The organism is Ruminococcus sp. (genome assembly GCF_016287535.1).
Lineage (GTDB): Bacteria > Bacillota > Clostridia > Oscillospirales > Ruminococcaceae > Ruminococcus.
Window position 1 is genome coordinate 115,344 of record NZ_JAEFAJ010000001.1, and the last position, 57,671, is coordinate 173,014.

Genomic DNA, 57,671 nt, shown 5'->3' on the forward strand with positions numbered 1-57,671 from the left:
TAACGGTATATGTTCTCAGCTGCATTCTTTTCGTAAATATACATTGCAGGAGCGATGACTGCCTTGTATTTTGTAAGATCAGCCGTAGGAGATATTACATCAATATTTACACCATATCTTGCAAATGCTGAATGGAAATATCTCAGTTGGTCGAGATAGTCGAACCCCTCGACCTGTGGCTGTATGCCGAATGCCCAGTGAGCATCGTGAGAATACAGTATCGCAATATCGGATACAAGTTCCGTAGTTTCTATCACGCTTAGTTTATGAGCGGTCTGGCAGAGATCTGCAAACTCCTTGAACCTGCGTGACGGAACATTGCTGTGGTCAATAAGGCCGTGCCAGAACATCTCTGCTCCCTTGTTTGCAGTACGCCACCGGAAAAACATGACAGTATCAGCTCCGTGAGCCATTGCCTGCATAGCATAGCCTTTTATCTGACCAGGACGAGGCGTCGGAGACATCGGAGTCCAACCGCCGGTCGCACCGCTCAACTGTTCCATGATCCAGAAATTCTTTTGCTTGACGCCGCGGATAAGATCAAGTACAAATGCGTGAGAAGCCTTTTTATCTCCCGACATAATAATAGGCGGATAATTGTCATAAGCCGTAAAATCAAGAGAATCAAACAGTTTATACAGATCCGGCTGATTTTTCGTAAAGCATATATTTGCAGTTACCTTTGCACGCGGATTTTCAAGCTTGATAATCTGAGACATATCATTAATGTATTTCACAGCCGAGTCTGACGAAAATCTGCTGAATTCAAGACATAATGCAGGATTCTGCCATGCTTTGGGATAATCAGTAGGCGGATTTATCTGTGAAATATCACTGTATTCACCGCTCCAGACGCTGTTGCCGAAGGCAGCGTTTATATTTTCAAGCGTATCATGTTTATCCAAGAGCCAGTCCCTGAACTGATTCCTGCACACATCACAGGTGCAGGGATAGGCTTCTATCTCGTTATCGATCTGCCATGCGGCAATTGCGGGATTATTGGCGTAACGTCTTGCAAGTAACTCTGTTATACGTTTGGCATAATACAGAAACATAGGTGCATTTATACATCTGTGAGCTCTTATACCGATCGGAATACGCTTTCCGTCAGCTCCGACCTGTACTATATCAGGATAAGTTTCATACATCCATAGCGGTGGGCAGCTTGTAGGTGTGCAAAGCACAATACCTATTGCATGACGTGAAAATGTGCTTATCGCTTCATCAAGCCACTGAAGGTCAAACTGTCCGTCACTCGGTTCAAGACGTGACCATGAGAATTCTCCGAGCCTAACAAGCTTTACACCAGTTTTTGCCATCAGATCCGCATCTGCCTGCCACAATGACCTGTCCCATTGTTCAGGATAATAGTCTACGCCTATTTTCATGATATCCCCTCCTGTCAGTCTGTATTATACTCAATTAATCCGCAGTTTTCCATGAACCAGTTTGAAAAAACGGCTGTGGTCATATCGTTGAAATATGTTTCTATAACTCGGCATATTCCTCCGTGGCTTACTATCAGTACCGTTTTATCATTATACATCTTTATAATATCATCAAGAGCGGAGTAAACCCTGTGAGAAAGCTGAAGAAGAGATTCGCCGTTTTTACCCATTTTTACACCGAAATTCACCTTATTATCGGCAAATCCTTCCGTAAAGCGCGACTTTCCTTCATATTCTCCGTAATCCCACTCTCTGAATCTTTCCTCAATAATAATATCAAGTCCGCACTTATCCGCCACAGTTCTTGCAGTCTGCATCGCTCTTGTCATAGGTGATGATATAATAAGGTCGATACAGCCCAAATCAGCGATCTTATCTGCAAGGACTTCTGCCTGTTCTCTGCCTGTGGAGTCAAGCGTTATATCTGTAGTTCCAAGAATGATCTCCTTTTTGTTATATGATGTCTGACCATGTCTTGTGGAATAGATCTTCAAATTTCAGCCTCCATTAAAGCTTTTCAGCCTTTTTCAGTTCTGCACGGGCATTATCAAGCATAAGTCTGCTTGGGTTATCACCGCCCATTATACGCGCTATTTCGTCAACTCTGCCATCAGTATCAAGCTGAATAACATTTGTTTCGGTACGTTCGCCGGCTATTTGTTTTTCAATCAGGAGATGATTATCAGCCATAACTGCGATCTGTGAAAGATGAGTTACGCAGATAACCTGTCTGGCTCTGCTGATCTCCCTGAGCTTTATACCTATTTTCTGAGCCGCCTTGCCGCTTACACCTGTGTCGATCTCATCAAAAATCATTGTAGGTATGGAATCCTTGTCAGCAATGACACTTTTCAGGGCAAGCATTATTCTTGACAGTTCTCCTCCGGAAGCGATCTTAGAGATAGGTTTTGGCTCTTCTCCTTTGTTTGCAGAGATAAGGAACTCAACCGAATCCATTCCGTTTACGGTAAGCTTTCCTTTTTCATGTCTAACCCGGATTATAACGCCTGCCATATTCAGGAATTCAAGTTCTTCCGTAACTCGCTCCGTAAAACGCTTTGCAATATTCTCTCTGTGATTGAAAAGTGCTTTGGCTTGTTCTGTTACTTTATGCAGAAGCTCCTCGCGTTTTTCTGATAAATCCTTAATTTCGCCGTCCGAGCCCTCAAGCTGCATTACTTCACGGCAAGCATCGTCATAAAGCCTTATCAGACCGTTATTATCAAGTGCATATTTACGTTTCAGTTTATTGATATTACCAAGGCGTGTGCCGAGGTACTCAAGTCTGTTACCGTCAAGTTCGATCTTATCAGCTACAGCCTCAAGCTCCGACGCTATATCAGCAAGCTCGATCTCAGCTGCGGAGAGTCTCTCATAAAGAGAATTGAGCTTTTCGCTGCCGTCTGTATAGCCTGCCAATTCGGTCTCAGCTGAAACAAGCATATCATTTGCCGCTTCTTCACCTGTAATGGCGCTGACTGCATTTCTTATGGCGATAATAGTTTTTTCCGAATTCTGAGCAGCTGAATATTCCTTTTCCAGCTCATCATCCTCATCTTCACAAAGTTCAAGCTCGCCTATATCGTCGATTATGGCGTTAAGATAAACGCTTCTTTCAGCCCTTGACTGTTCAAGCTTTTTCAGCTCTCCGAGTCTTCGCGCTGTCTGCTGAAGCTCCCGGAAAGTTGCCCGATAATCATTCAGCAATGTATAATCACCACCGAAATCGTCAAGTATCTGTAAGTGTTTATCACTGTCAAGCAGTATCTGATTGTCATGCTGGCCGTGTATATTTATTAACATGGAGCCTATCTCTTTCAGAAGAGAAACCGGTGCTGTACGACGATTAATACGGGAAACACTTCCGCCGTCTGCGCTGATCTCTCTTGTAACAGTGATCTCATCACTGTCATGAGAAATACCGAGTTCGTCAAGCTTTTTGCATACATCTTCGGAAATATCAGTGAACAGAGCAGTTATTTCAGCTTTATCGCAGCCGGTACGGACTATATCTTTGGTGCAGCGCTGCCCGAGGACCGCGTTTATTCCGTTTATCAGTATTGACTTGCCTGCGCCTGTTTCACCTGTGAAGATATTAAGCTTATCACCAAGAGGTATGACCGCTTCCTTTATTACAGCAAGGTTCCTGATGTATATCTCCTTTAACATCTAAACGCTTACCTCCTCGGAAAAAGCTCGCTGCGAAACTTCTTCGAGAGCTTTTTGGCATCTGCTTCACTTCTTACAAGTATAAATATCGTATCATCACCTGCAATAGTTCCGACTATCCCCTGATGTTCAACCGAATCTATCGCCGCACAGGTTCCCTGTGCCATGCCGGCACGGCACTTGAGGACTATAGTATTCATTGCATAGTCCACTGAAACAACAGCTTCTTCAAACAGTGACTTTTCGACCGCTGCCGCCGCAGGCAGTGAATAACGGTATATACCATGCTCATCTCTTTGCTTGATGAGCGAAAGCTGCTGTATATCACGTGAAAGAGTTGCCTGCGTTGTTTTTATGCCTCTTTCTGCAAGCAATGATATAAGAAGCTCCTGAGTTGCCACAGGCTGTTCTGTTATTATTTCAAGTATTGCTTCGTGTCTGCGATTTTTCATAATAACGCGCTCCTTACTTTATGGGCTTGCACATCTTCTTGCAAAGTGATTCATGGAATGAATTTCCGATAATATCAATGAAATTAATATTGTTCTTTCCGCGGCATATCTCTATGCTTTCACCTTTTTTCAGGTTTATGAAGTGCTCTCCGTCAACATTTATGACCATACTGTCATCACGAACAGTTGTATCTTCCATACGAAGCTTTCTTCCGGGAGAAAAAAGCGTAGCCCTTGAAAAAAGTGAATGAGGACATATAAGAGTCATCTCTACACATTCAAGCTCCGGCTCAATGACCGGTCCGCCTGCCGAAAGAGCATACGCAGTTGAACCTGACGGCGTACTGAAAAGAACTCCGTCCGCACGATATCTGCCTACAAGATAATCATCGGCATATACCTCGAAATCACAGATACGGAAGCTGCCTGAACGGGCTGACACCTCATTCAGAACAGTAGCAGTAATATCGCCGTCTGAGCTGTGATGTACCACATCAAGCGTCATACGCTGTGAAATATCAAATTCCCCTGTGGTAAGCAAACTGAGCTTATCAAGCTGGTTCGCTTCAAGTCCTGCCATAAAACCAAGGGTTCCGGTGTTTATGCCGAGCAGCTTTGTATCACTGCCAATGAGCAGCTTTGCACATCGAAGTATCGTTCCGTCACCGCCTATGGCAAGCACAACATCGGCTGTTTTAGCTGACTCTTTTATATCTTCAAATTTAATATGCGGTTTATCAGAAAAATCATTTCTGAATATTTCACTTACAGTGACCTCTATACCACAGTCAGCAAGCACATCACAAGCTTCACGGGCGCAGCTGAGCGCATTGGGCTTTTGAAAATTAGGATACAACGCTGCCTTCATAAACGCACTCCTTATAGTTTACTGAAAGAACTGTCTATCAGTTCTTTAAAATTATGTATCACAGGTTCTCCCTGTGCTTTGCGAAGTTTGACAAGATATTCTATATTTCCGCTTCCGCCTCTTACTGGGGAATATGTATATTTTTCCGTTATAAACCCTATTGATACAGCAAAACTGTCAATTTCAGAAAGAATACGTAAATGCACCTTTCTGTCCTTGACGATACCGCGTTTTCCTATATCGCTCCTGCCGGCTTCAAACTGTGGTTTGATAAGAACAGCGGCTGAAGCTCCGTCTGCAAGAAGCTCATATACCTTAGGCAGTATCTTGTTAAGTGAGATAAAAGAAACATCAACAGATACAAAATCCGCCTGTCCTCCTATATCATTGGCGGTCACACTGCGAATATCAGTGCCCTCCATGTTTATAACACGAGGATCGTTATCAAGCGTCTCTGCAAGCTGCCCATGACCAACATCAACAGCATATACCTTTTCAGCGCCATGCTGCAGCATATAATCCGTAAATCCGCCTGTGGAAGCTCCAATGTCAAGACAGACCATGCCGCTGAAATCAATCTCGAACTCAACTGCGGCCTTTTCAAGTTTCAGCGCTCCTCTGCCGACATAAATATCACTTTCCGATGAGACGATATCGTCAGTTTCAGATACTTCATCCGACGGCTTTTTCGCATTTTTTCCGTTGACGGATATACTACCGGAGCTTATCATCTCTTTTGCACGTTCACGGCTGCGCGCAAGTCCGCGTGCTACAAGTTCACTGTCCAGCCTCGGCATCGTCTTTGCACCTTTCTTTTATATATGCGATCATTTTTTCACTTGTAAGTCCAAGCTTTTCCAGACATGATCTGACGGAAGCCTGTTTGACAAAACCATCAGCAGTTACTCTGCTGTAATCGCCGCAATAACCGAGTTCAGAAAGGATATCACCGATTTTTTCGGAAATACTGCCTTCACCTATAGATTCCTCAAAGAAAATAACCCTTTTATACATTATTATCTTGCTTCCGAGTTCACTGTCAAGCGGATGTATCTTCGTTAGTTTAAGTATATCGCAGTTGATATCATCTTTTCTCAGTTTTTTCTGAGCCTTGAAGGCTTCGTTATATAGCCTTCCGTAAGTTATAATGAGAGTTTCGCTCTTGCAGATCTGCTTGAACAGCCAGTCTGTAGTGATATCTGACTGATCGAATTCTACTTTTTCCGCACCGCGCGGGTAGCGCACTGCTGCAAGACATTTGTCCTTATTTATCGCCTTTCTCATGCACATTTTCATTTCCATATAGCATGAAGGAGAATATATAACTGTATTCGGAATAGATGTAAGCATCGGGACGTCCAATAAACCCTGATGAGTCTCTCCGTCTTCTCCGACTATTCCAGCACGATCGATTCCTAGAACTACATGAAGCTTGCCGATAGCAACATCATGTATAAGCTGATCGTATGAACGCTGAAGAAAAGTTGAATATACCGCAAAAACCGGTACCATACCCATTGAAGCAAGTCCGCCTGCAAATGTTACGGCGTGCTGCTCTGCAATACCTACATCAAAAAATCTGTCGGGATATTTAAAATGGAAGAACTGTAAACCTGTTCCGTATTTCATAGCAGCTGTAATAGCGCAGATCCTGTCATCCTTATCAGCAAGCTTAACAAGCTCTCTCCCGAAAACAGTGGAATAGCTGTCAGCAGTCGCTACCTCAGGATTTCCGGTGGCAATATCAAATTTTGATATGCCGTGGTATTCACCAGGATTTTCCTCAGCGGGACGGTATCCCTTACCTTTAACGGTCTTAACATGAATGAAAACAGGCTGATGATATGATTTTGCCATATGTATGACTTCTTCCAGCTCAGACAGGCTGTGGCCGTTTACAGGACCAAGGTAAATGAAACCCATATCCTCAAACATTGTGCTCTGCTCAAGAATGTTTGATTTTACGGAATCCTTTACGTTTTTTATGCCCTTGGCAACGCTTGTTCCGACAAGCGGTATCTTTCCGAGACCGCGTTCCACCGCACGCTTGGTATTAAGGTATTTTTCGGTGTTTCTGAGAGAAGTTAGATATTTTGAGAGCGAGCCTACGCTTTTGGAAATAGACATATTGTTATCATTCAGGATAACAATAAGATTGCTCCTTTTATCTCTTCCACAGTTATTGATGGCTTCATAAAACATACCACCGGTCATAGCGCCATCGCCGATGACAGCAACTGCATAATTATCCCTGCCCTGAAGCTTCATAGCCTCGGCTATGCCGCACGCTACCGAAACAGATGTACTGCTGTGTCCGCTTATAAAAGTATCATGGGGCGATTCTTCCGGCTTCGGGAAACCTGATATGCCATTCTCCTGACGAAGTGTTGAAAATCTGTCCAGTCTGCCGGTAAGGATTTTATGTGTATAGGACTGATGTCCCACATCCCAGACTATCTTGTCTTCAGGAGAATTGAAATTTCGGTGCAATGCCATGGTCAGCTCAACAACACCAAGGTTTGACGCAAGATGTCCGCCTGTTTTGGAAACTGTAGATATAAGGATATTGCGTATCTCCTTGCAAAGTGCAGAACACTGGGATATCGTCAGCTTTTTCAGATCCTGCGGAAGCTGGAGTTCCTCAAGAGTAACCTTTTCATTCATACTTGTATTATCCTTCATTTTAAACGAATGCGGAAAACACTCCGCAGCTCCTTTATCTTAATTCTTTCTTTTCAGAAGCATTTCTGTAAGTTCAACAAGAAAGCTGTCATTTCCGAATTTTTCAAGATGTGCAAGAGCTTCATCTGTTACTGCATTAGCTTTTTCCTGCGCTTTTTCAACTCCGTAAAGTGTTACGAAAGTTGTTTTGTTTTCTTCTTCATCACTGCCTACGGGCTTTCCGAGTTCCTCCGTAGTGCTTGTAACATCAAGGATATCATCTACTATCTGAAAAGCAAGTCCGAGTCTGAAACCATATTCAGCTGCAGCCTGTATCTTCGCTTCATCAGCTCCTGCACATATACAGCCCATCATACAGGAAACAGCAATGAGCTGACCAGTTTTATGACGGTACATATTTCTGAGATTAGCTTCATCAACATCATTTCTTGTTTCGTTTTCCATATCAATGACCTGTCCACCGATCATTCCTTCTCTGCCAACAGCCTTTGCAAGATATGAAATTATCTTTATTTTCTGGGCGTCACTGAGATCATTATCGTTTGATATTATTTCAAAAGGCAGAACTGACAGAGCATCTCCGGCAAGAATAGCCATTGCTTCGCCGAAAGCTTTATGGCACGATGGCTTTCCGCGCCTGAAATCATCATTGTCCATTGCGGGAAGATCATCATGGATAAGAGAAAATGTATGTATCATCTCTATAGCAGCAGCAGGAGCAGCCGCTATTCGGTAATCTCCGGAAAGAGCACTGCAGAACGCATAAACAAGAACAGGACGTATTCTTTTACCACCTGCTTCAAGTGAATAATTCATTGCGTCAATCAGGTTTTTCTGTGCCTCCATTGAAGGTAAAGTCGAGTTGTATCTTTTTAGGTTTTCCTCTGTAAATGAAATATACTCGCTGAATTTATCTTTAAAACTGTTCATTGCTTATTTTTCTGACGAAATATCTCCGCCGTCCTCCGTTATTTTTATTTGTGCCTTATCAAGCTGTTTCCTGCAGGATGCTGCAAGTTTTACCCCTTCGGCGTAAAGCTGCACAGCTTTTTCAAGGGGGATGTCTCCTTTTTCAAGCTCAGAAACTATTCTGCCGAGCTCATTCATATTATCCTCAAAGGTTGATTTTTCTTTCATTTTATCACCATTTATCAGTTATTTCTGCAGAAGCGCCGCCGCTGCCAAATCTTATACTTACCTTTTCACCTTTTTCAAGGCTCTCTGAACTGCTGAGAAGCTTATCGCCCTTATATACCAATGAATATCCGCGCGAAAGTACTTTCAGCGGACTCAGGCTGTCAAGTTTCGCTGCATTTTCTGCGAGACTTCTCTCAAGCTTGTCCATATATCTTAAATACGCTGTTTCATGCCGCTTATTCAATGATATGATCCGCTCGCCTGCAAGCTGGAGTTTCTTTTCCGGAGATTGAGCCAGAAGTCTTGCGTTCATTGCAACAAAAACGTCTGTTGCCTTGTCCAGCTGAGTTATTGCGGCTTTTTCAATACGTCTTTCGTAAAGAGAAAACTTTTCATATAGTGATTTTATATCAGGAGACGCAAGTTCCGCAGCAGCTGACGGAGTAGGTGCTCTGAGATCAGCTGCGAGATCAGCTATTGTAAAGTCAGTTTCATGACCTACAGCAGAAATTACCGGGACTTTGCAATTATATACAGCATATGCAATTTTTTCAGTATTAAATACACTAAGATCTTCACTTGATCCGCCGCCTCGTCCTACGATAATAACCTCGCAGCCAGCAGCTTCGGCTTTAAGTATTCCTCTGCATACAGAATCTGCGGCTCCTTCGCCCTGAACAAGAGCATTGACAGCATAAACTTCACACAAAGGGTAACGCCGTGAAAGTACATTGATGATATCACGTACAGCGGCTCCATTCAGTGATGTCACAGCCCCTATTTTTTTAGGCATTACCGGTATCGGGCGTTTATGAGCTGTATCAAAAAGTCCTTCCTTCTGAAGCTTCTTTTTCAGCTGTTCGAGAGCAGCTCCAGCTGCTCCGTTTCCCTCTGGAATGATATCATTTACATAAAGCTGATAGGCTCCTTCTCGTTCATAAACCGATATACTTCCTGATACTATTACAGCCATTCCATCCTCCGGTTCAAATTTAAGACGTGATGCAGATGAGGCAAACATAACAGCTTTTACAGAACTTTCCGGATCCTTCAAAGTGAAATAAATATGTCCGCTGCGGAAATGCCGGACATAATCCGATATTTCACCTTTCACCATAACGCCCTGAATATTTCTGTCATTTTTCAGTATTGAAGCTATATACCTGTTTATCTGAGTAACTGTAATTACGGGCATCTATCTTACTCCCATATCTTTTAAATATCCATATATCGCAACACCTGCAGCATTGTCGCATGAAAACTGCGGTTCCGCGAAGCTGGCTGATCTAAAATGCGAAATAATACTGTTTCGGATTATCGCGTCTGACATAACTCCGCCTGCGAAAACAAGCGGCAATTCACCGTACTTTTCTATTGCATAATCAGTCATGGCAATAATTGTTCCGGCAATAAAATCAAGGCAATATCTTGCTATATTCTCAGGCTTTTCACCATTTTTCAGCATATTACAGCATTTGTTCTCAACACCTGAAAGACAGCAGCTTCCATTCTTCAGTACAGGCTTGATATCAAACAATTTATCTGCACCATATGCAAGCTTCTCAAGCTCTGCGCCGCACGGGAAATGAAGTCCAAGCATAAGACCTGTACGGTCCACAGCCTGTCCGGCTTTCAGATCGAGAGATGAACCTATCTCAGTAACTTTTATAATATTTTCCTTGTCAGGCTCACAGAACAGGCAATCTGTCGTTCCGCCGCTGACATGAAAAGCGATAAAATGATCTTTAGCAAGTTCAAGCCTGTCAGCAGAATAAAGAGCAGCAAGAATGTGACCGATCTGATGCGATGTCGTGTACAGCTTAGCACCGGTAACGGCAGAATAAGAACGTGCAAATCCTTCTCCGCAGAGGAAACACGGCATATATGATCCGTATGCGTTGCGAGGTCTGCATGAAGCCGCAACTGCATCAGGCAAGCCTAAACTGTTCTCGCTGAAAAGCTGCTCTATAATATCCGGAAGCTGCTTTGTATGATGAAATACTGCATCACTCTGACGAAGTCCAAGCTCTCCTTCCTTTACAGGCAGGAGTTGTTTACACTGATATATCTTATTTTCTTCACTTATATAAACAGCTGCCGAAGTAGTATAATTGCTTGTGTCAACGCCGAGATATTCAGGCATTTTTATTATCTTCCTTCTGTGAATCTCGTGAGAAAGCTCCGAGAACACCATTTATAAAAGCAGTGTCTTCTTTATAGGTATACGTCATCGAAAGCTTTATAGCTTCGCTGATAGCTGCGTTCATAGGTGTATTGTCATCATAAAGAGACTCATACAATGCAATCCGCAATATTGCAAGATTGAGCTTGGATATTCTTGAAATACTTCTTGATTTGCTGTATTTTGAGATTATTCCGTCAAGCTCCTCAGCGTGGTCGAGAGTTCCCTCAACAATTTTCTTGACCTCATCGTTTACGGTTATCTCATCTATCTCTTCAGCTATCTCATACAGCTCATTTATATCATCATCACGCAGAAGCTGCTCGAAAACCAGCTTAAAAGCGCTGTCTCTTATTTCACGTCTGGTCATTTATACTCTCCTTTTTTCAAAGAAATAATACATGGATACCATGTCTTCTGACACTTATCATTCAAATACTACTCCACTGACTGTAACATTAACTCTCGCAACAGGAACGCCTGTCATATTCTGAACATTTTCCTTAACAACTGTCTGAACATCCTGTGCCACATTGCAGGCCTTTTCACCGCTTTTTATTACAATTCTCATATCTATTGCAGCAACATCGCCCATCATACTGATTTTTATAGGACCATTTTTTCTCAGCTTGCTCATTTTTCCAACTTCGCCGCCCAGTCCTGCAACACCCTTTACATCGAGAGCTGCAAGCCTGGCAATGGCGATAATAACATCATCTGATACTTTGAGTCTGCTTGAAACCTGTGGCTTCATCTCTTCAACTTCCATAGTGAACCTCCATAGGCACTTGTTTTTTTGAGTGTAAATTTTAGCTAATACTGTGCATACACCCTTACTATTATATTATACCAAATAATTTCTCCCAGTTCAACTATTTTACTTCAAAAATTCTGATATTTTCTGCAGGAACTGATGTTTCTCCGATAATAATCTCTTTTATGGCAGCTGCCTGTGCTTTATCAAGCCCTTCAGTCTTTACAACAACTTTGGCGTTTTCACCGTCGAGATAGGCTACGCAGTCTTGAAATCCCTGAGCTTTAACAAGTGATTCGATAGTACCTTCACTTTCGATCAGCTTTGAGACCTGTACAGCATCAAGCGCATTTACCACAGCCTCTTCATCTGTAACATCTCCCCCGCCTATCATAGTCTGAAGAGTCTGGACTGCCTGATCGCGGTCTCTGAGTTTATCAAGCCTTGCCTGTGAAAAATAGTCACCTGACTTCGAAGAAGCATCAGCGCTGACAAATTCTGTTTCACCGTATCTTATACTTTCACTTTTATCATTGACGCTTGATACATCGATATCTGATACCAGCTTGGGCGACGTTGTGTAATTAATGTATACAGCTACTGCAAGCATCAGTGTCAGACAGGTCATGATTATCTGCTTTTTTCCGATAATAATTGATGGTTTTTTCATAATAATTCTCCTTTATCTGAGTTTTGAAACATAAATATTTCCTAACGGAAGACCAAGTGCAGCAGATACAGCATTATAAACCCTTTCGCATACTATAGGGCTGTCTCCTCCACTGCATAAAACAACTGCACCGTTTATTCTTGGATTTTCAACAGTTTCAACAAGTGCGTTCTTCTCACTTCCGCTACCGACAATAACACATTTTTCTTCAACATCTGTTTTGTTTTCAGACCGGCTACTGCGCCCTTCAGTTGCATAGATATATTTTTCACTGCTTACGACTGATATGTATACTCTCACCTCGCCTGCACCGTCAATTCTGCTTAAAAAATCAGAAAGCCTGTTCTCAACAAACACACTGTATTCACCCGCTTTTTTACTGTATTCATCTTTTGTATTTTTTTCCACAGAATCATTTTCAGGCAGCAAAGAAGATATCATTATCAGAAGCAGTCCTGCGATACCGCATATGGTCATAAATACAGCCCATTTCCTGCTTTTTAGAAATTCCCTTGCATTTTCAGCCCATTCCATTTATGACCTCCGTTTCCTGTCCGAGACTTCTGCGTATCAGTTCTGAAGCAGATTCAGGATCTGCTGAACTGATAATGATTCTACTAATACTTATGCTTCCGTCCTCTGAAATATTAACTTCTGCGTCAATTTTTTCTATACTGATACCCGCAGCTTTGAGCTGTGAATACAATATATCAGCAATGTTTTCACCGGCTTTTCTTGAAAGCTCATTTCTGTATATTTCCACTGAATTACTGTAATCCTTAATATCGATTTCATGTATATCAGGAAATTCGGCTTTTCTGAATCCGTTTATTACTAAAGATAAAAACACAACTGAAAATACAAGTCTGAATACAAAGTCTGCCTGTTTTTTCAGCCGTGTACCTTCTGTCAGCATTCCTAACAAGTATATACCGGCTGATACAAAACATATGGCGTGAACAGCATCGACTATGTCCATTGTGTCACCATCCTGTATTTTTCATCAATGCAGCAGTACAGAGTATAAACATCATACCGTAGCATACAAGAACGCTTTGAATAATAGCCAGTGTACTGTCAAAGGAGCGCAGAAGCTTAGTCATCCCTCCTTCATCAAAAATATCTGAAACTGCTGCACCTGCACACATTATTAGTCGGAAGACCACAATTTGCAATAAAACCGGCATTATAATTAGAATTACTGCGATATTTCCAGCGGCTCCGGCTGTTCCCTGTATTACCAGCAAACTGCTTCGGACTGTCGTGTATGCGTCAGAGACTGCGCTGCCAATTACTGGAACAAGTCCTGATATAATAAAACGAGCCGTTTTAGTTGCGGCACCGTCAGCTTTTCCTGCAAGTGTGCATTTTAAATTAGTGTATCCGGTAAACAGAAGCATTGCTGATGTCAGAAGCCATGTAACCGCTTTCTTTATGATATTCACAGTACCACTGAAATTCGCATTTCCGCATACGCTCCCTGTCACTGACAAAAGTGTGGCCGCCGATAGCAATGGCATCAAAAAGCTGCATGACAGATTGACTATAAGTTCAGAGGCTGTCAAAACTGTTATATCGTAAACTCCGGCTGTGACCGCACCGCCCGAAACAGCCGTAATCCCAGCGTAAACAGGAATAAACGCTGATATAAAACCGCCGCTTAGTTTTACAGCATTAACACCGTTGATAAAAATCCTTGATAATTCAGGAGCAATAACGGCAGCTGCTGTAAGCGTACACACCGAGCTGTAAATATCAGATGAATTCTTTATCAGCCCGCTTCCTGCTGTTTTCAGTATAGCTGTAAGTACAGTAACTAAGATAATTGTAACAAGCAGATTTATCGCTTTTCGTTTTGAAAAATCAGTTTTGCTTATGATTTTATCGGTCATTCCGCTTATTGTCACTTCTTTAGCTTCTTCAGCTTTAATGCCTATATCATATTCATCCATTACCACGTCAATTTGATCGTTATATTCACTTTCTATGTCATTAATATCCTCTGCACAGGCTTTTATCGGAACAGATATCATAAACAGAAGCATTATTATCAGAAAAATAAAAGCAGTCTTTTTCATTTCTCACCTACATTATACTTCCAATCAATTCAATAAAACCTCTCATCACAGGAATACTTACAGCTATCAATGCACACCGTCCCCATAATTCAGCAGCTGCTCCCATTGCTGATTCTCCGCTGTCACGGCAGAGTTCTGATGAAATATGTGTTATACAGCATATTCCAAGTGACTTTAACAACACAGAAATATAGCTTTCCGGTATATCCGCAGATAATAGTATATTTCTGATTTCATCCAAAGGAGATTCAAGCAAAAGGATTGACGCAATGAACACTGATGCACACACAGCAGCGGACAATAAAAGAGAGTGCTCAGCGCAGTATTGTCTCAGAAGCAACGAAAAGAGCGACCCGCCTATGCAGAATACGCATACAGTATAACAATTTCCTACCATAGTCCAAAAACGTTTTTCACCCTGTCAAACAGATCACCTATCTCATCAATAATTACGATAAGTACAACGATCAGTCCTGCCAGAGTTGTCATCATAGCCTGTTCTTCACGTTCAGCACGTTTAAGCACAAGGTTCAGAACAGCAACGATTATACCTGTCCCTGCAATTTTAAAAATAAGATCGATCTTCATTTTCTGACCTCATATCACAATAATTCCTGCCATAATTCCTCCGAGTATTCCAAGAGAACGGTAAAGCTTTCCTTTTTTTGTATATTCTGCTTTCCTTTGTTCATACAGGCTGTGTATCTCTTCGATGTACGCAGATATCACTTTTAATTGTCCGTCTGTATCACTTGTACCAAGTGTTCTGCCGAATTCCCTGAGAAGCTGTTTTTCTTCACTTTCAAGCTTGCTTTTTAATATAGCGTTTTCCCAGTCGTTTCTGAAGTTTTTTCCTGCTTCATATCTTTCAGGTAAGTTCCTAAAAAAAGAAAGGCCATTAAAACTGTTGTTTTTTAGCTTTCCTGCAATGCTGTAAACGTCGGAATCACTGCTCTTTAACGTGAATTCACAGATTTGCAGCACTTTTTCAATTTCACGGCATATTTCCGCTCTGTTTTTCAGTTTTTCCGAACGATCAATTCCAAAGAATGCTCCTCCGAGTATTATCAGGAGCATAGCTGATATTTTTATAACCATTGCATACACTCTTTATTTCTTTAACTTTTGATGGCGAAGAGGCTCCGTATAAAAAGACTATGCTGTCTATTGAATTATTCTCAATCAGACTCATTATCTCACGTCTTTTATAAATATCATACATACTGCAGCCATGAGCTGAAACAATAAAATGTACACCACAGCCTATTCCGTTCATTATCGCCTCGGAATCTTTCATGGAAGATATCTCGTCGCATAGTATCACTTCAGGTGAAAGAGTCCTTACTGCTGACATGATCCCGGCTGAACGACTTGTATTTGTAATGATATCTGTCATAGCTCCGACATCATTCTGTGGCGTTCCGTTATAAATATAAGCTATCTCATTTCTCTCGTCTATTAGCGCAGTTTTGCGAATATTACCATTCAATCTGCACAACTCACGCAAAACTGTAGTCTTTCCTGAGTTTACTCCTCCGCATATTATTACATTCTTATCATATGTTTCAGCGAAGATCTTATCAGCACATCCTTCGACGCATCGCGGTATGCGGAAATTCAGAGATGAAAATTCATATAATACCGGATTCTCTCCTGAAGAATATATACCCGATACTCCGACTCTCACGCCATTCTCAATCACAAAGCAGCCCTCTGAAAGCTGCTTTGTGGAACAATGAACAGAAAAATGAGATAGTCTGTCAATTATCTCGCGGATTTCTTCTGCTTCAACCTTACAGGCATTTTCATTATATTTTACAGACAGCTTCCCGTTTTTTAGAATATACTCTGTTCTATCCGGAAAAACGAAATATATAGGACCTCCGGATCTTATCCTCACCTCCATAAGTCCATCTAACAAATCATCCGATAACAATGACATCAGTTTCTGCATTTTTTCCGGAAGATAGCTTAAAACCGTTCTATAGCTTGTACTGTCATTCATTTTTATCATCTCCTTTACTCAATAATATGCTGCAATTAATAAGCATAGAACAAAATAGGCGCCTCAGCGCCAACAAAAAAACAGTACACATAAAGTGTACTGTTTTTTGCTCATTCCTTTACACCGCCAAGTGCAACACCGGCAATGATAAATCTCGAAAGAGCTACATATGCAATTATGATCGGAATAATAGAAAGTGCGATAGCCAGATAAATCGTACCGAAATCATTGAACTTATCCGATGCTGAAAGTGAAGCAACCATCATAGGAAGCGTTTTCTTTTTCAAACCAACATTAATAAGTATCATATTCGGGTTATAGTAATTATTCCAGCTCGCGATGAAGGCGAATATAGCCTGAACTGCTATAGCGGGCTTCATCATAGGGATTGCAATAGATAAGAAAGTCCTGAACTCGCTGCATCCGTCTATACGTGCAGCTTCAACGATATCAAGCGGGAAAGAAGACTTCATGTATGACCTCATGAAGTATACTACCGCAGGAGCTGCAACAGCCGGTATTATAAGTGGCCAGTATGTATTTGTGAGCTTTAGATCTATCATAAAGCTTACAAAACCTGCCGATGTTACCTGCATAGGTACCATCATTACAAGGAGAATGACCGTATATGATATCTCCTTGAGTTTAAAATCATAAACGTGTATTCCGTAAGCAGTAAGCGCTGAGAAGAATACCGTCAGGAATGTAGAACAGCAAGTAATTATCAAACTGTTCTTATATCCATGGAAAATATTGAACGCAAACTTGAAGTTTGGTTCACTCAATACCTTTTTAAAGTTTGACACCAGAAACTTGCCGGGAACAAGACTGAGGCCATTGGAAATATCTGTATGTGAACGTGTTGCATTGATCACCAGTATGTAGATAGGAAGTAAACAGATAATTGTAAGAATAATGAACCACAGTAAAAGGATACCAGACTTTAATTTGATCTTGAATGCATAGCTGTCTTTAGCTCTGCCGTACACAGACTTCATATTATTGCTCATATACTGATACCTCCAAACTGTCGGCTTTCTTTCTTAGCCTGCTGAGCAGCCTTCTTGCGCTGTTTTCTTTTTGCGATCTCATCCTTGTCACGAGTAAGGTAGAACGCAATAAGACCAAGTGCAAGAGTGATAAAGAACAGCAATACCGAAGCAGCACCTGCATAGCCCATCTTATTTTCATTGGCCTGAGCGTGGAAGTACTGGAATATCATTACAGCAACTGTCTTGAGATGATCGCTGACAGTCTGGGTCTTCCTGTAAAGATAAGGAATATCAAACATCTGGAGACCGCCGATCATGGAAGTAATAAGAGTATAAGCCATGATGGGGGTAAGAAGAGGAAGAGTGATCTTCCTGAAAACTTGTCCTGATGTTGCACCGTCGATACTTGCAGCCTCAAACAGTGACGGGTTGATTCCCTGGATACCGGACATAAGCATGATCATAGTATTACCGAACCACATCCATGTCTGAATAAACATTACAACGATACGAGACTGCCATTTTGCACTTACAAACTGAATTGTGGAATAAAGTCCGGCGCCGACAACGTCTTTCTTTACTATACCCAATTTATAAAAGATAAGGTTCAATGCACCCGGATTTGTTTGTGACTCTCCGCAAAGCTGAAGGAAAAGAACAGCTACTGAAGCTGCTGTAATGATATTTGGAAGATACATTACAACTTTGAAGAATCCCTTGCCCGGAATCTTTAACTGTGCTTCGGTAAACCATACAGCCAGTGAAAGTGAAAGTGCAAGCTGGGGAATAAAGTTACCGCACCAAAGGATAATAGTATTACCGAGGCATTGGAAGAAAGACTTATGAATAACACGAACAGTACGTTTTTCACCGCCGAAAAGAATATCCTGATAATTCTGCAAGCCGACCCATTCAGCAACATTTTTACCATTGCCGTGGAAACTTACAATAAAGGTATTTATCAGCGGCCATAACTGGAAAAAGAAATAAACAAGAAAAAACGGTAAAATAAAAAGATAGCCATACTTAGCGTAGCTTACAGACTTAATACGTCTATGCGCATTTGATGACATAAAACACACCCTCTCGAATTAGTATAAACAAATATAGACCTACGGAATACATAAGTATTCCGTAGGCATATTTATTTAGTTGAACTTTAAGACTTTAAAATCAGTCAACTTCGAGATCGGTTGAAGCCTCTGCAGCCTTGTCAAGGAATGCATCTACTGTTTCATCCCATGACTTGCCGCCCTCAACATACTGCTTTCTAACAACGTCAGCGAATGCAGCCTTGAGTGTAGCATCATAAGGAGTGATGAGTCCCTTGAAGTCAATGCTCTTAGCATTTGAAGCGAGCTCTGCAAAGTAGTTCTGATTTTCAGCAAAGTTGCCGGAAATCTTCTCATTGAATACAGTGTTGCTGCTGATGAGATCATCCATAACCTTTGAGTTGTTTACATACTCAGGCTTCTTAACAGCAAATTCCTTCATATTGTCGTAATCAAGTGCAGCGCTCTTGATGAAGTCACGATCCTCTTCACCGTTATCTGTAGCAGGGTTAACAACGATCCATGTACCGCCCCAGTAGAAAGGAGTCGGTCCCTGGCAGAGTGCCCACTTACCATACTGCTCGCCGCCTTCGCCGCCTGCAGCATCGAGGAAGAATCCGCCGAAGCCCCATGTTGATACGAAGTAGCCCATTACATTGCCTGAAACGCCTGCAGCTGTCCACTCAGTTGTCCACTGGTCATTGTGTGCAACACCGTTGCACTCCCAGAGTTCTTTAAGTGTCTTAGCAAACTTCTCACAAGTGTCATCAACTTCAACCTTGTTGTTTACAACCCAAGGAGTGCTGCGCTCGCAAGCAAATGCCTGCCAGAGTCCACCGAGTGAGTCAGCAAGTGAAACGCCCTTGTCCGTCTTTTCAGAGATCTTCTTAGCAGTTTCAACGAACTTATCCCAGTCCTTGATCTGCTCCTGCATCTCAGCAGGTGAATTTACGCCGAGGTATTCCTTAGCAAGATCTGCTCTGTAAGCAAATCCGCCTGCAGCAGCCTGCCATGAAACACCTACACGCTTACCAGCGTTTGCGCCCTCTGTTGCCTGACCGATAGCATCTGTGTATCCATAAATGTCCTTGAAATCATCATCAGTAAAGCCGAGCTTTTCAAGAGCAAGTGTCTTTGTATCATCGTTGATATACTTGAGTGCCCAGTCAGCTTCGCAGAAGTATACATCGATAGGTGTACCATCGTTGAAATACTGGTCAAACTTTTCAGCAGCCTCGCCGCCCTTTACGTTCATGTCGATAAAGTCTACACCAGGAACCTTCTTGTCAGAAAGCTGCTCAACTATTGTATCATAGTCAAGACCCTTCCACTGAGCGATAAGAGCAGGAACGTCATCATGGTTCCATGAAGCCAGTGTGAATGTGTCGCCGCCTGTCTTAACGTCGTCAGCGATCTTACCAGGCTCAACTGTAGAAGCTGTTGTTGTCTCGCCGCCGTCAGCAGCAGTTGTTGTAGCCTCTGTCTTGGGAGCTGTTGTTGTAGAAGTATTATTGCCGCTGTCTGTCTTATCACCGCAGCTTGCGAGTGATGTAGCAGCCATAGCAATTGTAGCCACTAAGGCTAATGTTCTCTTAAGTGTGTTCATTTGATTTTCCTCCTTAAATATATATATTATACATTATTGTATAATATCAGCTGGTTTATAAACTGTTTGCGGTAACATCGCGGTATTTATATGTCCGATGATTGTCCTCACCGCTGACGTTCTGCAACCGTTATGTCTACCCTTGCCTCTGTTCTGTGAAGCTGTCTACGAGACCGCAGTCTCTTTTTCTTTTATTAAAAAGCAATGTTTTATCATTCATGACATACATAAGGAACTCCGGTAAAAACTGATGTCCTCAGCTGACCGGATGTAAAAGCTCCGAGTTCTTTGTCACTCTGATTTTAACAGCCTGCTGCAAATATACTTCTGACTGTGTCATTCCGCATTTTTCAGCTTGACTGTGCAACTATTGCTCTTGCAGATACAAATATACCGTATTTTGCGGTCAAAGTCAATCCTTTGTATCGTTCCTTAATCTTTTTCAAACATATTGTACATTTTCAACATATATTTTTTAGCAATTCTTCCACAAAAACGAGGAGTAAACCTCAAAAGTTACAAATTGGTAAAAGCATTTTTAACACTATTTACACAAAGAACTGCTCATTCTTTTATACCTATTGCCTAACGGATACAAAACAAGCCGCTAATGGAAGCGAGTTTTTGACAATATGGTCAAACATATATTCGTTATTTATCCGCTTACAGAGTTCTGGGAATATATCCTTAGTATGGCAGAAGCATCAACTGCGTCGATAATACCATTGTCATCGAGATCAGCATATATGCGTTTATCCTCAGGTATAACAGGAGCACCTTCTGTGGAAACAGCAGAATAATGACTTAATACGATGGATGCATCTACCGCATCAATAAAACCGTCACCATTCACGTCACCCTTTGTAATCCCATGCAATGGAGGAATATATAACGATCCTGATGCGAAATCAGTATTTGTCGCAGCAAATCGTATATAACATCCTTTGGAATTATCAATTATCTTGCCTGCTTTAAAGTCATTTCCCGCCATTTTCATGACCTGATCTTCGCTGATACCGTGCCTGCCGGTCATGAGCTCCATAAACCTGTCCATGCTGTAGCCATATGTTTCGACAAGAGAATCAAGTATCATCTGAGGAAGATATCCTTCATATGTTACTTCACACACACCATCACCATCGTATATGTATTTCCCGTTTTCGTATGGAAGAATAAATGTCGGATCAGGCTTGTCCGTAGGTGCCTGAGGAATATTGTAATTCACAGCTTCACTCTCGAATTTTCCATCACCGCCGCTTACTCTGAGAGTAAAGCTCTCACCCGGAATAATACTTAGATAATACTTTCCAAGCGAGTCAGGATCTACGTCCTCTCCCTGAATAAGCCTCTTTTCAGCTGAAACATATCCGGATTCATTTTCGCTATCAAAAGCTATTTCAAGTTTTAATGCTGTATCTTTTTCCAACGGACCAAGGGCTTCACTTTTATAATTGATCGTCAGCTCTGATACATCGTAGCGTTCAGGCACCTGAACAGGAACTTCCTTGCCGTCCTTTAACGCAGTCAGTTTCTGACCGGCATAAGGCAGAACACTGTCACCTTCTTTCAGCTTAATACCTTCCGAGGTAAATATTTCATCCGCCCATGAATTGGCAATGACAGCTTTTCTGTCATCGAAGGCTATGAGAGATCTGTTTACATGGAGCGTAACTTCATTATCAAGTACATTTTCGCCTGAAAGCTCCATAACGATATCTGTTGCGCCAAATTCGACAGGGATCTCCTTTATCCATTCTCCGCCCTTATATTCATTGTTTTCTTTTTTTACATTATATATAGTACCAAGGCAAAGGGATATCCCTTCTGCTCCTGACGGTATATCGAGACTGTATTCACTTGCTGAAATCCGTTCGGCATACCGCAGTCCGTCTACAGTCCGATAATTTGCCGGAATATAGCCTATCCAGTTGAATTCCGCCTTTTTGGGATAAAAGCTGCGCCGGGTATCTGTATCTCCGTTCACAGCATGAACTATCACATCGGAAACGATCTTTAAAGGCTCCTTATACTGAGTCAGTTCATCATCGCCAAAACTGTACGAGATACCATCGGATATGCTTCCATATGACAAAGCCACCTTTTCATTTAACGACACAGCTCCGGAATGATGAGAAAAATACACCTTTCCGACAGGATCGGCATATACTTTTAACGTCAGATTGCCAAGATGTATTTTAAGATCGCCTTTGGAGAAAATCTCCTTGTATTTTTTTTCGATGTCTGCCGCTTTTTCAAGCAGTTCTATATCTTCATCTTCAAGTCCGTCATACTGTTGTTCTATGAACGACTCAAGAAGTATCTGCTTTTCTTCATCACTGTAAATTACATTTTCGTCTGTAACGTCTTTCCATTCTTTGCCGTTTGTACTGTAGAAGCTCTGATTTTTGCCTGTGTATTCCTTTATCTTGCTGTCTGTTGCGTACGGACTCAGGTCATAAAGCTTTTCTGCTCCATCAATATACAAACTGCTTTCGATAGGTATAACAAATGGCGAATCTTCACAATAAAGCCTTAAAACAACAGAAAACTTTTCATTTTTATTTATTATTACCGGCTCGGACAAGTCAAGAGTAAAAAAACCAGTAAGTTCACAGCTGCCCTTTGTAACTGCAGAGGGATTTCCCGATACAGGATCGGTTTCATCCTTGAGGTCTGTATATACGGTTATCTCATATTCAGTTCCGGAGTTGTAAATGTACGTTCCGACCGAGCTTATCTGTGCGTTTTCATCTGCGGTGAATATATCTGCCATATACGAAGGACCACTCTCATCAGCGCTGTCATATGCTGAAAGCGTCTGTATTGGAATAAAACTGTCATATTGATATATCTTTTCGTGCTCATCAGCATCTTCGATCTCAAATACTGCGAAATCTTCAAGAGTTCTGTCATAATATGATATCCATATGTATCCATCCAAGCCGTCACGTGTGCTCCAGCTGTTCTTACAAAGCCACGCTCCGTCTCCTTCGGGAGAATTACAGAAATAACGTGCGGAAAAGTTGTCATCCCAGCCAACTATTGTAACAGCATGATTGGCAAAACGCGGTTTCCTTTTGGAATTGGATGTATAATAATCCGGGTTCCAGTTCTTGACTTTATCAGACATATAAGAAACATCTACGGCGTGTCCGCTGTACACAAACTCTTTGACTAATCCGTTTATCGCATCAAAGTTCTCTCTTTCACTGTCAAAATCAAAGGAATATGCATTTTTCAGATGATAATCAGCCTGATGCTGCATACGATCAACATCAGAGGGATTGTCAAAGAACCTGAAATCCGAATATTTAAGTCTGTTTTCATTTACAGGTCCGATCCACTGTGACCAGAGATTTGATATCATCTTCGAGTTTCCGCCTTCTCCAAGCACATCTTCAGGCTTTTTTGAGTCTGTATAGAGCTGGTCGTATCCGTAATATGTATAATAGGCGGAATGAAGTTCGGAGAGGTCGATATACGGCACTTCCGAAAGCAGGCTTGATTCTGCGCTTGCTATAGCGGCATGAGCCCAGCAGCTTCCATAAGACCCCTGGGATTTTACAGAAGTTGAACCATACACTGTTCTCATATCAAAGGTTTCAGGGTAAACATTCAGAGATGATTTATCATCTGCTTTAACATTTCCATAGACCGCTGCTGGTTCAAGATCGGCAGCGTTGCCGCCTACACGCTTTAAAACAGGTGCTGAGACGGAGCATGACTGAGTTAACGCGGAAGCTTGCTTCTTTCCTGAACCTATAATAATATCATTTATTACTTCGGAATATGCACTGAAAGGCAGATTTGAAGCTGATATGAATAAAGCCGCAGTAAAAGCTGCAATTCTTTTATTAACATTTTTCATATATTTATGACTCCTTTCTATGGTGTTTTTCTTCAGGAATATACCAATAATTATAACAGATTTGTTCTCGCTATTACAAAAGTACCTCTGATCTCAGGATCAGAGGTATAACGATAGATTTCAGTTTTAAATGCACTGCATTGATCTTTTATGCTGTAACAATGCTGTCTGCCTTATGGAGCTTCAGCTTTTCAACAGCCTGTTCCCTCATTTTATACTTTAGTATCTTTCCGGCAGCATTCATCGGGAAGCCGTCAACAAAATCAACATATCTCGGACACTTATGCTTTGCCATACGTGCAAGGCAGAAATCCTTTATCTCCTGCTCTGTAGCATTCTCTCCGTCCTGAAGCACAATACACGCCATGATCTCTTCACCGTAGTCTTCATCGGGAACACCTATTACCTGAACATCCTTGACCTTCGGATATGTGTAGAGGAAGTCCTCGATCTCCTTCGGATAGATATTTTCGCCTCCACGAATTATCATGTCCTTGATACGTCCGGTGATCTTGAAATAACCATCTTCCGAACGACGTCTCGCAAGGTCACCTGTGTGGAGCCAGCCTTCAGAATCTATTGCTGCTGCAGTTGCCTCCGGCATTTTATAATAGCCTTTCATTATATTATAGCCTCTTGCAACGAACTCGCCATCCACATCATCAGGAACTTCCTTGTTTGTTTCAGGATCAACGATCTTGCACTCAACTCCGAAAATAGGTCCGCCGACAGTATTAACGCGCTGTTCGATAGAATCAGTAGTCTTGCTCATAGTCGTTGCGGGAGAAGCTTCTGTCTGTCCGTAAGTTATGCATATCTCACTCATATGCATTTTCTCTATAACTTCTTCCATTGTCTTTATTGGACAAGGAGAACCAGCCATGATTCCTGTTCTCATATACGAGAAATCTGTCTTATCGAAATCTTCATGTCCGAGCATGGCGATAAACATTGTAGGTACTCCGTGAAAGCAGGTTATCTTTTCCTTGTTGATACAAGCAAGACCTTTTCTCGGTGAAAAACGTGTTATAGGTGACATCGTTGTACCATGAGTCATAGAAGCAGTCATCGCAAGAACCATGCCGAAGCAATGGAACATCGGCACCTGTATCATCATTCTGTCAGCAGTTGAAAGATCCATACAGTCTCCTATAGCCTTGCCGTTGTTAACTACATTGTAATGTGTGAGCATAACGCCCTTCGGGAAGCCTGTCGTTCCTGAAGTATACTGCATATTTGCAACATCATGGATATCAATCGTCTTTCTTACACGCTCCACTTCGCTGTAAGGAACATTCTTTGCCTGCTCAACTGCTTCTTCCCATGTGTAGCAGCCGTTGTTCTTTGAATCCACAGTGATAACATTTTTAAGATAAGGAAGTTTGGCTGACACCAGCTTACCCGGCTCGCAGGTACCGAGTTCGGGACAAAGCTCCTTTATTATATCAACATAATTGATATTTTTAATACCGTCAATCATTACAAGAGTCATCGTATCAGACTGTCTGAGAAGATACTCTGCTTCGTGGATACGATATTCGGTATTCATTGTTACAAGTACAGCACCTATTTTGGTCGTTGCCCAGAAAGTGATATACCACTGAGGCACATTTGTCGCCCATATTGCAACATGGTCGCCTTTCTTGACGCCCATAGAGAGCAGTGCACGTGCAAATGTATCCACATCGTCACGGAACTCAGGATATGTTCTTGTATAATCAAGCTCAGTGTACCTGAATGCATACTGATTCGGGAACTGTTCACAGATACGGTCAAGTATATCAGGGAAAGTATAATTAAGAATGCGCTCTTTGGGCCAGGGATACTGACCGTCACCTCTCATGTTCGTCTGAAGAGGATGCTTGTGTGACTTTTTGTAAGGTGCCATATATTCAGCAAACTGAGGTATAACAATACCTGCGTCACTTAGATCTCTTGCCCATCGTTTGACCCATTCAAGAGAGATATAACCATTATAATTAATAGTATCAAGAGCTTCTATCATTTCCTTTACAGGAATATCGCCGCTTCCCATGATTCGATACTCAACTGTGCCGTCCTCGTGCATTACACTGTCCTTAACCTGAATGTACTTTATGTACTCTCCCAGATTAGCAACTGTCGTTTCAGGCGATTCGCCGTGATAACGGTATGGATGGTGCATATCCCAAAGTGCGGCTACCTTTCGGCTCTTTACACTGTCAAGTACCTTGGCAAGACGGGCAGTATCGGAATAAACGCCATTTGTCTCAACAAGAAGTGTTACATTGTATTCTTCCGCAACGGGAACAAGCTTTTTTAAGGCTTCAATAATACATTCGTCATCAACTTCGTCAACAGGTTCAGGAGTAAGATCAGCAAGTATTCTTATATATGAAGCGCCAAGCTTGCTTGCAAGCTGAGCATATGCTTTGATCTCGTTTTCTGCTTCCTGATACTTATCTCTGAATCTGAGACAAGCTCCCGATGAAAGGCATGGTATTTCAAGTCCAAGAGACTGTAGCTTAGAAATAGTGGCAGGTAGCTGTGCCTCGGTAAAAGGCTGTGCCTTGACAGAAAAGATCTCGTTACCGAGTCCTCTGATCTCGATTCCGTCAAACTTGAAATCCTTTGCCATTGAATAAATGTCTGTCCACGACCATTCGGGACAAGCAAGGGTTGAAAATCCGATTTTCAAAATAATCATTCCTTTACATTTTTGGTATTTCTTTGCTGTACATTAACAGTCTCAACTTGAAGTTCTTCAGCGATATACGCTGTTCTGTCAAATCCTGAAGATGTCATATATGCATCTGCCTGCTTCTTTGTGCTGAAACGGCATGCAAATTTGCTGTTGTATATTAACAACCGTCCGGAAACCACATACATTCCGTCAGGGATATGCCTTATGATCCATTTCACGGAAATACCTCCAGATCAGAATATTTTGCAATATATGACGCCGAACCATTCTCTTACCCAATATGTGGGCAAAAGATAGAATTTAGTATGAGATGATATATTATATGATTCTATCCCCTGCTTTTCAGCCAAGATATCAGCTCTGAGCTGATGAAAGCCGTCTGTTACGATAGTTATGGCAGATGGAAGATGATTCTTGTCTATTATTTCCTTTGAAAAGAGGAGATTTTCTTCCGTATTAACAGATCTGTCCTCCATATAAATGCGGTCTGGTGATATTCCGCTGCCAACGAGCCATTCCTTCATGCACTGAGCTTCGCTGATAATTTCATCCTCACCTTTACCGCCGGAAACAATAACTTTTACGCCTTCATGTTCCTTTAAATATGCATAAGCAGCTTCAAGTCTGCCATGCAGCATCAGGCTCGGAGCACCGTTTCTGACCTGACAGCCGAGTATGACCAAAGTGGTATCTTCATTTCGAGGTTTGTCATTTGCGGCTTTAATCATGAAAGCGCTTATTACCGCTGCAAGTATAACAGAAGCTGTCATAATAATAACAGAAACTGATATCACCGTTTTTCCGACAGGCTTTTCCCAGCAATGGCCGAGAAACAACCGGAATCTGTGCCAGAAAACAAGAATCAGCATAAGAGATGCAGAAAGGAACATACCTGCACCGTTTCCAACGTTAATTATGCCTCTGGTAAGAGGAACAGCGAAGAGTATAAAGAAAAACAGGCAGACAGAAATCGGGATAATTCTTGCTGACATTTTAAGCTTCTTTGCTCCTTGCGGCAGAAAGCTTTAATATCCTGTCAAGATTTTCCTTTGTCGTTGTCTCGCTTCCGAGATGTGTAGGAACTTTATTATACAGTCCGTGAAAATCAGAACCGCCTGTTTCGATCAGATCATATTTTGCAGCGATTGCCGAAAGTTCCTTGCGGCATTTTTTATCAGCAGAAAAATGACCTACCTCTACTCCGTCGATCTTGCCTTTCTTTGCAAGCTCCTCAAGCAGCTCGATATTGTCATACTGTGCAGGATGAGCCATAACAGCGACACCTCTTGCTGTATGTATCAAATCGACAACAAAGTTTACATCCGGATATTCTCTTTCCACATAACACGAACCGTTCTGCGGATTGAAAAGCTCACGGTCAAGATCACCGTAAAATTCAAGCGCATAGCCGTAATCAATAAGAGCACGCATAATATGCTGCTTGAAAATGCTTTTTGAAGCAGTGGTCCGCTTCAGTATGCTTTCCTGTGTTATAGGGAATTTAGCCATGACCTTATCGATCATTTCCTTTGAGCATTCCTTTCTTATCTCACAAGATTTCAGGCACAGACCTTCAAGTCTGTTAGGCTTGGACGGCGCATAGCAAAGTATATGCACTTTGCTGTTTCTTTCCTTGTCCCACGCTGAAAGCTCTACGCCATGAAGGATTTTAATCCCTGCGCGCTCGCCAAGAACATCGGCTCTTGAAAAAGAAGCCATTGTATCATGATCGGTTATAGAGAGCCAATCGATATTCATTCGCTTTGCCTGAGCAATAACATCCTCAATGCCAAGCGAGCCGTCGGAAAGCGTGGTGTGACAGTGCAGATCGCAAATCATACAGTACCTTCTTTCACCGCAATATACGCGGCATGATATTAATATAATAATATTTTTCAGTCGCTTTTTTAGAACATATTGACATACATTACCAAAAATAATAATAATAACGGTAATAATTATATCACAAATTCTTTATAATTTCAAGCGATTTCATCAATTTTTACATTTTTATAATATTTTTATTAAAGAAGTATACTAAAAAATGGTCTATCACTGCAATTTTGAATAAAGATCGCTCTTTTTGAAGCCTGTTTCCTTTGCTACTGCCTTACAGGCGTCAGTAGGACGCTCTCCCATTTCTATCAGCTTATTTACCTGATTCATTGCCTGTTCAATTGTTATATTATTTTCACTGCTGTCCCGCGCTCCCTCAAGAACAAGAACATATTCTCCTCTGGGTTCGTTTATACTGTAGTATTCAACCGCTTCTGCAAGTGTCAGTCTGAGCACTTCTTCATGTATTTTTGTAAGCTCCCTGCACAGTGATATACGACGTTCTCCGCCAAAGAAACCGTTCAGATCAGCAAGCGTAGTCTTCAGTTTATGAGGAGCTTCGTAGAAAACCATCACAGCCTCTTCGCTTCTGAGCTTTTCGAGACGCTCGGATCTTTCTTTTTTCTGAACAGGAAGAAACCCCTCAAAAGTAAACCGCCGTGTGCTCAGTCCGGATACAGCTACAGCAGAAACAACTGCGCTTGGACCAGGTACTACCTTTATATCAATATTATTCTCAGCACACATCTTTACCAGAACTTCACCGGGATCGGAAATACATGGCATACCTGCATCTGTTACTATTCCACAGCTCTCCCCTGCAAGTATCCTGTCAATTATCCGCTGCGCATCGGCTTTTGAACTATGTTCATGGAAACTTACGAGCTGTTTCTTAATATCAAAGCGATTGAGGAGCTTCAAAGTAACGCGAGTATCCTCAGCACATATAAAATCCACTGCTGCAAGTATATCAAGCTGCCTTAGGGTAATATCCTCAAGATTGCCTATAGGCGTTCCTATAACGTAAAATGTTCCCGTCATTGCTGCTCCTTTCCTGTGTCATATATCTTCTGAAGCTCCTCGGAAAAACCGTTTTCGCTCCTGATGTACAGCTGAGGTTCAACCTTCATGAACGGCTTTGAGCCTTTTTTACCTTCAATAAGGAAAAGCCATGGAGCCTCACCGGCATTTTTTGATACGAATCGTAACCTTTTAGGCTCAATATCATGACATTTCATTGCATAAACAACATCGCTCAGACGCTCCGGACGGTTGCACACGCACAGTCTGCCGCCGAATTTAAGAAGTTTCTGAGCTGCTGCACATACATCATCTATGGTACAGAGTATCTCGTGCCGCGCTATCTTCTGTGCGGTTACAGCACTCTGAAAACCTGCATTATTTACTTTATACGGCGGATTGCAGGTAACAAGATCAAGTTGTCCGAGAGGAGCATCAGCCCAAAGCTCTTTCAGGTCAGCACATACTGGAACTATTCCTCTGGTCTCGCTCTTTTCAAGTCCGAGACAAAGCTGCTCTATAGCTCCTTCCTGAATGTCGACCGCATATGTTATCTGCGGCGGCATTTTTTTCTGCATAATAAGAGGGATTATCCCGCAGCCGGTACCAAGATCGCATACTTTGTCCTTTGCACGGTACTGTGAAAAATCCGCCAGCAGAAAAGCGTCAGTGCCGAAGCGGTGGTCGCTGCTGGCACAGACATATATCTTATCCGTAAGCTTTTCGTATTTGTATTCCATTCATTCGCTCCGTATCATTTCAATAGCTGTTCTGCACTTAGCATAATCGTTTTTCCATATTAAATACTTGTAATGCAGTGCCGTTTTTATCATTTTATCGTTCCTCCGCCTACTACTGTATCCCCGTCGTAGAGCACGACTGCCTGACCGCTTGTGACAGCCCTCTGCGGTTCATCAAACTCCACCATATATTCTCCGCCGCCGATATATGTTACTGTCGCAGGCTGTTCATGCTGGCTGTAACGAGTTTTTGCGGTAACACGCATAGGTTCTGTCAGCATATCTATTGAAATAAGGTTGAAATCATCAGCTATCAGACTTTTGGTGTAAAGGTCGGATTCATCGCCGATAGTTACTGTGTTTGCTTCAATGTCTTTTCTGACCACGTATGCAGGATGACCGAGGGCTATGCCGAGCCCCTTTCGCTGACCAACTGTATAATTGATGATACCCTTGTGTTCACCCAGAACTTTTCCGTTCATATCCACAAAATTGCCGCATGGCGTACCACAGCCTGTAAATCTGCGTATAAAAGCTGCATAATCGCCGTCCGGAACAAAGCATATGTCCTGACTGTCAGGCTTGTTTGAATTAACAAGTCCTGCCGACTCAGCAAGCTCTCTGACATGAGTTTTTTCAAGTTCTCCCAATGGAAAGAGTGTATGTGAGAGCTGTTCCTGCGTAAGTGAATAAAGGACATATGTCTGATCCTTGCTTCGGTCTTTTGGACGTTTCAGAAGATAACGTCCTCTCTTCTCATCATATTCGTTCACAGCGTAATGTCCTGTCGCAATATAATCGTATCCAAGCTCCTGCGCTCTGCGAAGCATTTTATCAAATTTAACATGGCGGTTGCATTCAATGCAGGGGTTTGGCGTTCTGCCCTTCAGATAGCTCTCTGCAAACTGTTTCATAACGTGTTCTCGGAAAATATCCCTGAAATTGAAAACAATGTGCTCAAAACCGAGCCGGTACGCAACGCTCCTTGCATCCTCAACGTCAGAAAGTGCGCAGCAGGTCTTACCTTCTTTTTTTGCTTCGGATATATCCTCATCCGAAAAAAGCTTTAGTGTTACTCCCATGACCTCATATCCGCTGTCACGAAGCAGCATGGCTGCTACAGAACTGTCAACTCCGCCGCTCATTCCAACCATAACCTTTTTCATTTTAAATACTCCTTCTGAAAACAGCACAGGCGAACTTAGTTCGCCCTATACTATGTTCATTATTTCATCAAGGGAATTCACATAATAATCGGAAAGCTCTATTATACGGCAGGTATCATTCTCAGCAACAGGATCGTAAACACCGCACACTTTAAAACCAGCCGATTTTGCAGTCTCTATGCAGTGAAGCGAATCCTCGGCAACAAGAACATCTTCCGGAGCTGCACCAAATCTTTCAGCTCCTCCGATAAAAATATCAGGAAAGTTCTTGCCGGCAGGATACTCAATATCGGTAAGCAAAAAGCTGAACCGGTCATATATTTTACATCGTTTCAGCGCTGACACAGCAAGACTTTTGTATGTCGCTGTTGCAATACCGTAAGGGATCCCGCGGTTGTCAAGATAATCAAGAAGTTCCGTAACATAAGGCTTCAGAGGTATCTGTTCCTCATAACGTTGCCGCACCATATCCTCGATACGCCGTATAACATACTCTTTGGTGCAGTTCAGTCCGAAACGGTCAATAAAATACTGCGATGACTCGTCAACTGTCATTTTTTTTACTATATCCGATACCTCCGGCGGAGGATCGGCTATACCGTTTTCAATAAGGAATTCCCGGTCTATGCTGCTCCATACTGTCATCGAATCAAGCAGTGTACCATCAAGATCAAATATTATACCCTTTATCAATTTATTCTCCTGTAAAAAAAGCGGTAAACCTCCACTGATCGCAGGTTATTCCGCTGCATTATTCCAGATCTATCATTATTTTTGCGCGATAATCTTTTTCTGCCGAGGTGATCGTATCAAGAGCAAGTCCATATATGTCCGAAGCTCTGATTTCAAGCTCTGCAAATCGCTCTGCCGTATCGCTAAGCTGTGAAAGCTTTGCAATAGACGAAGCAAAAGGTATCTTCGCCTTATCCTTAGCACGTGCAAGTATCTCTCTGCCACGCTCGTTGAATGCGAGGATCCTTCCGTACGGCGGAAGCTGTTCCATATCTTCCTTTGTGATCCCTATAAGAAGAGCAAGCATAATACGTCTTATCCTTGCCATAGTATACCTCTTGGTCTTTACGGTAAACAGCAGTTCGTCTATGGAGCCTGCCATTCTCGCGCCGTATATCCTGTGTTCAAGGCCCTGTCCCACATCGCATATCTGTTCGATATCTTCAACAGTGCTGCTCCTAAGCTTATATAATATTACTCTCTCAAGGCGGCTTAAAGATGCTGTTTCACCCTTGGAAGAGGCATTTTTAATTGCCTCAGCCCACTCCGCGGTGGTAAATTCACCGACAGAAACGCCTTGTCCGATCATTTCACGAAGATTTGACGCGCTTGCAAATCCATCGGCAGTTTCATCACCGTCATGACGGACGCTTTTGCGCTTAACCGTAAACGGTTTAATATCAGAACCGAATCTTTTCAATGCTCTCAGATACTCAACAGCAAGGGTGTTGTTCGGTTCGGCGATTATGGAAGCCGACTCCGGATCGTAGCCGTTAACAACGGAATTAAGCGCTCTCGGATAAGTATATCCTTTCTCCATAATGCTCTTTATCTCTTCCAGATGCGTTATTGAAGCCTTGTCAACGATATCCATCGCCTTAACTAGCTGCTGCGTATCGCCGCATTCGCTACCGAAGGATATCTCGTCAACAACTCCGAGGGAATCCAGAAGATAAACCGCTCCGGCTGCAAAATTTTCGGCAGAAGTGAGACAATACTGTACAGGCAGCTCGATAACGAGATCAGCCCCTGAATGTACAGCAAGACGAGCTCTTTCAAGCTTGTCAATGACCGCAACGCCGCCTCGCTGAACAAAATTGCCGCTCATTACAGCTACGATATGCGTACAACCGTTTTCCCTGGTTTTGCGTATATGATAAAGATGTCCGTTATGAAAAGGATTATATTCGCATACAATACCACTGACTTTCATTTTACTACCTCTCCTGTCAAATTTCAATGATTTCTTCTAATTTTTTATTTACTCTACATATTATTTATAGTTTTTTACTATGTTTTGGTCGTTTTGCAAAACAAAAAGCGCGTTTTTTCTGCTTGTCCGGTACAAAAAAACTGTTTTTAAATGCATTTCCCGACCGCAGCTGACACTGTTCAAAAAAAACACTTGCATTTTTCCGAAAATAGTATATAATAATATATGCAAAATATTTTTTGAAAGGAATTTTAATATATGATCATCTTAGTTGTTAATGCAGGAAGCTCTTCCCTGAAGTATCAGCTCATCGATATGAGCGATGAAAGCGTTATCGCAAAGGGTAACTGCGACCGTATCGGTATCGACGGACATATCAACCACAAGACTGCTGACGGCAGAGTTCTTGATGAGGACTGCTCTTTCCCGACACATACAGAGGCTTTCATGAAGCTTGTTGACTGCCTTACAAAAGGCGATGCAAAGGTTATCGACAGCATGGACGCTATTTCCGCTGTCGGACACAGAATAGTACAGGGCGCTGACGTTTTCGATAAATCTGTACTCGTAACAGATGAAGTTATTGATAAAATAGATGAGCTCCGCGAGCTTGCTCCTGTTCACAATCACGCTCACGCTCTCGCTCTCAGAGCCTGCAAGAGCGTTATCCCAGCAAATGTTCCTCAGGTAGTTGTATTTGATACAGCTTTCCATCAGACCATGCCTGCAAAGGCTTTCATGTTCGGACTTCCTTACGAGGACTACGAAAAGCTCCACGTAAGAAAATACGGCTTCCACGGCACATCACACCGATTTGTTTCCAAGGCTCTTGCAGATGCTATGGGCAAAGATGTCAAGGATCTCAAGATCGTTTCATGTCACCTTGGCAACGGTTCTTCAATTACTGCTGTTGACGGCGGCAAGTCTGTAGATACTTCTATGGGCTTCACTCCTCTTGACGGTGTTGTAATGGGCACAAGAACAGGTTCTGTAGACCCTTCTGCTGTTACATTTGTAGCTGACAAGCACGGTTTCACACCTTCACAGATGAGCGAATACATGAACAAGAAGTCAGGTTTCCTCGGAGTATCCGGCGTTGGTTCTGACAACCGTGATATTCAGGAAGCTGCTAACAACGGAAACGAGAAAGCTCAGCTCGTTTCAGATATGCTCGCATATGAGATCCAGAAGTATATCGGCGCTTATACCGCTGCAATGAACGGTATCGACGCTCTCCTTTTCACCGGCGGTATCGGCGAGAACTCATGGGAAGTAAGAGAGCAGGTTTGCCGCAATATGGATTACTTCGGAATCAAGATCGACGAAGCTCTCAATCGCACTATCAGAGGCAAGCTCACAAAGATCTCGACTCCTGATTCAAAGATTGAGGTATGGATCGTTCCTACAAACGAGGAGCTCCTTATCGCAAGAGATACACTTGCTCTTATTTCCAAGTAATTATATCATATTATTCCTTAAATATCAAGCCTGCACTTTATGTGCAGGCTTGCTTTATATATGCAAGAAGGCGTTCATAATGAACGCCTTTCCTTTTTACATATGATGACTTACCAGCTGATCCTCACAGATTATTTTTGTGCGCATAGGATCTACTTTATCCTGCTCAAGTATAATAACTCCGATAGAGTCAGCCTTTATTATACCTGATAACGGGTTTCTAATGCTTTCGATGCTACCTATTATATCAGCATTTACTGTTGAATACTCAAAAGCGAAGGTGGTATTCGGAAGCTTGCAGTTCTTCATCATAAGATTCTCTATATAGCACATTCCCTCACGGCTCTCGACAGTGCAGTTGATAAGAGAGATATTACGTGAATTCCAGCCAAAGCACTTGCCTTTTATTGTTGAGTTATAAATAACGACATTTTCACTGTTCCAGAAAGCGTCACGGCAGTTTATTACAGAATCACGCACAGTAACATTACGTACTCCGTCAAAAGCGTATCCGCCTACGATTTTAAGACCGGTTATTTCCATACCGTCACAGTCCATTGCGAAATAGTCGCCGTTAACTTTTACTCTGTCGATACGTACATTATTGCATTTCCATAAAACCTCATCACCGTTAGGAAAGCTCACGTTTCTCAGGCTGATACGATTACAGCGTCGGAAACACTTAGGCGCTTCAACTATGATATCATCAGCTCCTACATCCTTGGAATACCACATTGCAGCACGGCCGTCTTCAGTCAGCATACAGTTTTTGAGATTTATCATCTCACTGTGCCATAATGGAAATTTTGAAGAAAATGTACTGTCGGAAAGCTTTATATAGCTGCTGCGTTTGAGTGGTGATTCTCCGTATCCGAAAGAAGTACCACAAATCCTGAGACCATTTGCCTGATAAAGCGCCCTTTCCCCCGAAAAGTGCTCATTGCAGATCTCTTTCATAAAATCTCACTCCTTATCATATATCATTAAGACATTAAAATATCTAATGACCTTATAAAGCATTATATCACATATTTTGTTAAAAAGCAACATTTAATTCAAAAGCAAAACTGAATTAATTGTGAATGGCGCAAAAGAGATAACAATAGCTTTTTTCTTTTACAATTCAGATGCAACACTTTACATTCTTGCTCCGTATGTGTATAATGAAAGCATAACGTATACGCAAAGCTTTTCATGGGGAGGTGGGACGATGACTGAAAACGAGATCAGGCTTATCATGCAAAGGTCAAGGGATGAAGGCTTCAGAGCGCTGTTTGACGAGTACTGGAGTTACGCATACACGATAGTATACAATGTACTCCGAAGTTCAGCAAGCCGAAACGATATTGAGGACTGCACCGCCGATGTTCTGAGCGATGTGATGCTAAGCTATGATACAGACCGAGAGGGCTCGCTGAAAGCTTATATCGGTACATCTGCCAAAAGACGTGCTATTGATTTAAAGCGCTCTGTTTCCGCAAAGAACACTGTCCCTCTCGATGATGATAATTCTCCGGATATCCCGTCAGGAGAAAATATCGAGATACAAGCTGAAAATGCCGGTATATCCGCTTTGCTGCTGCAAAAGATCGAGGAACTCGGTGAACCAGACGCTTCGATAATCATACAGAAATACTTCTATGACCGAAACTCTGCGGAAACAGCAAAGGTACTCGGCATGAATCCTATAACCGTAAGGAGTCGCCTGAAGCGTGCTTTGAAAAAGCTGAAAACCGCTCTTACGGATATGGACATAACAATTTAAAGGAGGATAAGTATGAAAAAAAATATCTCCGATATACTTCACAATGCTGATAACGAAACAGTTGAACGCATTGCTGATAAGTACAGGGCTGCTGATGAAAAGGCCTCCGAACGGATATACGATAAATGCGTTTCACGAATCGGAAGTGAATATGAACAGGTCGAGCTCATGAAAGCTGAAACTGTACGCAGAGGCCCAAAACTTTATCCTGTACTTGCAGCAGCTGCCTGTATTATGATAATTTTCGGAAGCATAGGCGTATTGCTCCACAAAAGAGCTCATGAGCCGCTTCCTGTAAATGATTCTTCTGACAATATGGCAACTGTAACCACATCAACCGGCACAGCGATAGTATCAAACGCCGCTGTTACAATGCTGACAACTAATGAGACAGCAAAAGACTCAGACCCGGAAACAACATCTGCTGCTAACGAGCCTGTTGAAGCTCTGATACTTACTGAAACAGTCAGAACATCTGCTTCATCAGACAGAACTGTCACGAAAGCAGTAAAAACGACTACCGTCAAGAAAACAACTGCAAAAACTGTCACAACTCAGAAAAGCACTGATAAAACAACTGTAAAGCGTTATCTTAACACCAAAGACATTACTTCACTCTCACAAAAGGGCGACTCTCTCACATGGTCTGATTTTGAAGACTATATCTATGAGGATATCGGCTCAGGTATCTATATCTGGGAATTTAAGATCGAAGAGGGCACCGGCTATACTCTTAGGATAGGCGGTGTACCGCCAGAGAAGCCTAATTATATCAAGCTTTATCACGGTATTAACGGCATAGACACTCAGAACGGAATAGATATCCGCTACAACGACGTTCAGGAATTTATCAATATGCCAAACAGAGTTTCAAGTGCTATGAATCAGATCAAAGAGCTCATTCCTGACAGTATAGCAAGTATCGAGATCTCCGACAACGTACACAGTAATACCGAAAAACTGACTTATGACCAGATAAAGATATTGCTTTCACGTCTCAATGATATATCTCTTATCGAAGAAAGCGGTTCATATCAGCTGTTAAGCTGTATAAACTACAAGATAAAGATCACTCTCCACAATAGAAATACCATTGATCTCGGATTGGTCGGTTCATATTTTATTATAAATGGTAAAGGCTATAAAGCAGAAAGCGATTCATGCAGCCAGCTGGAAACATACATTTATAATTTCATCACAAATACAAAGGAACCGGAAAATATTGATATCAGCGGTCTGAGTACATGGTGCTGGCATGATTACTGGTCTAAAAGCTTTGACTCGCGCAATATAAATGAAAGCATAATAGTTTCAGCTTTCCCGGACACAGAATTTACATGGAACGGCCTGGAAGGCGGCATAACAGTATATAAGAACGGAACAGCTGCGGCGGCGTTCGGCGGAATGCCCTTATGGAATGCATTCTTCACAGACCTTAACGGTGACGGTTCACCCGAACTCTGTATGACAGTTTCGTTTGGCAGCGGTATAGTTGATGAACATGTAATCGTATATGACCTGCGAAATGAAAAGGAATACACTCTTTGGGAAAGAATGGTGAACGATTACATTCTTTTCATGGAAGACAATGAATTGTTTGTCCGTAAACTTGACACTGAAAGCAGTATAAGCAGCTTCTGGGAAAAAAGCAGAGGTGAAAAAGGCAGGCTAAAGATAAACGAAAGCGACGAGCTCGTATTCGTTCCTGTTTCATAAAGCTTCACAAACCTCAAAAAGCTCCGCATTGCGGAGCTTTTCCTTTGCTCATATTGACAAATCCGCTTATTTGGGGTATAATCAGAAATTGATGAATACATAAGAAAGAATGATGATAATGAAAAAGGTCGTATCTATACAGGATATCTCATGCTTCGGCAAATGCTCGCTGACTGTGGCTTTGCCGATAATTTCAGCAATGGGAATCGAGACTGCTGTTATTCCGACTGCTGTGCTTTCAACTCACACAGGAGAAGGCTTTAAAAACTATACTTTTCGTGATCTAACCTGCGATATTCCTGCTATCGCCGCCCACTGGAAAAGCATGGACCTGAAATTTGACGCGCTTTATACAGGTTATCTCGGTTCTCCGGAACAGGTAGAGATCGTTTCTGACTTTTTTGACGATTTTGGCACTGTCGATAATCACATAATCGTAGATCCTGTGCTTGGCGATGCCGGAAGACTCTATGCGGGCTTCACAACGTCTTTCGTTGAAAAAATGAAGAAGCTTTGCGCTAAAGCTGATTATATTATGCCTAACATGACTGAAGTTTCATTTCTGCTTGGTATACCTTACACCGAATGCTATGACGAAAAATATATCAAGGACGCTCTTCGGCGTCTTGCTGAGCTTGGCTGCAAAGTTCCTGTCATAACCGGCGTACATTATGATGACCTGCAACAAGGAGCTGCCGCTTATGACTCTGAAAATGACAGATTCTATTTCTCCTTTGACAAAAATGTTAATTACCGCTTTCACGGTACCGGAGATATTTTCAGCAGCGTATTTACGGGAGCCTGTGCCCTCGGCATGGATTTACAGCATTGTCTCGATATCGCTGTAAGATTCACTCTTGACTGTATAGAAGCAACTGTACCTAATATTGAAGAAACATGGTACGGAAGCAGCTTTGAGCTGTGTCTCGGCAAGCTTATTGACTATGTAAAATAATTTCTTCAAAAAAGCAGACTTGTCTGCTTTTTTGTTATCTTTTTCCTGTGATTACCCTGTCACTACAGGGCAATAATATCCTTGCAGATCATTGTGGAGGATATTCTATGGCATATAATAAAGTCGTTATCGCAGGAATCAATACTTCCGAACTTGAAGTTCTTAAAGAAGATGAAAAGATCACTTTGCTCAAAGAAATCCGCGCTACGGGAAGCAAATCAGCCCGCGATAAACTCGTCAACGGGAATCTCAGACTCGTTCTGAGCGTTATACAGCGATTTACCGGGCGAGGCGAAGATATAGACGACCTATTCCAGATAGGCGTTATCGGTCTGATAAAAGCAATAAACAATTTCGACCTTTCAAAAGAAGTACGATTCTCAACATACTGCGTTCCCATGATAAACGGTGAGTTAAGACGCTACCTTCGGGACAACAGTCATGTAAAAGTCAGCCGTTCGCTTCGCGATCTTGCATATAAGGCTATACAGGCAAAAGAACGGCTCACATTCACACTCTGCCGCGAACCGACTATGGACGAGATAGCTTGTGAAATAAATGAAAAACGCTCTGATGTTGTCATTGCGCTCGAAAGTATAAGCGATCCAGTCTCGCTGTATGAACCCGTTTATTCAGATACTGAGGATAATCTCTATATCATGGATCAGATCAGCGATATCAACGGAGTTGAAAGTCAGATGGACGAGCTTGCCATACGTGACGCAATAAAAGAGCTTGGACCTCGGGAACGTGATATTCTGTATCTTAGGTTCCTTCATGGAAAAACACAGACTGAGGTTGCTTCTGAGATAGGCATCTCACAGGCTCAGGTGTCAAGGCTTGAGAAGAATGTTATAAAAAGGATAAAAAGCAGTATATGAAAAACGTTCTGTTTACACTCTGTTTATATCACATTCTTTAAAACAATCTGTACAAAAATATTGCTAAAAAAATGTCGATTATACTTGAAAAATTCATACTTTCATGGTATAATAAATTTTGTAGGGATTACTACAAATTTTAGTAGAAAGGGGGTCTCGCCATGGATATATTTTTATGGGCAATTGCTGTTATAGCTTTTGTTGTTGCGGAAGTATTAACTATCCAGCTGGTATCTATATGGTTCGCTGCAGGAGCTATTACTACTCTGCTGCTGACTTATTTTCTAGATCTTTCATGGATACAGCAGCTAGGTACGTTCATTATTTCTTCCGCTGTCTTCCTGCTGCTGAGCTTACCGCTTATAAGGAAACGCAAGAAACAAACGATCGTTGCAACAAATTCCGATCTTGATGTAGGTAAGCACGCAACAGTGATCGAAGAGATCAACACAGACAAAGGTACCGGACGAGTCACTTTAAGCGGGGTTAACTGGAGTGCTGTTCCGGAAAACGAAAACGAAATCATTCCTGACGGAACAGTCGTTATCGTGAAAAAAGTAATGGGCGCCAAACTTATCGTGGCACCCAAGAAATAACTACATACTAAGTAATCAATTATTTTATTTGGAGGTACTTAAAAATGTTTGAAAAAGCAAGCTTGTTTATGGCTATGGAAAATCCTGGCGTATTCATTATTTTCTTAGTAGTAATCTTTTTACTTTTCATCATCATCAGATGCTTCAGGATCGTTCCTCAGGCACACGTTTTCGTTATTGAGCGTCTCGGCTCCTTTCACGCTGAATGGGAAACAGGACTTCATATCCTTGTACCCTTCATCGACAGGATTGCCGGAAAGGTCTCACTCAAGGAAAAGGTCGTTGACTTCAAGCCCCAGCCCGTTATCACAAAGGATAATGTTACGATGCAGATAGATACGGTAGTATTCTATAAGGTAACTGACGCAAAGCAGTACATCTACGGCGTTGAAAGACCTCTCGCAGCTATCGAGAACCTCTCGGCTACCACTCTCCGTAATATCATCGGTGAGCTTGAGCTCGACTCCACACTCACCTCTCGCGATACCATCAATACCAACATCACTGCCATACTTGATCAGGCTACAGATCGCTGGGGAATCAAAGTTGAGCGTGTTGAGCTCAAAAACATCATTCCTCCCCGTGAGATTCAGGACGCCATGGAGAAGCAGATGAAAGCTGAGCGTGAGCGCCGTGAGAAGATACTTCAGGCAGAGGGTGACAAGAAGTCACAGATCCTTGTTGCAGAAGGTGAGAAGGAATCACAGATACTTCGTGCTCAGGCTAAGAAAGAGGCTCAGATACTTGAAGCAGAAGCTCAGAAACAGGCTATGGTACTCAAAGCTGATGCCGTAAGAGAGCAGAAGATCCTTGAAGCTACCGGTGAAGCAAAGGCTATTGAAATGGTTCAGGAAGCACTTGCAGAGAGTATTGTTAAACTCAATAATGCCAATCCTAACGAAAGAGTTATTCAACTCAAGTCTCTCGAATCATTCGCAAAGGCAGCTGACGGTCAGGCTACAAAGATCATTATCCCAAGTGAGATACAGGGACTTGCAGGTCTTGCAACCGGTCTGAAAGCACTTGTGGAAAATGAGCGCAAAAACTAATTATAGCATAAAAGCTCCCGGAAAAATCCGGGAGCTTTCTTTTATAATTATCTTTCAAAAGGATATTTCTGACTTTCAGAATTTGACTTCTGTTCCTGCAGAGTAACTTTTATTTTAATATCCTGCCCGTTTCTTGATACTGTTATGGAAACAGTATCCCCTGCTTTGAATTGATTCTTGATCTCGTTGTACTCCTGAGCAGAAGAAACCGCATTTCCTTCAATATCGATTATAACATCTCCGACTTTTATACCGGCTCGGTCAGCAGCTCCGTCCTCCTGAATTGACATAATGAATACACCAACTGGTATATTCCAGTAACGCGACTGAGCTTCGGTAATATCCCTTGTACTTATTATACCATCCTGCGGTCTTCCGGTGACGTACCTGTAATTTATAAGATCATCGATTATAACTTTAGCTTCTTTTATAGGTATAGCAAAGCACAAGCCTTCAATGCTTGCTGAAGTATAACTGTAACTCGAAGACATTTTTGCAGAATTTATGCCAATGACCTGACCGCAGCTGTTGAGCAGCGGACCGCCTGAGTTACCATTGTTTATTGCAGCATCTGTCTGTATAAGGTTCATCTTCTTTTCGTTGATATCGATCTTTCTGTTAAGTGCAGAAACGATTCCACTTGTAACCGTTCCGAAAAGATCAAAACCAAGAGGATTTCCCACCGCTATAACCAGCTCTCCTACCCTAAGTTCATCACTGTCGCCAAGAACTGCAGGTTTAAGCTTTGTCTCGTTCACCTTTAAGACGGCAATGTCCGTTTCAGTGTCGAATGCTATAATATCCGCTTCGTGTTCTGTTTCATCGCTGAAAAGAACATTGACTTCAACAGCCTCACCATCATATTCTTCATCATAAACAACATGGGAATTAGTTACAATATAACCATCATCGGTAATTATAAAACCTGTGCCGGTATTCCTTACTTTCTGAATCTGAGGCTCTGAACTCCAACCCCATATGCTGAAAGTTGATTTGGGTTCATATTCAAATGTTGAAGCAACTCCAACAACTGACGGCATAATAGAATCAACAATATCAGGAATAGGTTTCGCATCATCTCTCGAAGCAAGCTCAATAAGACTCGGCAAATCCTTTTCGGCAGAACTTGTTTTTTGCTCGCCTGTATTCCTTGAAATATTTCTTGATGTATCACTTGTATACTCTATAAGTTCGTTCTTGGAATCCTTTAAAAACTTCGAGATCTGTACACCGCCAGCAATAAGAATCCCGGAAGCAAGAACAACAACTGCAAATCTAAAAGCAAATCCAAGTTTGCTGAGTTTTTTTGTTTTGCCGGAATTTTCTGACGTAAATGCAACGGAACTCTGACTGGAATGCGACTCATTATCATAAATACTCTCTGAATCATAATTATCATCTTCTGAATTATAAGAATGGGTACTTTCATTGCTGTCGGAAACTTCATCAGAGAGATAAATATCATCATTGTTGTTATTATCCGTCATTCCATTCATCCTTTCTGATATAATTCACTATCTTATATTATACGCATTTTTGTGATAATTATATGATAATGCAGGGAAAAATACTGATTTCGGCAAATTATATCTTTAACTGAAACAAAACCCCGGCATAAAGCCGGGGCTATTATTATTCAATTTTAAAGCGACTTTCATCACTTAGCTAAATTACCCTTTGGACTCACCCTTTCGGATCAGATTTTTAATGTGTACCTCTTTTTCACTGTACATCATTCCTTTATTTCAGTAATAAAGCAATCTTATTTTTTCTCCATCGGAATCACCTATAAAATTGTATTTATCCGGCCTTATGCCGAACATAATGCAAGTTCATAAAGCAATAACCTATTTTCTCATTGGACTCAACCTCTACTAAGAAATTTTTCGCAATATATCTAAAGACTTATTGTCGAAATTTCAGATAACTCTGTATCTAAATTACTACATGAAGCCGTTTAGATTAGCAAAACGTCAGCGTCATAATTGAATTGTTAAGCCTTTTTGAGCCTGTATCAATGGAACAAGCTTACGCCTATATTCCCGTTTTATGAAATCCAATTACTCAGCAAGCCCGCCGGCTTCACGCTGCTGTGCGAACTTTCCTTCCATTGGACTCACACTCCCTTCCGCGTATATTCATTTACATTGAGGTCACCCTCAGTCCAAGTAAATGCAGCTCGGATCACTCAATTGAGCTTTCCTTTTCCTTGATTATATATTACCATACTCTGTGTAAAATGTCAATAGAAATTTAGGATTCTCAGCGACTTTTTAGTGCAAATCAGCACAAACAACAAAGAATGGCCCTATCAATTGGAGAAATTCACTACAATGTTATTACTTAATCTTCCTCTTGATTTTTATTTTGATTTAGTGTATAATATAAATATAAAAGGCGTATGCCGGATAGGAGAATGACTATGTCAGAGATGAACGAATATACTCCTGATTTGTTTGAACTGATCGATGAAGACGGGAACAAAAAACAATTTGAGCTTTTTGACACTGCCGAAATTGATGGAGAACAGTATTATGCAATGCTGCCCGCCATTGAAGACGAGGATTATCTTGATTCAGACTGTGATCTTGTGATACTCAAGTCAATAGAAGAAGACGGAGAGGAGATACTTGCTTCGATCAATGATGACGATGAGTTTGAAAAAATCTCAAAGATCTTTCTTGAACGTCTTGATGACATATACGAAGAATAATTTTACCAAATTTCAATCATTTTACATAGATTTGCTATTGATTTTTGGAATTCTTTATGCTATAATATATATAGAAAAGAAAAATTTCTGCCTTGTTCGGGTAATTATAGTTTTTATAATCCAACACATAATTCAAGGGAATTCGACTCCGTATGTGGACTGCAGACCTCCCGCCCTGCGGAAGAAGGGAGCGAGAAGCATAAGGGCGTTTACCCACCTGCTTAGTGCGGGTTTTATGCACTATATGACGGCAAGGCGGATTTTTATACTCAAATGTAAAACGGTCTCCGATTTCGGAGACCGTTTTATTATTGCTGATAATGATGACTCTGTTTTAACACCATATCCTTTACTTTCATAAGGGATGTAGTCGTGCTTCTTTCGTTTTCAGAAAGCTTCATGGTTATGAATTTGATTGTTTCTTCATAATCTGGTATCATGATATGTTCAAGAGCGTTTACGCGGCGTCTTGTCTTTTCAATCTCATCAGCCATTAACTGACAGGCCTTTTCTATCTCCGCAAGACGGATCATCTTCGGAAAAACTGAATTCAGTGAACTTACAGCTCCGTCAAGATCAATTGATGTAAAAGCCATACCATAAGAATATATATCGTTTGTATCACCTGAGCGGAATTTTGTTTTAAACTCAGGTATATATACGCTCATTACATTCTTTTCGCTGACCTCAAGCTCTACTTCCTGTTTAGGAAGCATTAAAGCTGTTTCAAGCACCTCACGCTGCATGACCGAACCTGCAACAGCCATATATTTATTGGCTTCCTTTATCGCAGCTTCAACTTCGGCACGCAGCTGGCGGTTTTCTTTAATCAGATTCATGAACTGACGCATGAGCTCATCTCGCTTGTCCTTTAACAGCTTATGACCTCTGCGTGCTGATGAAAGCTTCTTTTTCAGCTTGCTTAGCTCCATTCTGGTGGGATTAACATTTAGTCTTGCCAATCAGCTCACCTCATTTCTGAGTATCATAATACTTTACGAGATATTCCTCACGTATTCTTCTGAGCTCGCTCCTCGGAAGCATTTTAAGAAGTTCCCAGCCTATAGCGAGAGTATCTTCAATGCTTCTGTTATTTTCAAATCCCTGAGAAACGTATTTTTTCTCAAATTCATCCGCAAACTTAGCATATATCAGATCAACAGGCGTAAGAGCAGCTTCGCCGAGAACTACCATAAGCTCCTTTGCGTCCTTTCCTCGTGCGTAAGCGGAGAAAAGCTGGTTCATCGTATCGGAGTGATCGGCACGTGTCTTTCCTTCGCCTATGCCCTTATCCTTGAGTCGGGAAAGAGACGGAAGTACATCTACAGGAGGAGTAACGCCCTTTCTGTACAGTTCACGTGAAAGGATTATCTGTCCCTCAGTGATGTATCCTGTCAGATCGGGAATAGGATGGGTCTTATCGTCCTCAGGCATAGTAAGGATAGGTATCATCGTGATACTTCCCTCTTTTCCGTTCTGACGGCCTGCGCGCTCATATATAGTCGCAAGATCGGTATACATATATCCCGGATATCCTCTTCGACCGGGTACCTCCTTACGTGCGGCAGATACCTCACGGAGAGCGTCCGCATAGTTTGTGATATCTGTAAGGATTACAAGTACGTGCATACCCTTTTCAAACGCAAGATATTCAGCGGCTGTAAGAGCCATTTTGGGTGTGGCAAGACGCTCGATAGCAGAATCGTTCGCGAGATTAATGAAAAGCACAGTTCTGTCAAGGGCACCTGTGCTCTTGAAACTCTGAACGAAATACTCAGATTCCTCGAATGTGATACCCATAGCGGCAAATACAACTGCAAACTGCTCATCTTTTCCACGTACCCTTGCCTGACGTGCTATCTGCGCAGCAAGCTGTGCGTGAGGAAGTCCACTTGCTGAAAAGATAGGGAGCTTCTGACCTCTTACAAGAGTGTTAAGTCCGTCGATAGCGGATACACCGGTCTGTATGAACTCCTGAGGATACTTTCTTGCAACAGGGTTCATAGGAAGTCCGTTTACGTCAAGTCGCATTTCGGGTATAATTTCCGGACCGTCGTCTATAGGTCTGCCCAGTCCGTCAAATACACGTCCAAGCATATCCTCTGAAACTCCGAGTTCCATCTGATGACCTGAAAATACAACACTGCTGTCCTGAAGGTTTATACCTGCGGCGTTTTCAAAAAGCTGAACAAGAGCATTTGTACCATTTATCTCAAGTACCCTGCACCTTCTCTTTTCGCCGTTTTTAAGTCTTATCTCCGCAAGCTCGCCGTAAGTTACATTCTCAACATCCTTTACAAGCAGCAGAGGACCTGCCGCTTCTTCGATAGTTCTGTATTCCCTTGGCATCAGTCTTCCTCCTTGTCAAGCAGCTCATTGAGCTCTGAGGAGATCTCCACTGAGAGCTTGTCGAATTCTGCATCTGTATTCTTTTCTTCAACATACTTGAATCGTCCGATCTTTTCCCTGACAGCAAGGTTTGCTACAGCTTCGATGTCTGCGCCCTTCTTGATGCTTTCATATGCTTCATCATTGAAGTTCAGGATCAGCTTCATCATATATAACTGTTTTTTCAGGCTGGTATACGTATCCACCTCATGGAACGCAAGCTGATGCAGGAAGTCCTCACGTATCGAACGTGCCGTTTCCATTTTCAGTCGGTCATTCGGTGACAAAGCGTCCATACCTACGAGCTTGACTATTTCCTTGAGCTCAGCTTCTTCATGGAGAAGCTCCATGAAACGCGCTCTGCATTTCATCCAGTCCTTTGAAACATTATTGTTGTACCATTCAGCAAGTGAATCTGCATAGAGCGAATAGCTTGTCAGCCAGTTTATAGCCGGAAAATGTCTCTGATATGCAAGATTTGAGTCGAGTCCCCAGAATACCTTGACTATACGCAGAGTTGCCTGGGATACCGGTTCTGATATATCACCGCCGGGAGGAGATACTGCACCGATAACAGAAAGCGCTCCTTCCCTGCCGTCAGAGCCAGTGGATATAACTCTTCCCGCACGTTCATAGAACTGAGCAAGACGGCTTCCGAGGTATGCGGGATAGCCTTCATCACCGGGCATTTCCTCAAGACGTCCTGACATTTCACGAAGAGCCTCGGCCCAGCGTGAAGTGGAATCAGCCATAAGCGCAACCGAATAACCCATATCACGGTAGTATTCCGCAATAGTTATACCTGTATAAACGGAAGCTTCACGGGCTGCAACAGGCATATCAGATGTGTTTGCGATAAGAACGGTTCGTTCCATAAGTGATTTTCCTGTATTCGGATCAATAAGCTCAGGAAATTCATTCAGAACGTCCGTCATTTCGTTTCCGCGTTCTCCGCAGCCGATATAAACTATAATGTCAGCTTCTGCCCATTTTGCCAGCTGATGCTGTGTTACGGTCTTTCCGCTTCCAAATGGTCCGGGTATGGCTGCTACACCGCCTTTTGCTATCGGGAACAGGCAGTCAACCACTCTCTGACCGGTAACAAGAGGCATTTCAGGCGAAAGTTTTTTCATATATGGTCTGCCGCGTCTTACAGGCCATTTCTGAATAAGCGACAGTTCTTTATCACCTTTAGGGGTCTCGATAACACAGACTGTATCATTTGCATGAAACTCGCCTTCTGAAATTGATTTTACAGTTCCCTCAATGCCGTTCGGCACCATTATTTTATGGAGAACTATATCCGTTTCCGGAACTGTACCGATAATATCTCCGCCGACAACTCTGTCGCCTTTTTTTACAGAGGGAGAAAACTTCCAGAGAGGTTCCCTTTTTAAAGACGGAACTTCTACACCTCTCTGAAGATTATTGCCGCATACTTTTCTTATATCGTCAAGCGGACGCTGTATACCGTCGAAAATGCTTCCGATAAGACCGGGACCGAGTTCGACGCTCATAGGCTCGCCTGTGGATTCTACGCTTTCACCTGTTCCGAGACCTGAGGTCTCCTCGTAAACCTGTATTGATGCACGATCACCGTGCATTTCGATTATCTCGCCGATAAGACGTTTATCACTTACACGGACAACATCGAACATATTGGCATCTCTCATGCCTTCAGCAACTACAAGTGGTCCTGATATTTTTATGATAGTACCTTTGCTGTTCATTTATACTTATCCGCCTCTTTCCTAATTTAATATATCGGAGCCGACAGCCTTTTCAACTGCTTCATGCAAAGCCATCATTCCTTCGCCTGTGTTTCCTTCTATTGCAGGTATAAGCACGATGGACGGAAGCTTTGAGCTCCTGTATTTATTTATTGTATCCTTTACAAGAGCCGCAGCAGGTTCGGTAATATATATTACCGCAAAATCATTTGCCGCAAGCCGTGAAATAAGTTTAGTGACCGCTTCTGGCTCGGTCTCACGGAAAACAGAAAGACCGAGAGCAGCAAATCCCGAAACGCTTGCACTGTCACCGATAACAGCTGCTTTATACATATAGCTTTCTCATCCTTTCCGTGATAGTTGCTTTATCAGCCCCAAACTCCTTGCATACTGTAAGGATACGTATATTCTTTATTTCTGTTTCCTTTGCAATATAATATGCCGCAAGCGGGTCGGAACCGAAAGCCTGCATCCTCGCAGTTTCAGCGAGCTCCATTATTGCATCATCGCACCATTTTTCAAATTTTGCGGGCGAGATCTTCAAAAGAGCTGCCGCATCACTGTAAGGCGTGCTTTCCAAAAAAGAAAACAGAGATTCAGTACCGCTGAGAGCTGCCTTCAAAAGCTCTTCACTGCCGAGTTCCTTACTGCCGCATATGGCATTTTCCATGAAGTCGACAGATTTATTGAGAAGGCTGCACCTGTATGCAGTCTTTATATCTGCGCAGGCAGTCATAAGCTGAGAGTATTTCTGTATGAATTCACTTCCGCACTCCTCAGAGCTTTTTTGCATAGCCTGCAATGCCGCTTTATCTATAAGCGAATCGGAAAGCTGTCCGTCAAGAGTATTGGTCACGAGCTCATAAGCCTCAGCAGCCGTCTTTCGCATATACTCTGGCAGCATACTGTAGTCCCTGCTGTTTATTGAATCAACAAGAACTGGCATTTCCACGTTTGACGGATATATATAATAATTTGATGGATCTCTGTTTGAAATTACTGCCTTCAGTACAGCTTTAAGATTGTGAAAATCATTTTTGTAAAGCAGTATTTCAAGTTCTTTGCAATCAGGTGCGTATTCATGAAGCATTTCCCATACTGAGACAAGTGTATCAGATCCCGAAGATGAGCCCGTCTTTGAAGAAATGACAGCTTCCGCTTCAGCTTTGCTGCGTGAATTTATAAGCTGATCTATATCACTTCTTGAAAGAAGTGAGTTTTCCATCGCTCTTATCGCACCTACAGCATTTGCATACTTTGTACCGTTCATGATATCACCTACCCGAACAGAACTCTTGCAGCCGTATCACGTATGGAATCCTTCTCGGATTCGATCATCGAGCGAAAACTGCAATTTTCGGAGATAAGTCCGTAACTCAATATGAAACCGTCTTCGATATCGGACGGTTTATCTGACAGTACAATCTGTCCGCCTTTTTTCTTTGCAAGTTCATTTATCCTGCCTTCAAAATCAGAAGGTATCCTTGAAAGGTCTCTGCTTCCGAAGCTGATAATGCCCTTCCCGGACTGGATATGTTTATCCGCAAGGCTGAGTATCATATCAAAGTATTCCTTATCGGGCAGTCCTTTAAGCTTTTCGATCGTCTTTTCAATCGTCTGTTCTATCAGTTCAACTTTACATGAAAGCATCTTGCGCTTCATGTCTGCATCTACTGAATTACAGGCATTTTCAAAATCCTTTTCAGCCTGTGCAGATGATCTTTTCATAAAGTCGTCATATGCCTTCTGAGCTTTGGAATCACCTTCTGCTTTTATCGCATCAGCCTTGCTTACCGCCGCTTTTATAATGCTGTCTTCAGTCTGTTTCTGCTGAGCTTCGATGAGGTTAAGGATCTCGTCAAGTCCTGACATATCTCTACCTCCATTATACATTGATCTTCATTATTATAAGAACTGATACAAGAAGTGCAAGGATAGCATAGGTCTCGACCATAGCTGCCATGATGATAGCTTTACCGTTATGTTCGGGCTTCTTTGCAGTAATGCTTACGCCTGCCGCGGCAGCTCTTCCCTGCATGATGCCGGATACAAGACCTACGATAGCGATCGGAAGTGAAGCTGCAAGAAAAGCAAGTCCCTCCTGTACAGTGAGCTCGGCAGCGTTTCCGCTGAGTACATTTGTACGGATAAGAATGAACATTGCAGCAATAAGTCCGTAAAGGCCCTGAGTACCCGGAAGAAGTTCGAGAAGAAGAACCTTGCTGAATTTTGACGGATCCACTGAAACAACTCCTGATGCAGCTTCACCCACAAGGCTTACTCCCTTTGCAGAACCTATTCCTGCAAGAAGCGCTGCAAGTGCAGCTCCTATTAAAGCTAATACTAATCCGTTAGTCATTTGAATTTTCCTCCTTGAATTTTATATACTTGGTATTAACAGTAAGCGGTGCAAATTCACGACCGCCGCCTGTGTAAAATTTACTGAAAAGCTCAACGAACTGCAATCTGTCTGTATGGACATACGCACCAAGCAGATTTATTGCAAGGTTCGCAATATGACCGATCACAAATACGACAATCAGTACTATAAGCTTTACTATTTTATTTTCGGGCATCGTGCCGATAAGGTTTATAACGCTTGCAATGGAACCTGTTGCAAGTCCGAGAGCAAGCAAACGGGAATATGAAAGTATGTCTCCGAAATAGCCTGTAGCAGTATTATAAAGTGCATACACGCCTCCAAAGAACTTTCCGAATATTGATCTGGAAGTCCTGCCTGCCGTAAGTACAAGAATTATAACGCCTGCGACAAGCATATACAGTCCTGTCGTTCTGAGAGGCTCCGAAACAATCATGAACATTCCGGCACCTACAGGAGCTATGCCAAGAACTATAAGGTATATCGGCAATGCGTCAAATATTGCATCAAGCTTTTTGCCTGTATCCCACGTCATTTTGAAAGATACCGTCACACCAAGCAGCAGATGCAGTATGCCGAGTCCGAAAGACACGAGCAGTAGTTTTACAGGATCGGTAATAGGTTCAAACCATAAGGCAATACTGCCGATCTCCTTATCAAAGAAATTACTTGCGACAACCTGTACGATATCACCGAACCAACTGCCAAACAATGCACCCCAGAATACAGTTGATATGCCACAGTTTCTGAACATTGTCAATGTTTTTCTCATAGTGTCTTCAAGTTTGAATTTCCTAAGTGCTATTGTCGTTCCGATCACCATCAGCAGACCGTAACCGGCGTCTGAAAGCATCATACCGAAGAAAAGGTAATAGAAAAACGACATTACCGGTGTAGGATCAACATCACCCTTCGCTGGCATTGCATACATTTTTGTTATCTCTTCTATAGGTGTTGAAAACTTGCTGTTTTCAAGCAATACAGGTACATCTTCATCATCAGAAGGATCGGTAAAGGATATCGCTGCCGTATACTTCGACTTGATCTCCTTTTCAAGTGATCCGGTAAATTTTTCGGGAATATAACCATTGAGGACGAAGGTGCTTTCTGTAAAACCAAGACCGCTCAAAGCGTCATATTTTTCCTTTCTCATCTGGAGATAGTCTATTACGAATCTGAGCTGCTGCCTGTTTTCGGAAAGCTTTATTATATTCTCCTTTGCTTTTTCCGTATCTGAGTCAAGCTTCTTGATTTCAGCCATATACGATGAGATCAGCTCCGACGGAGTCTTGCCTTCAGGATCGGATACATGGGAAAAAGCAAGCTTTCTAAGAACATCACCAGCTTCTTCATAAGAAGCCTTACTGCAAATTACAAAAAGGTTTGTCTGTTCCTTGGCAGCGTTTATGACTTCAACACTGCAGTTTTCAGGGAGCTTTTCTTCAAGTTCCTCTGCGGTTGTCAAATAAGGCAGAGTTCCTATATATACAGCCGTGGTAGCAGTTCCTTTAAAATTGAGAGGAACATCCAGAGACTTCCATCTTTCAAGCATATCGCACTTTATCTGCAGCTGAGAGACAGAGTTTGCAGCTTCGGTAATAAAGCGCTGATTCTTTATGATTTCATTTGCAGCTCCCATTACCTGTTCCATATGCATGGCTTCCTTGCCGAATTCATGCTTTTCAACTTCCGTCTTTCCTCCGAGAAGATCTCTGAAACCGGCTTTTTCCGGTGCAATATAATCTATGATTTCCAGAGCCTGAACAGCCGTATTCCTGAACTTGTCAAATTCACCAACAACAGCCGTTACATTAGTGTTTTCAAGTTCTTCATCGTCATTTCGCGTTATCTCAACGACTCCGCGCCGCTGAAGGAGCTCAATAATTTTCTTACTGTCAGTAAGCATCGCTATGAGCTCGATCTTTTTCATTTTTAATATCGCCATCTATCACATCACTCTCCTTTTCGAAGGCAGATCTCAAAAATAGCGGCTGATTATTTCATCAACAGCTTTGCCGGTATTCTTATCAGCTTGCTGTTTTATGCTGTCATTTTTCTTCTGACATTCAGCTTCTGCGTTTTTTCTGTAGTTTTCAAGTTTCCTGTCATAATCAGCTTTAAGCTTTGATAATTCCGTATGAGCTTCACCGAGCTTTTTCTGTATAGCCAGTGCAGACCGACCGGTAGCGTTACTGATTATATCATCCCGCTGTTTACGCGCCTCCGCATTTTTTTTATCTGAAAGTGCTTCAGCCTCAAGGATCCTTTTTACTGCCTCAGATGCCATATATACACCTCCTAAAAATGACCCAAAGTCATTTAATAACTTGATTATAACATCTATTTTTCAATTAGTCAATATTGGAATTATTAAATAAATCTAACAATAAAGACAAAGGGAGCCCACCCTACAGACAGCTCCCTTAAAAATTATTAAGTTTATAGTTAATATTATACTCCATATCACGAAAAAAGTCAATAATAATCTTTGACTTTTTATACTTTTTCAGTACATTCACACACCAAATATCTCATATTCCCCTGCTTTCAGGGATATCGACCTGTATTCGCCTTTTTTCAGCGTATTTTCCTTATCATCGATATATGCATTGAGAATGGCACGGCTCATATTTGTGATATCATTTCTTTTTACCGCTTCCTCAGGAGTAAGCAAGAGAACTTCGCTGTTCTCATAGCCATCGGAATGAGGCTCACCTGATAAATATTTCATTCGGAAAACAATTATCCACTGCTCCGAACGGAACTGTACGGCAAACACCGATTCAGCAGAAGCATCAACACCTGTTTCTTCAAATACTTCTCTTTTCACGGCTTCCGAAGGAAGCTCTCCTTCCTTCAGATAACCGCCAGGTATCAGTATACGTTCTTTTGCCGGTCCGTAAGTATGCCTGACAAAGAGAATATTGCCGTCAATGTCAACTATACCACAGACTGCGTAATACTTATTACTCACCTTCTTTTTTTACAACGCTTATGCCAAGAACATCAAGGCTTTCATCGTCAACGTATGAGGGACATTCGGACATCAGCTCACTTGCGTTCTGGACCTTCGGGAACGCCGTAACGTCACGGAGACTGTCAGCCTTGCACATTATCATTGCAAGTCTGTCAAGACCAATGCCCATTCCACCGTGAGGCGGCGCACCATATCTGTAAGCGTCAACAAGGAATCCGAATTTAGCCTGTATCTCTTCATCAGTCATACCGAGAGCCTCAAACATCTTCTGCTGAAGCTCATAGTCCGTAATACGCATAGAGCCGCTTGATAGCTCTGTTCCGTTAAGTACAAGATCCCACGCCTTTGCACGTACATTTGCAGGATCACTGTCAAGGTACTCAAGGCACTCTTCCATAGGCATTGTGAACGGATGATGAGCCGCTACCCATGTATTATTTTCGTCATCATGCTCGAAGAACGGCATTTCTGTGATCCAGAGGAAATTATACTTATCCTCAGGAATAACGTCAAGTCTCTTACCGCATATAAGTCTTATCGCACCAAGCGTTGCAAGAACAGTTTTTGTCCTGTCAGCACATATAAGAACAAGATCGCCTTCATGCGCATCAACTGCGGCGCATATTTTTTCAAGCTCTCCGTCGGCAAGAAATTTCTTGAATGAGCAGTTCGGTTCATCAGCCCAACGTATATAAGCAAGTCCCTTAGCGCCGATTCCCTTTGCGTGTTCAACAAGCTTGTCTATCTCCTTACGGGTGTAAGTTGCAGCACCGTTCTTTACGTTTATCGCACATACTGAACCGCCATCTTCAATAGCACTCCTGAATACCACAAAATCAATATCCTTTACAGTATCTGTGATATCCTGTATCTCAAAGCCGAAACGTGTATCAGGCTTATCAGAACCATAACGGTTCATAGCGTCTGCAAAGGTAATTCTCGGAAGCGGAGTTGGAACGTCAACACCGATTACCTCCTTGAATACTCTCTGAATAAAACCTTCAACACACTCCTGAATATCCTCAGCGTCAACAAATGACATTTCAAGGTCTATCTGTGTGAATTCAGGCTGACGGTCTGCTCTGAGGTCTTCATCACGGAAGCAGCGTGCAAGCTGTATATACCTGTCATATCCTGATACCATAAGGAGCTGTTTATAGATCTGAGGAGACTGCGGAAGAGCATAGAACTTGCCCGGATGTACTCTTGACGGGATAAGATAGTCCCTTGCGCCCTCAGGAGTGGATTTCATCATCATAGGAGTCTCTATTTCAAGGAAGCCGTTCTCATAGAAATACTCACGTGTCACCTTAGCTATCTCATGGCGCATGATGATATTCTGCTGCAGCGGTGCACGTCTGAGATCAAGATAACGGTATTTAAGTCTGAGCTCGTCATTTACCTTTGTTTCATTAACTATCTCAAAAGGAGGTGTCTGCGCCTTGGCAAGTATCCTGAGGTCATTGACAAAAATCTCAACATTTCCTGTTTTAAGCTTGTCGTTCTTGCTTTCACGCTCGCGCACTTCTCCCTTCGCCATAAGAACATATTCACTCTTGCATGAAGCAGCTTTTTCAAACAGTCCGCGGTCTGTTTCATCATTGAAAAGGAGCTGAACAACACCGGTCCTGTCTCTGAGAACGATAAAAATAACTCCGCCCTTATCTCTTATTCTGTCAACGAATCCGCCGACTACAACTTCTTTTCCGGCCTCAGTCACTTCTCCGCAGTAATGTGTACGTTTGAGACCTTTCATATTATCTGCCATCTTATTTGTCCTCCCCTGCGAATGTGAACAGCGAGCCGTTTCCGTCTTCGTCCATTACATCGAGAATTTTATTAAAGTATTCGTTTTCAAAGTTAGCTGTGAATTTTTCGTTCAGAAGCATTTCTACCTCGTTGCCGCTTTCCATTTCTTTCAGCTTTGCCTTGCCGCTTTCAAGCTCATTATCACCGAGAACCATTGTATAAGCTGCTCCGATCTTATTAGCGTACTTCATCTGAGCTTTTATTCCTCTGCCCATCAGATCATATTCCGCGCAGTATCCGAATTCACGGAGCTCTTTTACAAGCTCCATAGCTTTTTCAAGAGCAGCATCGCCCATTGTGGCAAAATAAATATCACATTTTTTCGGAGTAAGGAAATCACAATTCTGCTTATCCATAACAAGAAGGAGCCTTTCTATACCCATTGCAAAGCCAAGCGCAGGTGTATGCTGACCGCCAAGCTGTTCGATAAGTCCGTCATATCTGCCTCCGCCGCAAACAGTTCCCTGTGCGCCGATCTCTGTGGTAACGAACTCAAAGACAGTTTTTGTATAATAATCAAGTCCTCTTACGATCTTTGGATTTACCTTAAATTCAATACCAAGATTTGTAAGATAGGTCTGAAGCTTTCTGAAATGTTCATCACATTCTTCACAGAGATAATCCGTGATAACAGGTGCATCTTTGGCGATTCCCTGACAAATAGGGCTCTTGCAGTCAAGAAGCCTCATGGGATTCTTTGCGAGACGCTCCTTGCAGGTATCACAGATTTCTTCCTTGTGAGGCTCAAAATAAGCTCTGAGTGCTTCGTGGTACTTGGCACGGCAGGTCGGACAACCGATGGAATTTATATTCAGTTCGATATTTTTCAGACCAAGTCTGGTAAGAAGTGTTTTTGCGAGAGAGATGACCTCTGCATCAGCAGTAGGAGCGGCACTTCCTGCCATTTCAAGTCCGAACTGATGGAATTCGCGCAGTCTTCCTGCCTGCGGACGCTCATGTCGGAAACAGGACAGTAAATAATATACCTTTTGCGGAAGCGCTTCATTAAGAAGACCGTTCTGAAGCATAGCTCGGATTGTTCCTGCAGTTCCCTCTGGACGAAGGGTAAACTCTGTCTCCTTTGCCTTTACCGTATACATTTCCTTCTGCACCACATCTGTAGTTTCTCCTACAGAACGAAGGAAAAGATCAGTATTTTCAAAAGTCGGGATCCTTATCTCAGAAAAGCCGAAGCTTTCAGCGGTCTCCCGTGCTATCTTTTCAACCGTATGCCATTTATAGACATCTTTAGGCAGAACGTCTTCTGTTCCATTCGGACGTTTGATATTTATTGCCATATATTTCAAGCCTTTCCTGTATGTTTTTACATGAAAATTGTCCCTTTGAAAGGGACAATTGATGATTCAGATACTCGGATTACCGACTTCACGCCAATCAAGATCTCCTCTTTCGAGTGCAAGGATAAGCGCTTCTGCGGTAGCGATGTTTGTTGCAACAGGTACGTTGTGAACATCACAAAGTCTGAGAAGGTTCATGCCGTGAACATCTGCTGCCTTTGGATTGATCGGATCGCGGAAGAAAAGAAGAACATCAACCTCGTTGCACGAAAGAAGCGCAAGGATCTGTTCAGCTCCTCCCTGACCGCTGAGATATCTTTTTATAGGAAGACCGGTAGCTTCGCTTACCTGCTTTCCTGTTGTATTTGTAGCTATAAGAGTATGCTTTGAAAGGATTCCGCAGTAAGCGCTGCAGAACTGTACCATAAGCTCTTTTTTCGCATCATGTGCTATAATTGCGATTTTCATTATAATGCCCTTTCCCCGCTAAGCGGATATATTTCATGTTTTATACAGTTTTAACTGTAAGCGGAATGAATTCTCCGCCGAGTCTTTTTGATATTGCGTCAAAAGCCTTGAGAGCTTCGCTGTCGGTAGGAATAG

At 42.2% G+C, this 57,671-nt stretch carries 58 protein-coding genes and 1 other RNA gene (2 of these 59 cut by a window edge); 9 read left to right on the forward strand and 50 right to left on the reverse strand.

What is annotated here, in order from left to right; all coding sequences use genetic code 11:
• The 34 genes from QZZ36_RS00550 to QZZ36_RS00710 all read right to left on the reverse strand — a co-directional run.
• A protein-coding gene (locus QZZ36_RS00550; RefSeq protein ID WP_295075084.1) for a beta-galactosidase crosses the window boundary here: on the reverse strand, positions 1–1,388 show its 5' portion. Its footprint begins 577 nt before the window's first position; the window shows 1,388 of its 1,965 coding nt (coding positions 1–1,388); its start codon is at positions 1,386–1,388; the stop codon falls past the left edge of the window.
• A gap of 14 nt (positions 1,389–1,402) precedes the next feature.
• On the reverse strand, positions 1,403–1,942 hold the full coding sequence (locus QZZ36_RS00555) for a histidine phosphatase family protein (RefSeq protein WP_295075088.1): 540 nt from the start codon (positions 1,940–1,942) through the stop codon (positions 1,403–1,405).
• Between the two features lie 13 nt (positions 1,943–1,955).
• The gene (gene recN, locus QZZ36_RS00560; protein WP_295075090.1) at positions 1,956–3,617 is read right to left on the reverse strand and encodes a DNA repair protein RecN; all 1,662 of its coding nucleotides are present in this window, start codon (positions 3,615–3,617) and stop codon (positions 1,956–1,958) included.
• Between the two features lie 8 nt (positions 3,618–3,625).
• Positions 3,626–4,069 (reverse strand): arginine repressor, encoded by a 444-nt coding sequence (gene argR / locus QZZ36_RS00565; RefSeq protein ID WP_295075093.1) that lies wholly within the window; start codon positions 4,067–4,069, stop codon positions 3,626–3,628.
• Positions 4,070–4,082: 13 nt separating this feature from the next.
• Positions 4,083–4,937 carry an NAD(+)/NADH kinase gene (locus QZZ36_RS00570; protein WP_295075095.1) on the reverse strand — a complete coding sequence of 285 codons (855 nt, stop codon included), beginning with the start codon at positions 4,935–4,937 and terminating at the stop codon, positions 4,083–4,085.
• 11 nt (positions 4,938–4,948) lie between these two features.
• A complete protein-coding gene (locus tag QZZ36_RS00575) occupies positions 4,949–5,734 on the reverse strand; it encodes a TlyA family RNA methyltransferase (protein WP_295075098.1) in 786 nt (261 codons plus the stop codon).
• Positions 5,715–7,601, reverse strand: coding sequence for a 1-deoxy-D-xylulose-5-phosphate synthase (dxs, locus tag QZZ36_RS00580; RefSeq protein ID WP_365685266.1), 1,887 nt, complete (start codon positions 7,599–7,601; stop codon positions 5,715–5,717). The genes QZZ36_RS00575 and dxs overlap by 20 nt, the downstream gene beginning before the upstream one ends.
• Before the next feature lie 57 nt (positions 7,602–7,658).
• Entirely contained in the window at positions 7,659–8,549 is an 891-nt protein-coding gene (locus QZZ36_RS00585; protein WP_295075109.1) for a polyprenyl synthetase family protein, read from the reverse strand.
• Between the two features lie 3 nt (positions 8,550–8,552).
• A complete protein-coding gene (gene xseB, locus QZZ36_RS00590; RefSeq protein ID WP_295075112.1) occupies positions 8,553–8,756 on the reverse strand; it encodes an exodeoxyribonuclease VII small subunit in 204 nt (67 codons plus the stop codon).
• Positions 8,757–8,760: 4 nt separating this feature from the next.
• Complete coding sequence (xseA, locus tag QZZ36_RS00595; RefSeq protein WP_295075116.1) at positions 8,761–9,951, reverse strand: exodeoxyribonuclease VII large subunit; 1,191 nt, start codon at positions 9,949–9,951, stop codon at positions 8,761–8,763.
• The gene (locus tag QZZ36_RS00600) at positions 9,952–10,899 is read right to left on the reverse strand and encodes a peptidase M22 (protein ID WP_295075122.1); all 948 of its coding nucleotides are present in this window, start codon (positions 10,897–10,899) and stop codon (positions 9,952–9,954) included.
• Positions 10,892–11,308, reverse strand: a complete 417-nt coding sequence (nusB, locus tag QZZ36_RS00605) for a transcription antitermination factor NusB (RefSeq protein WP_295075125.1) — start codon at positions 11,306–11,308, stop codon at positions 10,892–10,894. The genes QZZ36_RS00600 and nusB overlap by 8 nt, the downstream gene beginning before the upstream one ends.
• Before the next feature lie 57 nt (positions 11,309–11,365).
• A complete protein-coding gene (locus QZZ36_RS00610) occupies positions 11,366–11,707 on the reverse strand; it encodes an Asp23/Gls24 family envelope stress response protein (RefSeq protein WP_295075128.1) in 342 nt (113 codons plus the stop codon).
• 103 nt (positions 11,708–11,810) lie between these two features.
• Positions 11,811–12,362 (reverse strand): SpoIIIAH-like family protein, encoded by a 552-nt coding sequence (locus QZZ36_RS00615; protein WP_295075131.1) that lies wholly within the window; start codon positions 12,360–12,362, stop codon positions 11,811–11,813.
• A gap of 12 nt (positions 12,363–12,374) precedes the next feature.
• Positions 12,375–12,896: a hypothetical protein gene (locus QZZ36_RS00620; protein ID WP_295075134.1), complete on the reverse strand. Its 522-nt coding sequence runs from the start codon at positions 12,894–12,896 to the stop codon at positions 12,375–12,377.
• Positions 12,883–13,341: a hypothetical protein gene (locus tag QZZ36_RS00625; RefSeq protein WP_295075137.1), complete on the reverse strand. Its 459-nt coding sequence runs from the start codon at positions 13,339–13,341 to the stop codon at positions 12,883–12,885. Before QZZ36_RS00625 ends, QZZ36_RS00620 begins: the two co-directional genes overlap by 14 nt.
• Positions 13,342–13,345: 4 nt before the next feature.
• Positions 13,346–14,440, reverse strand: coding sequence for a hypothetical protein (locus QZZ36_RS00630; RefSeq protein WP_295075140.1), 1,095 nt, complete (start codon positions 14,438–14,440; stop codon positions 13,346–13,348).
• Between the two features lie 7 nt (positions 14,441–14,447).
• Positions 14,448–14,837, reverse strand: a complete 390-nt coding sequence (locus QZZ36_RS12910) for a stage III sporulation AC/AD family protein (RefSeq protein WP_365685274.1) — start codon at positions 14,835–14,837, stop codon at positions 14,448–14,450.
• Complete coding sequence (gene spoIIIAC / locus QZZ36_RS00635) at positions 14,831–15,028, reverse strand: stage III sporulation protein AC (RefSeq protein WP_295075143.1); 198 nt, start codon at positions 15,026–15,028, stop codon at positions 14,831–14,833. The genes QZZ36_RS12910 and spoIIIAC overlap by 7 nt, the downstream gene beginning before the upstream one ends.
• A 9-nt stretch (positions 15,029–15,037) precedes the next feature.
• Entirely contained in the window at positions 15,038–15,538 is a 501-nt protein-coding gene (locus QZZ36_RS00640) for a stage III sporulation protein AB (protein WP_295075146.1), read from the reverse strand.
• Positions 15,477–16,445, reverse strand: coding sequence for a hypothetical protein (locus QZZ36_RS00645; protein WP_295075149.1), 969 nt, complete (start codon positions 16,443–16,445; stop codon positions 15,477–15,479). The genes QZZ36_RS00640 and QZZ36_RS00645 overlap by 62 nt, the downstream gene beginning before the upstream one ends.
• Before the next feature lie 110 nt (positions 16,446–16,555).
• Positions 16,556–17,455, reverse strand: coding sequence for a carbohydrate ABC transporter permease (locus QZZ36_RS00650; RefSeq protein WP_295075152.1), 900 nt, complete (start codon positions 17,453–17,455; stop codon positions 16,556–16,558).
• On the reverse strand, positions 17,452–18,510 hold the full coding sequence (locus QZZ36_RS00655; RefSeq protein ID WP_295075154.1) for a sugar ABC transporter permease: 1,059 nt from the start codon (positions 18,508–18,510) through the stop codon (positions 17,452–17,454). Before QZZ36_RS00655 ends, QZZ36_RS00650 begins: the two co-directional genes overlap by 4 nt.
• A gap of 100 nt (positions 18,511–18,610) precedes the next feature.
• Positions 18,611–20,095 carry an ABC transporter substrate-binding protein gene (locus QZZ36_RS00660; RefSeq protein ID WP_295075157.1) on the reverse strand — a complete coding sequence of 495 codons (1,485 nt, stop codon included), beginning with the start codon at positions 20,093–20,095 and terminating at the stop codon, positions 18,611–18,613.
• Positions 20,096–20,750: 655 nt separating this feature from the next.
• Positions 20,751–23,963, reverse strand: a complete 3,213-nt coding sequence (locus tag QZZ36_RS00665) for a lectin like domain-containing protein (RefSeq protein ID WP_295075161.1) — start codon at positions 23,961–23,963, stop codon at positions 20,751–20,753.
• Between the two features lie 148 nt (positions 23,964–24,111).
• Complete coding sequence (locus tag QZZ36_RS00670; RefSeq protein ID WP_295075164.1) at positions 24,112–26,640, reverse strand: AMP-binding protein; 2,529 nt, start codon at positions 26,638–26,640, stop codon at positions 24,112–24,114.
• 5 nt (positions 26,641–26,645) lie between these two features.
• Complete coding sequence (locus tag QZZ36_RS00675) at positions 26,646–26,864, reverse strand: hypothetical protein (RefSeq protein ID WP_295075167.1); 219 nt, start codon at positions 26,862–26,864, stop codon at positions 26,646–26,648.
• 15 nt (positions 26,865–26,879) lie between these two features.
• The gene (locus QZZ36_RS00680; protein WP_295075170.1) at positions 26,880–27,638 is read right to left on the reverse strand and encodes a YdcF family protein; all 759 of its coding nucleotides are present in this window, start codon (positions 27,636–27,638) and stop codon (positions 26,880–26,882) included.
• Between the two features lies 1 nt (position 27,639).
• Entirely contained in the window at positions 27,640–28,485 is an 846-nt protein-coding gene (locus tag QZZ36_RS00685) for a PHP domain-containing protein (protein WP_295075173.1), read from the reverse strand.
• Between the two features lie 213 nt (positions 28,486–28,698).
• Positions 28,699–29,523, reverse strand: coding sequence for a 16S rRNA (cytidine(1402)-2'-O)-methyltransferase (gene rsmI / locus QZZ36_RS00690; RefSeq protein WP_295075176.1), 825 nt, complete (start codon positions 29,521–29,523; stop codon positions 28,699–28,701).
• A complete protein-coding gene (locus QZZ36_RS00695; protein ID WP_295075179.1) occupies positions 29,520–30,242 on the reverse strand; it encodes a methyltransferase in 723 nt (240 codons plus the stop codon). Before QZZ36_RS00695 ends, rsmI begins: the two co-directional genes overlap by 4 nt.
• Before the next feature lie 89 nt (positions 30,243–30,331).
• On the reverse strand, positions 30,332–31,408 hold the full coding sequence (mnmA, locus tag QZZ36_RS00700) for a tRNA 2-thiouridine(34) synthase MnmA (protein ID WP_295075182.1): 1,077 nt from the start codon (positions 31,406–31,408) through the stop codon (positions 30,332–30,334).
• 45 nt (positions 31,409–31,453) lie between these two features.
• Positions 31,454–32,101, reverse strand: coding sequence for an HAD family phosphatase (locus QZZ36_RS00705; protein WP_295075185.1), 648 nt, complete (start codon positions 32,099–32,101; stop codon positions 31,454–31,456).
• A 58-nt stretch (positions 32,102–32,159) separates the two neighbouring features.
• Positions 32,160–33,353, reverse strand: coding sequence for a nucleotidyltransferase family protein (locus QZZ36_RS00710; RefSeq protein WP_295075188.1), 1,194 nt, complete (start codon positions 33,351–33,353; stop codon positions 32,160–32,162).
• A gap of 258 nt (positions 33,354–33,611) precedes the next feature.
• Between QZZ36_RS00710 and QZZ36_RS00715 the strand changes: the two genes are divergently transcribed.
• Positions 33,612–34,811: an acetate kinase gene (locus QZZ36_RS00715; RefSeq protein WP_295075192.1), complete on the forward strand. Its 1,200-nt coding sequence runs from the start codon at positions 33,612–33,614 to the stop codon at positions 34,809–34,811.
• Between the two features lie 96 nt (positions 34,812–34,907).
• Here QZZ36_RS00715 and QZZ36_RS00720 read toward each other — a convergent pair whose 3' ends face one another.
• Positions 34,908–35,768, reverse strand: a complete 861-nt coding sequence (locus QZZ36_RS00720) for a DUF3737 family protein (RefSeq protein WP_295075195.1) — start codon at positions 35,766–35,768, stop codon at positions 34,908–34,910.
• Positions 35,769–36,021: 253 nt separating this feature from the next.
• Here QZZ36_RS00720 and QZZ36_RS00725 point away from each other — a divergent pair, with 253 nt between their 5' ends.
• The 6 genes from QZZ36_RS00725 to QZZ36_RS00750 all read left to right on the forward strand — a co-directional run bounded on the left by QZZ36_RS00725 (position 36,022) and on the right by QZZ36_RS00750 (position 41,773).
• Positions 36,022–36,576, forward strand: coding sequence for a sigma-70 family RNA polymerase sigma factor (locus QZZ36_RS00725; RefSeq protein WP_295075198.1), 555 nt, complete (start codon positions 36,022–36,024; stop codon positions 36,574–36,576).
• A gap of 12 nt (positions 36,577–36,588) precedes the next feature.
• Positions 36,589–38,292: a hypothetical protein gene (locus QZZ36_RS00730; protein ID WP_295075201.1), complete on the forward strand. Its 1,704-nt coding sequence runs from the start codon at positions 36,589–36,591 to the stop codon at positions 38,290–38,292.
• 118 nt (positions 38,293–38,410) lie between these two features.
• A complete protein-coding gene (locus QZZ36_RS00735) occupies positions 38,411–39,247 on the forward strand; it encodes a pyridoxamine kinase (protein ID WP_295075204.1) in 837 nt (278 codons plus the stop codon).
• A gap of 107 nt (positions 39,248–39,354) precedes the next feature.
• Positions 39,355–40,128: a SigB/SigF/SigG family RNA polymerase sigma factor gene (locus QZZ36_RS00740; RefSeq protein WP_295075207.1), complete on the forward strand. Its 774-nt coding sequence runs from the start codon at positions 39,355–39,357 to the stop codon at positions 40,126–40,128.
• Positions 40,129–40,289: 161 nt separating this feature from the next.
• Positions 40,290–40,724, forward strand: coding sequence for an NfeD family protein (locus tag QZZ36_RS00745; RefSeq protein ID WP_295075211.1), 435 nt, complete (start codon positions 40,290–40,292; stop codon positions 40,722–40,724).
• Positions 40,725–40,768: 44 nt separating this feature from the next.
• Positions 40,769–41,773 carry an SPFH domain-containing protein gene (locus QZZ36_RS00750; protein ID WP_295075214.1) on the forward strand — a complete coding sequence of 335 codons (1,005 nt, stop codon included), beginning with the start codon at positions 40,769–40,771 and terminating at the stop codon, positions 41,771–41,773.
• Between the two features lie 47 nt (positions 41,774–41,820).
• On the opposite strand, the gene QZZ36_RS00755 is transcribed toward QZZ36_RS00750, so the two are convergent.
• Entirely contained in the window at positions 41,821–43,260 is a 1,440-nt protein-coding gene (locus QZZ36_RS00755) for a trypsin-like peptidase domain-containing protein (RefSeq protein ID WP_295075217.1), read from the reverse strand.
• A gap of 935 nt (positions 43,261–44,195) precedes the next feature.
• Here QZZ36_RS00755 and QZZ36_RS00760 point away from each other — a divergent pair.
• Positions 44,196–44,486: a DUF1292 domain-containing protein gene (locus QZZ36_RS00760; protein WP_295075220.1), complete on the forward strand. Its 291-nt coding sequence runs from the start codon at positions 44,196–44,198 to the stop codon at positions 44,484–44,486.
• 81 nt (positions 44,487–44,567) lie between these two features.
• Positions 44,568–44,752: non-coding RNA, 6S RNA (ssrS, locus tag QZZ36_RS00765), on the forward strand.
• Positions 44,753–44,794: 42 nt separating this feature from the next.
• On the opposite strand, the gene QZZ36_RS00770 is transcribed toward ssrS, so the two are convergent.
• The 14 genes from QZZ36_RS00770 to QZZ36_RS00835 form a co-directional block, all read right to left on the reverse strand.
• On the reverse strand, positions 44,795–45,448 hold the full coding sequence (locus tag QZZ36_RS00770; RefSeq protein WP_295075223.1) for a V-type ATP synthase subunit D: 654 nt from the start codon (positions 45,446–45,448) through the stop codon (positions 44,795–44,797).
• A gap of 10 nt (positions 45,449–45,458) precedes the next feature.
• Positions 45,459–46,835 carry a V-type ATP synthase subunit B gene (locus tag QZZ36_RS00775; RefSeq protein ID WP_295075226.1) on the reverse strand — a complete coding sequence of 459 codons (1,377 nt, stop codon included), beginning with the start codon at positions 46,833–46,835 and terminating at the stop codon, positions 45,459–45,461.
• Positions 46,835–48,604 carry a V-type ATP synthase subunit A gene (locus QZZ36_RS00780; protein WP_295075229.1) on the reverse strand — a complete coding sequence of 590 codons (1,770 nt, stop codon included), beginning with the start codon at positions 48,602–48,604 and terminating at the stop codon, positions 46,835–46,837. Before QZZ36_RS00780 ends, QZZ36_RS00775 begins: the two co-directional genes overlap by 1 nt.
• A gap of 21 nt (positions 48,605–48,625) precedes the next feature.
• On the reverse strand, positions 48,626–48,937 hold the full coding sequence (locus tag QZZ36_RS00785) for a V-type ATP synthase subunit F (protein ID WP_295075232.1): 312 nt from the start codon (positions 48,935–48,937) through the stop codon (positions 48,626–48,628).
• Positions 48,930–49,874: a V-type ATPase subunit gene (locus QZZ36_RS00790; RefSeq protein WP_295075235.1), complete on the reverse strand. Its 945-nt coding sequence runs from the start codon at positions 49,872–49,874 to the stop codon at positions 48,930–48,932. The genes QZZ36_RS00785 and QZZ36_RS00790 overlap by 8 nt, the downstream gene beginning before the upstream one ends.
• An 8-nt stretch (positions 49,875–49,882) precedes the next feature.
• Entirely contained in the window at positions 49,883–50,476 is a 594-nt protein-coding gene (locus tag QZZ36_RS00795) for a V-type ATP synthase subunit E family protein (protein WP_295075238.1), read from the reverse strand.
• Between the two features lie 13 nt (positions 50,477–50,489).
• Positions 50,490–50,963 carry a V-type ATP synthase subunit K gene (locus QZZ36_RS00800; RefSeq protein ID WP_295075241.1) on the reverse strand — a complete coding sequence of 158 codons (474 nt, stop codon included), beginning with the start codon at positions 50,961–50,963 and terminating at the stop codon, positions 50,490–50,492.
• Positions 50,956–52,929 (reverse strand): V-type ATP synthase subunit I, encoded by a 1,974-nt coding sequence (locus QZZ36_RS00805; protein WP_295075243.1) that lies wholly within the window; start codon positions 52,927–52,929, stop codon positions 50,956–50,958. Before QZZ36_RS00805 ends, QZZ36_RS00800 begins: the two co-directional genes overlap by 8 nt.
• A gap of 33 nt (positions 52,930–52,962) precedes the next feature.
• Positions 52,963–53,271 (reverse strand): hypothetical protein, encoded by a 309-nt coding sequence (locus tag QZZ36_RS00810; RefSeq protein WP_295075246.1) that lies wholly within the window; start codon positions 53,269–53,271, stop codon positions 52,963–52,965.
• Positions 53,272–53,499: 228 nt separating this feature from the next.
• Positions 53,500–53,958, reverse strand: coding sequence for an NUDIX hydrolase (locus QZZ36_RS00815; protein ID WP_295075249.1), 459 nt, complete (start codon positions 53,956–53,958; stop codon positions 53,500–53,502).
• Positions 53,951–55,729: an aspartate--tRNA ligase gene (gene aspS / locus QZZ36_RS00820; protein WP_295075251.1), complete on the reverse strand. Its 1,779-nt coding sequence runs from the start codon at positions 55,727–55,729 to the stop codon at positions 53,951–53,953. Before aspS ends, QZZ36_RS00815 begins: the two co-directional genes overlap by 8 nt.
• 1 nt (position 55,730) lies before the next feature.
• Positions 55,731–57,068, reverse strand: coding sequence for a histidine--tRNA ligase (gene hisS, locus QZZ36_RS00825; RefSeq protein ID WP_295075253.1), 1,338 nt, complete (start codon positions 57,066–57,068; stop codon positions 55,731–55,733).
• A gap of 66 nt (positions 57,069–57,134) precedes the next feature.
• Complete coding sequence (locus tag QZZ36_RS00830) at positions 57,135–57,536, reverse strand: methylglyoxal synthase (RefSeq protein WP_009984662.1); 402 nt, start codon at positions 57,534–57,536, stop codon at positions 57,135–57,137.
• Between the two features lie 40 nt (positions 57,537–57,576).
• Positions 57,577–57,671 carry the end of an AAA family ATPase gene (locus QZZ36_RS00835; RefSeq protein WP_295075256.1) on the reverse strand. Its footprint extends 643 nt past the window's final position, so only the last 95 of its 738 coding nucleotides appear in the window; its start codon lies beyond the right edge, outside the window; the stop codon is at positions 57,577–57,579.

Coding starts and splice junctions, on each gene's coding strand:
- recN (WP_295075090.1), bottom strand. CDS start 3,617: ATGTTAAAGGAGATATACATCAGGAACCTTGCTGTAATAAAGGAAGCG.
- argR (WP_295075093.1), bottom strand. CDS start 4,069: ATGAAAAATCGCAGACACGAAGCAATACTTGAAATAATAACAGAACAG.
- QZZ36_RS00570 (WP_295075095.1), bottom strand. CDS start 4,937: ATGAAGGCAGCGTTGTATCCTAATTTTCAAAAGCCCAATGCGCTCAGC.
- QZZ36_RS00575 (WP_295075098.1), bottom strand. CDS start 5,734: ATGCCGAGGCTGGACAGTGAACTTGTAGCACGCGGACTTGCGCGCAGC.
- dxs (WP_365685266.1), bottom strand. CDS start 7,601: ATGAATGAAAAGGTTACTCTTGAGGAACTCCAGCTTCCGCAGGATCTG.
- QZZ36_RS00585 (WP_295075109.1), bottom strand. CDS start 8,549: ATGAACAGTTTTAAAGATAAATTCAGCGAGTATATTTCATTTACAGAG.
- xseB (WP_295075112.1), bottom strand. CDS start 8,756: ATGAAAGAAAAATCAACCTTTGAGGATAATATGAATGAGCTCGGCAGA.
- xseA (WP_295075116.1), bottom strand. CDS start 9,951: ATGCCCGTAATTACAGTTACTCAGATAAACAGGTATATAGCTTCAATA.
- QZZ36_RS00600 (WP_295075122.1), bottom strand. CDS start 10,899: ATGCCTGAATATCTCGGCGTTGACACAAGCAATTATACTACTTCGGCA.
- nusB (WP_295075125.1), bottom strand. CDS start 11,308: ATGACCAGACGTGAAATAAGAGACAGCGCTTTTAAGCTGGTTTTCGAG.
- QZZ36_RS00610 (WP_295075128.1), bottom strand. CDS start 11,707: ATGGAAGTTGAAGAGATGAAGCCACAGGTTTCAAGCAGACTCAAAGTA.
- QZZ36_RS00615 (WP_295075131.1), bottom strand. CDS start 12,362: ATGAAAAAACCATCAATTATTATCGGAAAAAAGCAGATAATCATGACC.
- QZZ36_RS00620 (WP_295075134.1), bottom strand. CDS start 12,896: ATGGAATGGGCTGAAAATGCAAGGGAATTTCTAAAAAGCAGGAAATGG.
- QZZ36_RS00625 (WP_295075137.1), bottom strand. CDS start 13,341: ATGGACATAGTCGATGCTGTTCACGCCATATGTTTTGTATCAGCCGGT.
- QZZ36_RS00630 (WP_295075140.1), bottom strand. CDS start 14,440: ATGAAAAAGACTGCTTTTATTTTTCTGATAATAATGCTTCTGTTTATG.
- QZZ36_RS12910 (WP_365685274.1), bottom strand. CDS start 14,837: ATGGTAGGAAATTGTTATACTGTATGCGTATTCTGCATAGGCGGGTCG.
- spoIIIAC (WP_295075143.1), bottom strand. CDS start 15,028: ATGAAGATCGATCTTATTTTTAAAATTGCAGGGACAGGTATAATCGTT.
- QZZ36_RS00640 (WP_295075146.1), bottom strand. CDS start 15,538: ATGGTTATAAAAATATCAGCTATGCTCCTGATAATACTCGGAGGAGCA.
- QZZ36_RS00645 (WP_295075149.1), bottom strand. CDS start 16,445: ATGAATGACAGTACAAGCTATAGAACGGTTTTAAGCTATCTTCCGGAA.
- QZZ36_RS00650 (WP_295075152.1), bottom strand. CDS start 17,455: ATGAGCAATAATATGAAGTCTGTGTACGGCAGAGCTAAAGACAGCTAT.
- QZZ36_RS00655 (WP_295075154.1), bottom strand. CDS start 18,510: ATGTCATCAAATGCGCATAGACGTATTAAGTCTGTAAGCTACGCTAAG.
- QZZ36_RS00660 (WP_295075157.1), bottom strand. CDS start 20,095: ATGAACACACTTAAGAGAACATTAGCCTTAGTGGCTACAATTGCTATG.
- QZZ36_RS00665 (WP_295075161.1), bottom strand. CDS start 23,963: ATGAAAAATGTTAATAAAAGAATTGCAGCTTTTACTGCGGCTTTATTC.
- QZZ36_RS00680 (WP_295075170.1), bottom strand. CDS start 27,638: ATGTCAGCAAGAATTATCCCGATTTCTGTCTGCCTGTTTTTCTTTATA.
- QZZ36_RS00685 (WP_295075173.1), bottom strand. CDS start 28,485: ATGATTTGCGATCTGCACTGTCACACCACGCTTTCCGACGGCTCGCTT.
- rsmI (WP_295075176.1), bottom strand. CDS start 29,523: ATGACGGGAACATTTTACGTTATAGGAACGCCTATAGGCAATCTTGAG.
- QZZ36_RS00695 (WP_295075179.1), bottom strand. CDS start 30,242: ATGGAATACAAATACGAAAAGCTTACGGATAAGATATATGTCTGTGCC.
- mnmA (WP_295075182.1), bottom strand. CDS start 31,408: ATGAAAAAGGTTATGGTTGGAATGAGCGGCGGAGTTGACAGTTCTGTA.
- QZZ36_RS00710 (WP_295075188.1), bottom strand. CDS start 33,353: ATGAAAGTCAGTGGTATTGTATGCGAATATAATCCTTTTCATAACGGA.
- QZZ36_RS00715 (WP_295075192.1), top strand. CDS start 33,612: ATGATCATCTTAGTTGTTAATGCAGGAAGCTCTTCCCTGAAGTATCAG.
- QZZ36_RS00720 (WP_295075195.1), bottom strand. CDS start 35,768: ATGAAAGAGATCTGCAATGAGCACTTTTCGGGGGAAAGGGCGCTTTAT.
- QZZ36_RS00725 (WP_295075198.1), top strand. CDS start 36,022: ATGACTGAAAACGAGATCAGGCTTATCATGCAAAGGTCAAGGGATGAA.
- QZZ36_RS00730 (WP_295075201.1), top strand. CDS start 36,589: ATGAAAAAAAATATCTCCGATATACTTCACAATGCTGATAACGAAACA.
- QZZ36_RS00735 (WP_295075204.1), top strand. CDS start 38,411: ATGAAAAAGGTCGTATCTATACAGGATATCTCATGCTTCGGCAAATGC.
- QZZ36_RS00740 (WP_295075207.1), top strand. CDS start 39,355: ATGGCATATAATAAAGTCGTTATCGCAGGAATCAATACTTCCGAACTT.
- QZZ36_RS00745 (WP_295075211.1), top strand. CDS start 40,290: ATGGATATATTTTTATGGGCAATTGCTGTTATAGCTTTTGTTGTTGCG.
- QZZ36_RS00750 (WP_295075214.1), top strand. CDS start 40,769: ATGTTTGAAAAAGCAAGCTTGTTTATGGCTATGGAAAATCCTGGCGTA.
- QZZ36_RS00755 (WP_295075217.1), bottom strand. CDS start 43,260: ATGACGGATAATAACAACAATGATGATATTTATCTCTCTGATGAAGTT.
- QZZ36_RS00760 (WP_295075220.1), top strand. CDS start 44,196: ATGTCAGAGATGAACGAATATACTCCTGATTTGTTTGAACTGATCGAT.
- QZZ36_RS00775 (WP_295075226.1), bottom strand. CDS start 46,835: ATGCCAAGGGAATACAGAACTATCGAAGAAGCGGCAGGTCCTCTGCTG.
- QZZ36_RS00780 (WP_295075229.1), bottom strand. CDS start 48,604: ATGAACAGCAAAGGTACTATCATAAAAATATCAGGACCACTTGTAGTT.
- QZZ36_RS00785 (WP_295075232.1), bottom strand. CDS start 48,937: ATGTATAAAGCAGCTGTTATCGGTGACAGTGCAAGCGTTTCGGGATTT.
- QZZ36_RS00790 (WP_295075235.1), bottom strand. CDS start 49,874: ATGAACGGTACAAAGTATGCAAATGCTGTAGGTGCGATAAGAGCGATG.
- QZZ36_RS00795 (WP_295075238.1), bottom strand. CDS start 50,476: ATGTCAGGACTTGACGAGATCCTTAACCTCATCGAAGCTCAGCAGAAA.
- QZZ36_RS00800 (WP_295075241.1), bottom strand. CDS start 50,963: ATGACTAACGGATTAGTATTAGCTTTAATAGGAGCTGCACTTGCAGCG.
- QZZ36_RS00805 (WP_295075243.1), bottom strand. CDS start 52,929: ATGGCGATATTAAAAATGAAAAAGATCGAGCTCATAGCGATGCTTACT.
- QZZ36_RS00810 (WP_295075246.1), bottom strand. CDS start 53,271: ATGGCATCTGAGGCAGTAAAAAGGATCCTTGAGGCTGAAGCACTTTCA.
- aspS (WP_295075251.1), bottom strand. CDS start 55,729: ATGGCAGATAATATGAAAGGTCTCAAACGTACACATTACTGCGGAGAA.
- hisS (WP_295075253.1), bottom strand. CDS start 57,068: ATGGCAATAAATATCAAACGTCCGAATGGAACAGAAGACGTTCTGCCT.
- QZZ36_RS00830 (WP_009984662.1), bottom strand. CDS start 57,536: ATGAAAATCGCAATTATAGCACATGATGCGAAAAAAGAGCTTATGGTA.